Annotated in this window: 51 protein-coding genes and 1 tRNA gene (1 of these 52 cut by a window edge); 20 read left to right on the top strand and 32 right to left on the bottom strand. The window is 68.9% G+C overall.

Features of this window, described 5'->3' with window-relative positions:
- Positions 1-819 carry the 5' portion of a TadA family conjugal transfer-associated ATPase gene (locus ACZ49J_RS38640; RefSeq protein WP_467455655.1) on the bottom strand. It extends 369 nt beyond the left edge of the window, so the window shows 819 of its 1,188 coding nt (coding positions 1-819); it begins with the start codon at positions 817-819; its stop codon lies beyond the left edge, outside the window.
- Positions 816-1,910, bottom strand: a complete 1,095-nt coding sequence (ssd, locus tag ACZ49J_RS38635; RefSeq protein WP_467455656.1) for a septum site-determining protein Ssd — start codon at positions 1,908-1,910, stop codon at positions 816-818. The genes ACZ49J_RS38640 and ssd overlap by 4 nt, the downstream gene beginning before the upstream one ends.
- A gap of 594 nt (positions 1,911-2,504) precedes the next feature.
- On the opposite strand from ssd, the gene ACZ49J_RS38630 reads away from it, so the two are divergent.
- Complete coding sequence (locus ACZ49J_RS38630) at positions 2,505-3,329, top strand: HAD family hydrolase (RefSeq protein WP_467455658.1); 825 nt, start codon at positions 2,505-2,507, stop codon at positions 3,327-3,329.
- A gap of 410 nt (positions 3,330-3,739) precedes the next feature.
- Here ACZ49J_RS38630 and ACZ49J_RS38625 read toward each other — a convergent pair whose 3' ends face one another.
- Positions 3,740-4,564, bottom strand: coding sequence for a Fic family protein (locus tag ACZ49J_RS38625; RefSeq protein ID WP_467455659.1), 825 nt, complete (start codon positions 4,562-4,564; stop codon positions 3,740-3,742).
- Positions 4,565-4,622: 58 nt separating this feature from the next.
- Positions 4,623-5,921, bottom strand: a complete 1,299-nt coding sequence (locus ACZ49J_RS38620; RefSeq protein ID WP_467455661.1) for a polysaccharide deacetylase family protein — start codon at positions 5,919-5,921, stop codon at positions 4,623-4,625.
- Between the two features lie 340 nt (positions 5,922-6,261).
- Between ACZ49J_RS38620 and ACZ49J_RS38615 the strand changes: the two genes are divergently transcribed.
- The 6 genes from ACZ49J_RS38615 (at position 6,262) to ACZ49J_RS38590 (ending at position 14,679) form a co-directional block, all read left to right on the top strand.
- A complete protein-coding gene (locus ACZ49J_RS38615) occupies positions 6,262-8,622 on the top strand; it encodes a SulP family inorganic anion transporter (RefSeq protein ID WP_467455662.1) in 2,361 nt (786 codons plus the stop codon).
- A 300-nt stretch (positions 8,623-8,922) separates the two neighbouring features.
- Positions 8,923-10,878 carry an acetate--CoA ligase gene (acs, locus tag ACZ49J_RS38610; RefSeq protein WP_467455663.1) on the top strand — a complete coding sequence of 652 codons (1,956 nt, stop codon included), beginning with the start codon at positions 8,923-8,925 and terminating at the stop codon, positions 10,876-10,878.
- Between the two features lie 301 nt (positions 10,879-11,179).
- Positions 11,180-12,586, top strand: a complete 1,407-nt coding sequence (gene nhaA / locus ACZ49J_RS38605) for a Na+/H+ antiporter NhaA (protein ID WP_467455664.1) — start codon at positions 11,180-11,182, stop codon at positions 12,584-12,586.
- A 132-nt stretch (positions 12,587-12,718) separates the two neighbouring features.
- Complete coding sequence (locus ACZ49J_RS38600) at positions 12,719-13,198, top strand: phage holin family protein (protein ID WP_467455666.1); 480 nt, start codon at positions 12,719-12,721, stop codon at positions 13,196-13,198.
- Between the two features lie 80 nt (positions 13,199-13,278).
- Positions 13,279-14,277: an alpha/beta fold hydrolase gene (locus tag ACZ49J_RS38595; RefSeq protein ID WP_467455724.1), complete on the top strand. Its 999-nt coding sequence runs from the start codon at positions 13,279-13,281 to the stop codon at positions 14,275-14,277.
- A gap of 222 nt (positions 14,278-14,499) precedes the next feature.
- Positions 14,500-14,679, top strand: a complete 180-nt coding sequence (locus ACZ49J_RS38590) for a hypothetical protein (RefSeq protein WP_467455667.1) — start codon at positions 14,500-14,502, stop codon at positions 14,677-14,679.
- A gap of 104 nt (positions 14,680-14,783) precedes the next feature.
- Here ACZ49J_RS38590 and ACZ49J_RS38585 read toward each other — a convergent pair whose 3' ends face one another.
- The 3 genes from ACZ49J_RS38585 to nth form a co-directional block, all read right to left on the bottom strand.
- Positions 14,784-15,983, bottom strand: a complete 1,200-nt coding sequence (locus ACZ49J_RS38585) for a MarP family serine protease (protein ID WP_467455669.1) — start codon at positions 15,981-15,983, stop codon at positions 14,784-14,786.
- A gap of 129 nt (positions 15,984-16,112) precedes the next feature.
- Positions 16,113-16,808, bottom strand: coding sequence for an NUDIX hydrolase (locus ACZ49J_RS38580; protein WP_467455670.1), 696 nt, complete (start codon positions 16,806-16,808; stop codon positions 16,113-16,115).
- A 118-nt stretch (positions 16,809-16,926) separates the two neighbouring features.
- Entirely contained in the window at positions 16,927-17,970 is a 1,044-nt protein-coding gene (gene nth / locus ACZ49J_RS38575; RefSeq protein WP_467455672.1) for an endonuclease III, read from the bottom strand.
- A gap of 251 nt (positions 17,971-18,221) precedes the next feature.
- On the opposite strand from nth, the gene ACZ49J_RS38570 reads away from it, so the two are divergent.
- Both ACZ49J_RS38570 and ACZ49J_RS38565 read left to right on the top strand, forming a co-directional pair.
- Positions 18,222-18,896, top strand: coding sequence for a Crp/Fnr family transcriptional regulator (locus ACZ49J_RS38570; RefSeq protein ID WP_054215949.1), 675 nt, complete (start codon positions 18,222-18,224; stop codon positions 18,894-18,896).
- A 126-nt stretch (positions 18,897-19,022) separates the two neighbouring features.
- On the top strand, positions 19,023-19,895 hold the full coding sequence (locus tag ACZ49J_RS38565; protein WP_467455674.1) for a nucleotidyltransferase domain-containing protein: 873 nt from the start codon (positions 19,023-19,025) through the stop codon (positions 19,893-19,895).
- Between the two features lie 80 nt (positions 19,896-19,975).
- On the opposite strand, the gene ACZ49J_RS38560 is transcribed toward ACZ49J_RS38565, so the two are convergent.
- The 4 genes from ACZ49J_RS38560 to ACZ49J_RS38545 all read right to left on the bottom strand — a co-directional run bounded on the left by ACZ49J_RS38560 (position 19,976) and on the right by ACZ49J_RS38545 (position 22,546).
- The gene (locus tag ACZ49J_RS38560) at positions 19,976-20,806 is read right to left on the bottom strand and encodes an MBL fold metallo-hydrolase (RefSeq protein ID WP_467455675.1); all 831 of its coding nucleotides are present in this window, start codon (positions 20,804-20,806) and stop codon (positions 19,976-19,978) included.
- A 25-nt stretch (positions 20,807-20,831) separates the two neighbouring features.
- Positions 20,832-21,713 carry an NUDIX hydrolase gene (locus ACZ49J_RS38555; RefSeq protein ID WP_467455676.1) on the bottom strand — a complete coding sequence of 294 codons (882 nt, stop codon included), beginning with the start codon at positions 21,711-21,713 and terminating at the stop codon, positions 20,832-20,834.
- Positions 21,714-21,908: 195 nt separating this feature from the next.
- Entirely contained in the window at positions 21,909-22,376 is a 468-nt protein-coding gene (locus ACZ49J_RS38550; protein WP_467455678.1) for a RidA family protein, read from the bottom strand.
- The gene (locus ACZ49J_RS38545) at positions 22,373-22,546 is read right to left on the bottom strand and encodes a DUF4177 domain-containing protein (protein ID WP_467455680.1); all 174 of its coding nucleotides are present in this window, start codon (positions 22,544-22,546) and stop codon (positions 22,373-22,375) included. The genes ACZ49J_RS38550 and ACZ49J_RS38545 overlap by 4 nt, the downstream gene beginning before the upstream one ends.
- Positions 22,547-23,035: 489 nt before the next feature.
- On the opposite strand from ACZ49J_RS38545, the gene ACZ49J_RS38540 reads away from it, so the two are divergent.
- The 4 genes from ACZ49J_RS38540 to bagB all read left to right on the top strand — a co-directional run bounded on the left by ACZ49J_RS38540 (position 23,036) and on the right by bagB (position 27,266).
- Positions 23,036-23,620, top strand: coding sequence for a DinB family protein (locus tag ACZ49J_RS38540; protein ID WP_467455682.1), 585 nt, complete (start codon positions 23,036-23,038; stop codon positions 23,618-23,620).
- 310 nt (positions 23,621-23,930) lie between these two features.
- A complete protein-coding gene (locus tag ACZ49J_RS38535) occupies positions 23,931-24,191 on the top strand; it encodes a RidA family protein (protein WP_468351796.1) in 261 nt (86 codons plus the stop codon).
- Positions 24,192-24,720: 529 nt separating this feature from the next.
- Positions 24,721-25,698, top strand: a complete 978-nt coding sequence (gene bagA / locus ACZ49J_RS38530; RefSeq protein ID WP_467455685.1) for an ATPase BagA — start codon at positions 24,721-24,723, stop codon at positions 25,696-25,698.
- The gene (gene bagB, locus ACZ49J_RS38525) at positions 25,695-27,266 is read left to right on the top strand and encodes an ATPase BagB (protein WP_467455687.1); all 1,572 of its coding nucleotides are present in this window, start codon (positions 25,695-25,697) and stop codon (positions 27,264-27,266) included. The genes bagA and bagB overlap by 4 nt, the downstream gene beginning before the upstream one ends.
- Positions 27,267-27,597: 331 nt before the next feature.
- Here the strand turns inward: bagB and wblA are convergent, their stop codons facing one another.
- On the bottom strand, positions 27,598-27,936 hold the full coding sequence (gene wblA, locus ACZ49J_RS38520; protein WP_194238732.1) for a transcriptional regulator WblA: 339 nt from the start codon (positions 27,934-27,936) through the stop codon (positions 27,598-27,600).
- Between the two features lie 407 nt (positions 27,937-28,343).
- Here wblA and ACZ49J_RS38515 point away from each other — a divergent pair, with 407 nt between their 5' ends.
- Positions 28,344-30,611, top strand: a complete 2,268-nt coding sequence (locus ACZ49J_RS38515; RefSeq protein WP_467455688.1) for a transglycosylase domain-containing protein — start codon at positions 28,344-28,346, stop codon at positions 30,609-30,611.
- 155 nt (positions 30,612-30,766) lie between these two features.
- On the opposite strand, the gene ACZ49J_RS38510 is transcribed toward ACZ49J_RS38515, so the two are convergent.
- Positions 30,767-31,234 (bottom strand): GatB/YqeY domain-containing protein, encoded by a 468-nt coding sequence (locus ACZ49J_RS38510; protein WP_467455689.1) that lies wholly within the window; start codon positions 31,232-31,234, stop codon positions 30,767-30,769.
- 257 nt (positions 31,235-31,491) lie between these two features.
- On the opposite strand from ACZ49J_RS38510, the gene ACZ49J_RS38505 reads away from it, so the two are divergent.
- The 3 genes from ACZ49J_RS38505 to ACZ49J_RS38495 all read left to right on the top strand — a co-directional run bounded on the left by ACZ49J_RS38505 (position 31,492) and on the right by ACZ49J_RS38495 (position 33,593).
- Positions 31,492-32,418: a metallophosphoesterase gene (locus ACZ49J_RS38505; protein ID WP_467455690.1), complete on the top strand. Its 927-nt coding sequence runs from the start codon at positions 31,492-31,494 to the stop codon at positions 32,416-32,418.
- Between the two features lie 208 nt (positions 32,419-32,626).
- On the top strand, positions 32,627-33,427 hold the full coding sequence (locus tag ACZ49J_RS38500) for a Pr6Pr family membrane protein (RefSeq protein WP_467455692.1): 801 nt from the start codon (positions 32,627-32,629) through the stop codon (positions 33,425-33,427).
- A 92-nt stretch (positions 33,428-33,519) separates the two neighbouring features.
- Positions 33,520-33,593, top strand: a tRNA-Pro gene (locus ACZ49J_RS38495).
- Positions 33,594-33,710: 117 nt separating this feature from the next.
- On the opposite strand, the gene ACZ49J_RS38490 is transcribed toward ACZ49J_RS38495, so the two are convergent.
- The 13 genes from ACZ49J_RS38490 to ACZ49J_RS38430 all read right to left on the bottom strand — a co-directional run bounded on the left by ACZ49J_RS38490 (position 33,711) and on the right by ACZ49J_RS38430 (position 45,887).
- Complete coding sequence (locus ACZ49J_RS38490; RefSeq protein ID WP_467455725.1) at positions 33,711-35,222, bottom strand: LacI family DNA-binding transcriptional regulator; 1,512 nt, start codon at positions 35,220-35,222, stop codon at positions 33,711-33,713.
- A gap of 532 nt (positions 35,223-35,754) precedes the next feature.
- Positions 35,755-37,020 carry a DUF3631 domain-containing protein gene (locus ACZ49J_RS38485; RefSeq protein WP_467455693.1) on the bottom strand — a complete coding sequence of 422 codons (1,266 nt, stop codon included), beginning with the start codon at positions 37,018-37,020 and terminating at the stop codon, positions 35,755-35,757.
- A 355-nt stretch (positions 37,021-37,375) separates the two neighbouring features.
- On the bottom strand, positions 37,376-38,281 hold the full coding sequence (locus tag ACZ49J_RS38480) for a bifunctional DNA primase/polymerase (RefSeq protein ID WP_467455694.1): 906 nt from the start codon (positions 38,279-38,281) through the stop codon (positions 37,376-37,378).
- A gap of 88 nt (positions 38,282-38,369) precedes the next feature.
- Positions 38,370-38,825 carry a single-stranded DNA-binding protein gene (gene ssb, locus ACZ49J_RS38475; RefSeq protein ID WP_467455696.1) on the bottom strand — a complete coding sequence of 152 codons (456 nt, stop codon included), beginning with the start codon at positions 38,823-38,825 and terminating at the stop codon, positions 38,370-38,372.
- Between the two features lie 2 nt (positions 38,826-38,827).
- Positions 38,828-38,998 carry a hypothetical protein gene (locus ACZ49J_RS38470; protein WP_467455698.1) on the bottom strand — a complete coding sequence of 57 codons (171 nt, stop codon included), beginning with the start codon at positions 38,996-38,998 and terminating at the stop codon, positions 38,828-38,830.
- 17 nt (positions 38,999-39,015) lie between these two features.
- Positions 39,016-39,327, bottom strand: a complete 312-nt coding sequence (locus ACZ49J_RS38465; protein WP_467455699.1) for a hypothetical protein — start codon at positions 39,325-39,327, stop codon at positions 39,016-39,018.
- Between the two features lie 225 nt (positions 39,328-39,552).
- Entirely contained in the window at positions 39,553-41,724 is a 2,172-nt protein-coding gene (locus tag ACZ49J_RS38460) for an ATP-binding protein (RefSeq protein WP_467455700.1), read from the bottom strand.
- 2 nt (positions 41,725-41,726) lie between these two features.
- Complete coding sequence (locus ACZ49J_RS38455; protein ID WP_467455701.1) at positions 41,727-43,295, bottom strand: hypothetical protein; 1,569 nt, start codon at positions 43,293-43,295, stop codon at positions 41,727-41,729.
- A gap of 94 nt (positions 43,296-43,389) precedes the next feature.
- Positions 43,390-43,638, bottom strand: coding sequence for a hypothetical protein (locus ACZ49J_RS38450; protein WP_467455702.1), 249 nt, complete (start codon positions 43,636-43,638; stop codon positions 43,390-43,392).
- A gap of 231 nt (positions 43,639-43,869) precedes the next feature.
- Complete coding sequence (locus tag ACZ49J_RS38445) at positions 43,870-44,880, bottom strand: hypothetical protein (RefSeq protein WP_467455703.1); 1,011 nt, start codon at positions 44,878-44,880, stop codon at positions 43,870-43,872.
- Between the two features lie 4 nt (positions 44,881-44,884).
- Positions 44,885-45,265, bottom strand: coding sequence for an RRQRL motif-containing zinc-binding protein (locus tag ACZ49J_RS38440; RefSeq protein ID WP_467455704.1), 381 nt, complete (start codon positions 45,263-45,265; stop codon positions 44,885-44,887).
- Positions 45,265-45,597 carry a hypothetical protein gene (locus tag ACZ49J_RS38435; protein ID WP_467455705.1) on the bottom strand — a complete coding sequence of 111 codons (333 nt, stop codon included), beginning with the start codon at positions 45,595-45,597 and terminating at the stop codon, positions 45,265-45,267. Before ACZ49J_RS38435 ends, ACZ49J_RS38440 begins: the two co-directional genes overlap by 1 nt.
- Positions 45,594-45,887 (bottom strand): hypothetical protein, encoded by a 294-nt coding sequence (locus ACZ49J_RS38430; RefSeq protein WP_467455706.1) that lies wholly within the window; start codon positions 45,885-45,887, stop codon positions 45,594-45,596. Before ACZ49J_RS38430 ends, ACZ49J_RS38435 begins: the two co-directional genes overlap by 4 nt.
- Before the next feature lie 769 nt (positions 45,888-46,656).
- On the opposite strand from ACZ49J_RS38430, the gene ACZ49J_RS38425 reads away from it, so the two are divergent.
- On the top strand, positions 46,657-48,036 hold the full coding sequence (locus ACZ49J_RS38425; RefSeq protein WP_467455708.1) for a hypothetical protein: 1,380 nt from the start codon (positions 46,657-46,659) through the stop codon (positions 48,034-48,036).
- Here the strand turns inward: ACZ49J_RS38425 and ACZ49J_RS38420 are convergent.
- The 5 genes from ACZ49J_RS38420 to ACZ49J_RS38400 all read right to left on the bottom strand — a co-directional run bounded on the left by ACZ49J_RS38420 (position 48,033) and on the right by ACZ49J_RS38400 (position 53,919).
- Positions 48,033-48,935: a phosphotransferase enzyme family protein gene (locus ACZ49J_RS38420; RefSeq protein ID WP_467455709.1), complete on the bottom strand. Its 903-nt coding sequence runs from the start codon at positions 48,933-48,935 to the stop codon at positions 48,033-48,035. The two genes, ACZ49J_RS38425 and ACZ49J_RS38420, sit on opposite strands and share 4 nt — an antisense overlap.
- A complete protein-coding gene (locus tag ACZ49J_RS38415) occupies positions 48,932-49,384 on the bottom strand; it encodes a GntR family transcriptional regulator (protein ID WP_467455710.1) in 453 nt (150 codons plus the stop codon). Before ACZ49J_RS38415 ends, ACZ49J_RS38420 begins: the two co-directional genes overlap by 4 nt.
- Before the next feature lie 183 nt (positions 49,385-49,567).
- Positions 49,568-51,457 (bottom strand): S8 family peptidase, encoded by a 1,890-nt coding sequence (locus ACZ49J_RS38410; RefSeq protein ID WP_467455712.1) that lies wholly within the window; start codon positions 51,455-51,457, stop codon positions 49,568-49,570.
- Between the two features lie 351 nt (positions 51,458-51,808).
- Positions 51,809-52,618 (bottom strand): AAA family ATPase, encoded by an 810-nt coding sequence (locus ACZ49J_RS38405; protein WP_468351778.1) that lies wholly within the window; start codon positions 52,616-52,618, stop codon positions 51,809-51,811.
- A gap of 815 nt (positions 52,619-53,433) precedes the next feature.
- A complete protein-coding gene (locus ACZ49J_RS38400; protein WP_467455714.1) occupies positions 53,434-53,919 on the bottom strand; it encodes a hypothetical protein in 486 nt (161 codons plus the stop codon).
- A 198-nt stretch (positions 53,920-54,117) separates the two neighbouring features.
- Between ACZ49J_RS38400 and ACZ49J_RS38395 the strand changes: the two genes are divergently transcribed.
- The gene (locus ACZ49J_RS38395; RefSeq protein ID WP_467455716.1) at positions 54,118-54,444 is read left to right on the top strand and encodes a DUF6233 domain-containing protein; all 327 of its coding nucleotides are present in this window, start codon (positions 54,118-54,120) and stop codon (positions 54,442-54,444) included.
- A 170-nt stretch (positions 54,445-54,614) separates the two neighbouring features.
- Positions 54,615-55,205, top strand: a complete 591-nt coding sequence (locus tag ACZ49J_RS38390; RefSeq protein WP_467455718.1) for a hypothetical protein — start codon at positions 54,615-54,617, stop codon at positions 55,203-55,205.
- A 185-nt stretch (positions 55,206-55,390) separates the two neighbouring features.
- Here the strand turns inward: ACZ49J_RS38390 and ACZ49J_RS38385 are convergent, their stop codons facing one another.
- A complete protein-coding gene (locus ACZ49J_RS38385; protein ID WP_467455719.1) occupies positions 55,391-57,061 on the bottom strand; it encodes an SRA domain-containing endonuclease in 1,671 nt (556 codons plus the stop codon).
- Positions 57,062-57,175: the final 114 nt, after the last annotated feature.

Below are 57,175 nucleotides of genomic sequence, written 5' to 3'. Positions count from 1 at the left end.
TCCGACGACCAGCCGGTCGGGCCGCATCCGCAGCGCCTGCCGCACCAGGTCATGGAGCTCGACGAGCCCCACGCCCTCCTGGTTGGCGGGCCTGCCCTCCAGCCGCACCACGTGTGGGTGCTCGGGGCGCAGCTCCGCCGAGTCCTCGGCCAGCACGATCCGCTCACCGGGGTCGACCAGGCCAAGCAGCGCGCTCAGCAGCGTCGTCTTGCCCGTCCCGGTCCCGCCGCTGATCACGTACGACAGGCGGGAGGCGATCATGGCCCGCAGCAGCCGGTCTCCGCCCGGCGGTACCGTCCCGGCTCTCACGAGTTCGCCCAGAGTGAACGCCCGCGGTCGTACCACCCGGAGGGACAGGCAGGTCGAGCCCACGGCCACCGGGGGGATCACCGCGTGCAGTCGCGTGCCGTCCGGCAGGCGTGCGTCGACCCACGGGCGCGCGTCGTCGAGCCTGCGGCCGGCCACCGCGGCCAGTCGCTGCGCGAGGCGTCGCACGGCCGCCGCGTCCGGGAAGGAGACCTGCGTCAGCTCCAGGCCGCCGCCCCGGTCCACCCACACCCGGTCGGGTGCCGACACCAGGACGTCGGTGACCGAGGGGTCGGCCAGCAGCGGCTCCAGCGGCCCGCTGCCGATCAGCTCGGAGCGCAACCGCTCGGCAGCGCCCAGGACTTCGGCGTCCCCGAGCACCCGGCCCTGCTCCCGCAGAGCCTGTGCCACGCGCGCGGGTGTCGGTTCGGAGCCGCTCTCGGCGAGCCACTGCCGCACACCGTCCAGCAGCTCGCAGTCGCTTCCCGGCACCGGGTCCCAGCCGCCGCTCATGCCGCCTCGCCCCCGGCCAGCGCCCGCTCCCAGAACGTCGCGCAGAAACGCGCGAGTGGTCCGCGCGCGGCTCCTCCGGGGGGTGCCCCGCCGTCCAGAAGGCCCGACTCGGCGGGTACTTCGCCCGCCAGGGGCAGCCCGAGGAGCCGGGCCACCTCGCGGTCGTCGAGGCCCGGCGCGTACGGGCCCCGCACGGCCACCCGCAGATCGCGCAGGACCATCCCGAAGGCGGACGCGACCCGCGCGGCCGCGGCGACCGCGCGCAGTTCGGCGGGGACCACCAGCAGGCCGAGATCGATCTGGGCGAGGGCCTCGGCGACGCCGTCGTCGATCCGGCGCGGCAGGTCGACGACCACCGCGCCACCACGCCGCCGGCCTGCCGCCAGGACCGCTCGTACGGCCTGGGCCGGAATGGCTACGGCGTCGCCGCGGTCCCAGCTGAGAACCCTGAGGGAGTGCAGTTCGGGCAGCGACTCCTCCAGGGCTCCGCCGCCGACCCGGCCGCGTGAGGCGGCGAACGCCGGCCAGCGCAGCCCCTCGGCGGCCTCACCGCCCAGGAGGACGTCGAGACCGCCGCCCAGCGGATCCGCGTCCACCAGGAGGGTGCGCCGGCCCTGCCGTGCGGAGGTGACCGCCAGCGCGCAGGCCAGCGTGGACGCTCCGGCGCCGCCCCGGCCGCCGATCACCCCCACGGTCAGGGCGGGTCTGCCCACGCCTTCGGCGACGTCGGCGATGCGGTCGACGAGCCACTGCTCGCCGTCCGGCAGCACCAGCACGTGGTCGGCGCCGATCTCGACGGCCCGCCGCCAGACCCCGGAGTCGTCCTGGTCCCGGCCGACCAGCACCACCCCTCTTCGGCGCGAGGCGCCACGCACGCGCCGTGCCGCGTCGTCGCCGACGAGGACCAGCGGCGCCGCCTCCCAGCCGCCCCTGTCCTGTGGCACCCCGTGGTGGACCTCGGGTCTGGCTCCTGCGGCCGCGCACAGACGCAGCAGGTCGTCCAGCAGTTCCGCGTCCTCGGTGACGATCAACGGCCTGCCCTGCCGCCCCTCGGCGGCGGGCGGCAGTTCGTTCGCGATGGCTCCCGCCACGATCTCCAGCCCCCTTCGCTGCTCCTCGCACGGGGCTCGCGCGGCCTCTGCCGCCCCGCGATTCCCGCCCGTGGTGAAGTCCCGTGTGAAGAACCGGCAACCGGCCTCCATATGCAAGGCCGATAGGAACCGGCCAAACGCGCACCAACAAACCGATCAGGCCATGAACTCGCCGGAGCGGTGCGCGCTGGAATCACGGTGCAGCGATCCCGGAAATCGTGTGGATCTTGGTCGATAACTGTGGACAAGACGAGAGTTGTGAATATCGCCGTCACTCAAACAGGGGACGCCTGCGCGACTTCCACAGCGCAGCGCGGTGACTACTCACAGTGAGGGATCATGGGCCGGCCCCGGGAAGGCGCCGCGCGGCCACGAGAGGGCCGACCGATCAGAGGAGAGAGGAGGGAAAACGCACCCGGACATGCGACGACCCCCGCCGGGGGGGAGAGCGGGGGTCGTCCCCACGGCCGACTCGGGGGGGAGGAGTCGGACCGGGTTAGCACGGTCGCGAACGATCCGTGACTTCCATGGTGTACCCGAGAGCCTTCTCAGGCAAACCCACACGCCCCACACTAGCCCGAATGGCGGGCGCATATGCTCGGGCTCGTGGAAAACCACTCCTTGCCCCGCACAGCAGCCTTCTTTGACCTGGACAAGACGGTCATTGCGAAGTCGAGCACGCTCACGTTCAGCAAGTCGTTCTACCAAGGCGGTCTGATCAACCGCAGGGCCGTCTTGCGTACCGCATATGCCCAGTTCGTCTTCCTTGCGGGCGGCGCCGACCATGACCAGATGGAGCGCATGCGTGAGTATCTGTCCGCACTGTGCCGTGGCTGGAACGTCCAACAAGTGAAGGAGATCGTCGCCGAGACCCTTCACGACCTGATCGATCCGATCATCTACGACGAGGCCGCCTCTCTGATCGAGGAGCACCACACCGCCGGGCGCGACGTCGTCATCGTCTCCACGTCCGGCGCGGAGGTCGTCGAGCCGATCGGGGAGCTCCTGGGTGCGGACCGCGTCGTGGCGACCCGCATGGTCGTGGGCGACGACGGCTGCTTCACGGGCGAAGTGGAGTACTACGCCTACGGCCCCACCAAGGCCGAGGCGATCAGGGAACTGGCCGAGTCCGAGGGGTACGACCTGGCGCGCTGCTACGCCTACAGCGACTCCGCCACGGATCTGCCGATGCTGCAGGCCGTCGGGCATCCGCATGCCGTGAATCCGGACCGCCCGCTGCGGCGTGAGGCCCTCGCGCGCGGGTGGCCGATCCTGGACTTCCACCACCCGGTGCGACTGAAGCAGCGACTGTCGGTGCCGCCGCGTCCCGCGCTCGTGGCGGCCGCCGCCATAGGCGCCGCGGCGGCCACCGCCGGGCTCGTCTGGTACGCGAGCCGGCGCCGTCCGACCGCCATGTGATCTCCGGTGTGCTCTTCAGCGACCATCCGGGCGCCCGTTTAACACCCGTTAACGCCTCTTTGAGCCCAAAAAGTAAAGAACCGCGGCCGGGGCTTCCGCTTGCCCTGGTGCTGGAGTACAAAGGATGCAACGGCCCGCGAGACCAAAGGACATCCGAAAGGATCACCTTTAACAACGCATTTTGGCCCCACGGACCGAGCATGGACATCGGGCACCCACGCGACGTCGACCCGTCGATTACGGGCCAGCCGCACCAGGTGACGGGCAACAGTTCCCGACCTGATGGGCAATACATCGAGGACGCTTGGTAACCCGGTGAACATGCCAGCGGCGGTACGAACACTCGTACCGCCGCAACCCTGTTCAGGCCCTCTTCACGAGGGCCTCTTCCCTGTCGGCACCCTGCGGAGCTACGCCGCCCCGCGCTGCAGAGCCTCGCACACCGCCGTCGACTCCCGGGCGCCGAGTTCCACCGCCCTGCCGCAGTGGGCGATCCAGGCGGCCATGCCCTCCGGGGTGCCGGACACGTACCCCTCCAGGGCCGCGACGTAGGCGGCGCGTCCGAGTTCCGCGTGGCCGACCTCCGCGGGACAGACGGACTTGGGGTCGAGTCCGCTGCCGACCAGGACGATGCGCTCGGCCGTGCGCGCGACGAGGCCGTTGTGGGAGCCGAACGGGCGCAGGGCGAGCAGTTCGCCATGGACGACGGACGCGGTCACCAGGGCGGGCGCCGAACTCCCCGCGATGATCAGCTCCGAGAGCCCTTCGAGTCGGCCGGAGACCTCGGCGGCGCCCGGCAGATCCAGTTCGACCAGCGGTTCGTCGACCGGTTCACCGTCCTGACGCGGACGCCCCACGCGCGCGTCGTCGTCGGCCGCCGCCACCAGGTGCAGCCGGGCCAGCACCCGTAGCGGCGACTGCCGCCAGATGGACAGCAACTGACCCGCCTCGGCGGTCAGCCTCAGCGCGGCACCCATCAGCCGGGCCTCGTCGTCACCGCTGAAATCGGTGCGGCGCCGCACCTCTTCGAGAGCCCAGTCGGCACCGGACAGCGCGGCGGAACCACGCGCGCCGCGCAGTGCCGCCTCGGCGGTGATCTCGTTGCTGCGGCGGCGCATGATCCGGTGGCCGTAGACCCGGTCCACGGCCTTGCGCACGGACTCCACGGACTCGGCCACACCGGGGAGCTCCCCCAGGGCGGCGAGCGGATCAGCGGTCGCGCCTGTCGTACTCATGAGTACGACACTACGCGTCCCCCTCCACGCGCCTGTGAGCACCCGGCATCGCGAAGCCCTACCGGCCGGCCGCCGGAGCGCCGGGTACGCCCTTCGGGGCGGGTGCGGGTCCGTCCGCGAGGAAGGCGGCCCAGCCCTGTGCCGGCGCCTCACCGACTTTCAGAGTGCGCAACCTGTCCAGGGTGTCGGGATTTTGGGCGTCCAGCCAGTCGGCTAGCTCCCGGAAGGAGACGCAGCGCACCTCGGCCTTCGTGCAGACCGTCTTGATGGTCTCCTCGACGGCACGCATGTAGGCACCGCCGTTCCAGGACTCGAAGTGGTTGCCGATGATCAGAGGCGCGCGGTTGCCGTGGAAGGCGCGCTCGAAGCCCTTCAGCAGGCCGTCACGGAACTGGTCGCCCCAGTAGGCGTGCTTGGCCGGGTCACCGGCGCGCGCCCCGGACTGGTTCGCGTAGAAGTTGTAGTCCATGGTCAGCGTCTCGAACGCGCGGCCCGGGACGGGGATGAGCTGCATCGACAGCTCCCACAGGCCGTTCTCCTTCCGGGGCCAGACCTGCTCGGCCACCCCGCTGGTGTCGTAGCGGAAGCCCAGCTCACGAGCTGCCTGCATGAAGTTCTCCTGCCCCTCTAGGCAGGGTGTGCGGCCGCCCACGAGCTCCCTGTCGTAGTCGAAGGGCAGCGGCTCCTCCTCCACCAGGCCCGTGTTGGTCTTCCAGGACTTCACGAAGTCCTTCGCCTGGGCGATCTCGCTCTTCCACTCGGCCACCGACCACTCGCCCACTCCGCCCCCGGGGCCGCAGAAGTGGCCGTTGAAGTGGGTCCCGATCTCATTGCCCTCCAGCCACGCGCCGCGCAGCTGGGCCACGGTGTCCCTGACACCGCGGATGTCGTTGAAGCCGATGTCGGAGCGTCCTGGCGCGTGCCGCGGCGGCCGGTACAGCTCGCGCCTGGCTCCCGGCAGCATGTACACGCCGCTCAGGAAGTACGTCATCGTCGCGTTGCTGGCCCTGGCCACCTCTCGGAAGTGGGAGAACAGCCTCTGGCTGTCCTCGCCCGCGCCGTCCCACGAGAAGACCACGAACTGCGGCGGCTTCCGGCCCGGCCCCAGCCGTTCCGGTCCGGGCCGGCCGGGACGGGTGGGCTGAGGACCGGTGTACGCGGTGGAACCGTCACCGATCAGGCGTGCGGCGCGCTTGGGCGCCGGGGCCGGAACGGCCTCCTTCGCGCTGTACGCGCCGTCCCTGGAACCCGTGCCCCCCGCGCGGGCGCCGGTGTCGCCGGTCGAGCAACCGGCGAGTGCCGTGGAGCAGGCCGCCGCGAACGCGACACCCGCGGCGATCCTGACGGTGGCGACCATCACCGGCCCACCTTCTTCCTTCGGTCGGGCAACGCTTCGAGGGAGTTCCGTCGCGTCAGCGAAAGGACGCGCCGGCTCCGCCAGGGAGACAAGGTCACACGATCACAGGAAGGAATTTATATGACAAGCCGATGAAAATCATCATTCACTCGACAGAGCGATCTACTCACCCATTTGCCGCTTTTAGCGCCACTCCTCCTTTACTCTGCATTACGATTCGTTTACCGATTGTTGAGATATCCCGCCGCTGCACGCCGTGACAAACGGCCGCGACCCGACCCCGCCAGAGAGCGGGGACCACCTGTTCCGCGACCGCGCCACCCCGGAGGAGACGGGAACCATGTCAGCCTGCGTCCCCACACGCGCCGAAGACCCGACTCGGGCCAAGCCCGCCCACCCACCCCACAGCCCCCCGTCAGGCCCGCGACGCCCGTTCCGTATCGCGGGTGCCGATGTCTCCGCGTCACTCGCGGTCTTCCTGATCGCGCTGCCCCTGTCCCTCGGCATCGCCCTCGCCACCGGCGCGCCCCTGCAGGCGGGCCTGGTCGCCGCCGCCGTCGGCGGACTCGTCGCCGGGCGCCTCGGCGGCTCACCGCTCCAGGTCAGCGGTCCCGCCGCCGGGCTCAGCGTCGTCACCGCCGAGCTCATCCAGCGCTACGGATGGCGGACGACCTGCGCCATCACTGTCCTCGCCGGACTCGCCCAGCTCGGCCTGGGCTGTCTGCGAGTGGCCCGCACGGCGCTCGCCGTCAGCCCCGCGATCGTGCACGGCATGCTCGCCGGCATCGGCATGACCATCGCCGTCGCCCAGCTGCACATCGTGCTCGGCGGCACACCGCAGAGCGCGGTCCTCGACAACCTCCGGGCTCTGCCCGCCCAGTTGGCGAACCTGCGTCCGGACGCCGTGACGGTGAGCGCGCTGACCCTCGCCCTGCTGTTCGCGTGGCCGCGGCTCCCCGGGCGCGCCGGCCGGGCGCTGCGCGCGATTCCCGCCGCGCTCGTCGCGGTCGCCGTGGCCACGGCGACCGCCTCCCTGGCCGGGCTGAGCCTGCCCAAGGTCGACCTGCCGTCCTGGCGCAGCCACGCCCTGGCCGGCATGCCCGAAGGGCCGGTGCTCGGGCTGGTCGCGGCCGTCCTCACCATCACGCTGGTGTGCAGCGTCCAGTCCCTGCTCGGTGCCGTCGCCGTGGACAAGCTGGCCGCGGGGCGGGCAGGCGTGGCCCGCTCGGACCTGGACCGGGAGCTGCTCGGCCAGGGCGCGGCCAACATCGTCTCGGGATCGCTCGGCGGTCTGCCCGTCGCCGGAGTCGCCGTGCGGAGCTCGGCGAACGTGCACTCCGGCGCCGTGAGCCGGAACTCCACGATGCTGCACGGCGTTTGGGTGGTGGTGGCCGCGCTGCTGATGGTCCCCGTGCTCGAGCTGATCCCCCTCGCGTCGCTCGCCGCCCTGGTGATGGCCGTCGGTATCCAGATGGTGTCCCTGCTCCACATCCGCACGGTCACCCGCCACCGAGAGGTGCTGGTGTACGCCGTCACCACGCTCGGTGTCGTCCTCCTGGGCGTCCTGGAGGGCGTGGCCCTGGGGATCGCCGTGGCCGTCGGTGTCTCGCTGCGCCGCCTCGCCCGCACCCGCATCACGCACGACGAGAGAAGAGGAGTCCAATACGTACGGGTCCGGGGCCAGTTGACGTTCCTCGCGGTTCCCCGCCTCAGCCGGGCCCTGCACCTGGTGCCCCCGGGGACGGAAGCCGTCGTGGAGGTGGACGGTTCGTTCATGGACCACGCTGCGTTCGAGACGCTGCAGGACTGGCAGAAGACGCACACCGCGCAGGGCGGCGCCGTCGAGATCACCGGGCGCGCGGGCACGCGTATCGCGGAACCGACCGGCGTCTCCGGATGCCGGTGCCGCCCCTGGACGCCCTGGCGCAACCACCACTGCGAGGACCCGGATTCCACGGCGCCGGGCGACCGGCAGAGGGACGACAATGACGGTTCCGGGCGACCGAGCGGCCACCGGTTGGCGCGCGGCATCAGCGCGTTCCAGCGGAACACCGCTCCCCTGGTGCGCGGTGAGCTGGCCCGGCTCGCGCGTGAAGGACAGCGGCCCGCGCAGCTGTTCCTGACCTGCGCGGACTCACGACTCGTCACATCGATGATCACCTCCAGCGGCCCAGGAGACCTCTTCGTCGTCCGCAATGTGGGGAACCTGGTGCCCCCGCCCGGCGAGGAGAGCGGCGACGACTCGGTGGCCGCGGCGATCGAGTACGCGGTGGACGTACTGAAGGTGCGGTCCATCACGGTCTGCGGGCACTCCGGCTGCGGAGCGATGCAGGCTCTGCTGAACGCGGAGCCAGGAGGCGCCCGGACGCCGCTCAAGCGGTGGCTCCGGCACGGGCGGCCCAGCCTGGAGCGCGCCTCGGACATGGGACGGCCCGGCGCACGGCTGGCGGGACGGGCACCGGCCGACGCGGTGGAGCAGCTCTGCCTGACCAATGTCGTCCAGCAGCTGGAGCACCTCCGGGCGCACGAGTCCGTGGCGCGAGCCCTCAAGGAGGGGGCGCTGGAGCTGCACGGGATGTACTTCCACGTGGGCGAGGCGCAGGCGTATCTGCTGACCGGCACGGACGGGGCGGAGGTGTTCGAGCACGTCGACGCGTTCGAGAAAGTGAGTGTGGTGGAGGACCTGCACCGTTCCGCATAGCTGCGGGAGGACTTCCCGGGGAGAGAAAGTGCGCGGTCCTGGCGCGACCGACCGCGCACCGCGATGCGGTCGCCTCGGCCGGGCACCCCCGGATCCGCTGTTCCCCGGCCCGTGCGCAGGCGGGGCCACCCTGGCGGGTGAACCCCGCACACGCTTCGTCCGTGAGCATGGGTGGGCCCCGCTGGGGAGCCACCCACCCACAGGTCTAAACCAATCGGCCGACGGCCCTTGTCATCGGGGGTCCGGGTCTGATGAGCTGTGGCCCGGGACACAACGGACACCCTGGGAAAGGGAGATGTCGTGAGCAACGAATCCTTGGCCAACCTGCTGAAGGAAGAGCGCAGGTTCGCGCCTCCCGCCGACCTGGCCGCGAACGCCAACGTCACCGCGGAGGCGTACGAACAGGCCAAGGCTGACAGGCTCGGCTTCTGGGCCGAGCAGGCCCGTCGGCTGACGTGGGCCAAGGAGCCGGCCGAGACACTGGACTGGTCGAATCCGCCGTTCGCCAAGTGGTTCAAGGACGGCAAGCTCAATGTGGCGTACAACTGCGTGGACCGGCACGTCGAGGCAGGACACGGCGACCGGGTCGCCATCCACTTCGAGGGTGAGCCCGGCGACGGCCGCGCCATCACCTACGCCGAGCTCAAGGACGAGGTCTCCAAGGCGGCGAACGCGCTGCTGGAGCTGGGCGTCCAGGCAGGTGACCGGGTCGCCGTCTACATGCCGATGATTCCTGAGACCGCGGTCGCGATGCTCGCGTGCGCCCGTATCGGCGCCGCGCACTCCGTGGTCTTCGGCGGATTCTCCGCGGACGCGCTCGCGACCCGTATCCAGGACGCCGACGCCAAGGTCGTCATCACCTCCGACGGCGGTTACCGCCGCGGCAAGCCCTCCGCGCTCAAGCCCGCCGTCGACGACGCCGTCGACCGCGTGGACAACGTGAAGCACGTCCTCGTCGTCCGCCGCACCGGCCAGGAGGTCGCCTGGACCGAGGGCCGCGACGTGTGGTGGCACGAGATCGTGGAGCGTCAGTCCGCCGAGCACACGCCCGAGGCGTTCGACGCCGAACACCCGCTGTTCATCCTCTACACCTCGGGCACGACGGGTAAGCCGAAGGGCATCCTGCACACCTCCGGCGGTTACCTCACCCAGACGTCGTACACCCACCACGCCGTCTTCGACCTCAAGCCCGAGACCGACGTGTACTGGTGCACGGCCGACGTCGGATGGGTGACCGGCCACTCGTACATCGTGTACGGACCGCTGGCGAACGGCGCGACGCAGGTCATGTACGAGGGTACGCCGGACACCCCGCACCAGGGCCGCTTCTGGGAGATCGTCCAGAAGTACGGCGTCACGATCCTCTACACGGCGCCGACGGCGATCCGTACGTTCATGAAGTGGGGCGACGACATCCCCGCGAAGTTCGACCTGTCCTCCCTGCGCGTGCTGGGCTCGGTCGGCGAGCCGATCAACCCCGAGGCGTGGATCTGGTACCGCAAGCACATCGGCGCGGACACGACGCCGATCGTGGACACCTGGTGGCAGACCGAGACCGGCGCGATGATGATCTCGCCGCTGCCCGGCGTGACCGAGACCAAGCCGGGCTCCGCGCAGACGCCGCTGCCGGGTATCTCCGCGACCGTCGTGGACGACGAGGCGAACGAGGTGCCGAACGGCGGCGGTGGCTACCTGGTCCTCACCGAGCCGTGGCCGTCGATGCTGCGCACCATCTGGGGAGACGACCAGCGTTTCCTCGACACCTACTGGTCACGGTTCGAGGGCAAGTACTTCGCCGGTGACGGCGCCAAGAAGGACGACGACGGCGACATCTGGCTCCTCGGGCGCGTCGACGACGTGATGCTCGTGTCCGGCCACAACATCTCGACCACCGAGGTGGAGTCGGCCCTCGTGTCCCACCCGTCGGTCGCGGAGGCGGCCGTGGTCGGCGCGGCCGACGAGACCACCGGGCAGGCCATCGTGGCGTTCGTGATCCTGCGCGGCACGGCCGCGGAGACCGAGGACCTGGTGGCCGAGCTGCGCACCCACGTGGGAGGAGCTCTCGGCCCCATTGCCAAGCCGAAGCGGATCCTCCCCGTGGCGGAGCTGCCCAAGACCCGCTCCGGGAAGATCATGCGGCGCCTGCTGCGTGACGTGGCGGAGAACCGGCAGCTCGGTGATGTGACGACGCTGACGGACTCGACGGTGATGGACCTGATCCAGGCCAAGCTGCCCGCCGCGCCATCGGAGGACTGACGGCAGCGGGCTGAGTTCGTACGGCCCGGACCCGGACGGCCCGGATCCGGACGGCCCGTATCCGGACGGCCCGGATTCATACGGTCCCGAGGGGGCACCCGGCATCACACCGGGTGCCCCCTCGGCGTCCCGCCCATAAGTCGTCACGTCGGTTCACCCGGAATGCGAGCTTCACGGAAATGATCCCGCCACACCTTAGGTAGGCTAAGAAACCCGTCAACAACGGAAAAGATCCTCTAGGTGCGCCGGGAAGTCTGGTCGGCATGCGCTGCGCCGTGCCCACCGACCGGAGGTTCCCGCCATGACCGCCCCCCGCCCCGCCACCAGCACGCGCAAGTTCCTCGGGCGTCTGTCCCTGCCCGAGCGGAACTTCGTCGCGGAGGCGCTACGAACGGAGACGGTCGGCGGCGTGCTGCTCCTCGCGGCGGCGGTCACAGCGCTGATCTGGGCCAACGTGCCCGCACTCCACGACAGTTACGAAGCCGTGCGCGACTTCCATCTGGGGCCTGGCACGCTGGGTCTCCACCTCTCCGTCGAGCACTGGGCCGCCGACGGACTGCTCGCGGTCTTCTTCTTCGTCGCAGGCATCGAACTCAAGCGCGAGATGGTGGCCGGTGACCTGCGGGACCCGAAGGCGGCGCTGCTGCCCGTCGTCGCCGCGCTCTGCGGGATGGCCGTACCCGCCCTCGTCTACACGCTCACGAACGTCACCGGCGGCGGCTCACTAGTCGGCTGGGCCGTACCGACCGCCACCGACATCGCCTTCGCGCTCGCCGTCCTCGCTGTCATCGGGACCTCGCTGCCCTCCGCCCTGCGGGCCTTCCTGCTCACACTCGCCGTCGTCGACGACCTGTTCGCGATCCTGATCATCGCCGTCTTCTTCACCTCCGACATCGACTTCCTCGCGCTCGCCGGGGCCTTCGCCGGCCTGGCCGTCTTCTGGCTGCTCCTCAGGAAGGGCATCCGCGGCTGGTACGTGTACGTCCCGCTGGCGCTCGTGATCTGGGGGTTGATGTACAACAGCGGTATCCACGCCACCATCGCCGGTGTCGCGATGGGGCTGATGCTGCGCTGCACGAGGCGCGAGGACGAGGCCCACTCCCCCGGCGAGCACATCGAGCACCTCGTGCGGCCCCTGTCGGCGGGTCTCGCCGTGCCGTTGTTCGCCCTGTTCAGCGCGGGTGTCGCGGTCTCCGGCGGTGCGCTCGGCGAGGTGTTCACCCAGCCCGTGACCCTCGGTGTCGTCCTCGGGCTCGTCGTCGGCAAGGCGATCGGCATCTTCGGGGGCACGTGGCTGACGGCCCGTTTCACCAGGGCCTCGCTCAGTGAGGACCTCTCCTGGCCGGACGTCTTCGCGGTGGCTTCGCTGGCCGGCATCGGCTTCACCGTCTCCCTCCTCATCGGCGAACTCGCCTTCGAGGGCGATCCGGAGCTCACCGACCAGGTCAAAGCCGCCGTGCTCATCGGCTCCCTGATCGCGGCCACGCTCGCGACGGTGTTGCTGAAGATACGGAACGCCAAGTACCGGGCGCTGTGGGAGACCGAGGAACGCGACGAGGACCTCGACGGCATCCCCGACATCTATGAGCAGGACAACCCCGCGTACCACCTGCGCATGGCCGAGCTCTACGAACGCAAGGCCGCCGAGCACCGGAGGCTTGCCGAAGTGGCGGGCAGGGCAAGCGATGGGGACGACGGTCCGGCATGATCTGACAGGACCGTACAAAACCGCAGGCCTCCCCTGGACCGTACGAACCGCGCGCGACGAACCGCCCAGTCGCGCAACGGCCTTATAGTCCCGGGGGTGCCGAGGACGCTGAAGAGGAAGAGGGAGACTCCGATGAGCGCACCCGACGGCAGCCCGGTCGGCGCCGAACGCAGCATCGGCCAGTTGTTCGCCACGGCGACCACCGAGATGTCCGCGCTGGTGCACGACGAGATCGCGCTGGCCAAGGCCCAGCTCAAGCACGACGTCAAGCGCGGCGCGGTGGGCGGCGGGGCGTTCGCGGCGGCCGGCGCGGTGCTGATTTTCTCCCTGCCGATGCTGAGCTTCGCCCTCGCGTACGGCATCCGGACCTGGAGTGACTGGAACCTCGCCGTCTGCTTCCTGCTGTCGTTCGTGGCCAACGTGCTGGTCGCCGGGATCCTCGCGCTGATCGGCGTCGCCTTCTCCAAGAAGGCCAAGAAGGGGAAGGGCCCGCAGAAGGTCGCCTCCTCCGTGAAGGAGACGGCGGGCGTCCTGCAGAACGCCAAGCCGCACCCCCGTCGGCCCAGCCCGTCCGACGGCCCGGTCGATGCTGTGGCACGCTCGTCCTCATGACGGACCCCGCCCCCTCTTCGGACACTGCGGCATCCCCGGCCTCTTCGGCGTCCTCCGACTCGCCGACCTCGCCGACTTCGATGGCCTCACCGTCCTCACAGTCCTCACCGGCCGGTGCACCCCTCGGGGCCCATGCGGCCTCCGGACCCCATGCGGCGCCGCCGGCCTCGGTCGTACGGCCGGACGTGCCCGGTGCGAAGGTGGCGCACCGGGACCTCGCGGCCAACGGGGCGCGCTTCCACATCGCCGAGCTGGGTGACGGACCGCTGGTCCTGCTGCTGCACGGTTTCCCGCAGTTCTGGTGGACGTGGCGGCACCAGCTGGTCGCGCTCGCCGACGCCGGCTACCGGGCCGTGGCGATGGACCTGCGGGGCGTCGGCGGCAGTGACCGTACGCCCCGGGGCTACGACCCCGCCAACCTCGCGCTCGACATCACCGGGGTCGTACGCTCCCTGGGCGAGCCCGACGCCGCGCTGGTCGGCCATGACCTCGGCGGATACCTGGCGTGGACGGCGGCCGTGATGCGCCCCAAGCTCGTACGGCGGCTCGCGGTCGCCTCGATGCCGCACCCCAGACGCTGGCGCTCGGCCATGCTGCGGGACGCCAAGCAGACGGCCGCCGGCTCCTACATCTGGGGCTTCCAGCGGCCGTGGATCCCCGAGCGGCAGCTCACCGCCGACGACGGCGCCCTGGTGGGCCGGCTGGTACGGGACTGGTCGGGGCCGCGGCTGCCGGACGACGAGGCCGTGGAGACGTACCAGCGCGCGATGTGCGTCCCCTCGACGGCACACTGCTCGATCGAGCCGTACCGGTGGATGGTCCGCTCGATGGCCCGTCCGGACGGCATCCAGTTCAACCGTCGTATGAAGCGCCCGGTCCGCGTGCCCACCCTGCACCTGCACGGCTCGCTCGACCCGGTGATGCGCACCCGCAGCGCGGCCGGTTCCGGAGAGTACGTGGAGGCCCCGTACCGCTGGCGTCTGTTCGACGGTCTGGGACACTTCCCGCACGAGGAGGACCCGGTCGCGTTCTCGACCGAACTGATCAACTGGCTGAAGGATCCCGAACCCGATCGGTGACCGACCCGATGCGCGGCACCCGCACCGGCCCGTCGACACTCCGGTCACTCCGGTCACTCAGGTCAATCAGATCAATAAAGTCACTCCGGAACTCCGGAACTCCGGCGCTCCGTCACTCCGGCACGAACACCTGTCCTACGAACAGCCACATGCCTGGCGCATAGGCCAATTGAGGGCCTCGGGCGCGGTTATCGACCTTGGGGCGGGGGCACACGTCGGGGTATGGGCTGGACGCACGACTACAGTGACGCAGCACGCAACCGCCGCTCCGCCGCGGGCCTGAACTCCCACCAGAGGGGTGCCCCGCAACTTGCGGGCACTGATCCCCGGCTGGGCATTCCGCGCATTCTGCGCCGCCGGGCCCGGTGGGTCTCGGCCCGGCTGCGCCACCCGCGCCCCTGATCCGTTCCGACGCCGTTCGCGCCGGTCCGACCGGCCGCCGGTTCAGTGACTGTTCGCCTGCGGTGACTGTTCGCCAGCTCGGTGACTGTTCGCCTGCTCAGTGACTACAGGGCGCAGCTGTCGCTGTCCACCTGCTGGTTGGCCGTGCGGCCCTGGGCGATGTCCTGCTGGATCTCGTCCACGGTCAGCGCGTACCCGGTGTCGGGGTCGTCGAGGGACTTCGCGAACACCACGCCGTAGACGTCGCCGTCGGGCGTGAGCAGCGGTCCGCCGGAGTTGCCCTGGCGGACGGTCGCGTAGAGCGAGTACACGTCGCGGTTGACGGTGCCGCGGTGGTAGATGTCGGGGCCGTTGGCGTCGATGCGGCCCCGCACGCGCGCGGGGCGCACGTCGTACGCGCCGTTCTCCGGGAAGCCCGCCACGATCGCGCTGTCGCTGCTGGTGGCGTCCTTCGCCGAGAACTTCAGCACGGGCGCGTTCAGGTTGGGCACGTCCAGTACGGCGATGTCGCGCTCCCAGTCGTAGAGGACGACCGTCGCGTCGTACCTGCGGCCCTCGCCCCCTATCTGGACGGTGGGCTCGTCGACTCCGCCGACCACGTGCGCGTTGGTCATCACGCGGCGCTGGCCGAAGACGAAGCCGGTGCCCTCGAGGACCTTGCCGCAGCTCTCGGCGGTGCCCATGACCTTGACGATGGACTTCTTGGCCTGCTGGGCGACCGCGCTGTTCGCCAGCTTCGGGTCGGGCGGCTCGACGTTGGTGATCTTCTCGTTGGAGAACGGGCTGAAGACCTGCGGGAAGCCGTTCTGTGCGAGGACCGAGGAGAAGTCCGCGAACCACGTGTTGGCCTGGTCGGGAAGGGCGCTCGACACGCCGTGGAGCACCTTGGAGTTGCGCACCTCCTTGCCGAGCGTCGGCAGCGTCGTCTGCGCGAGCGCAGAACCGATCAGCCAGGCGACCAGGAGCATCGCCACCACGTTGACGAGGGCGCCGCCGGTGGCGTCGAGAGCGCGGGCCGGGGACCAGGTGATGTACCGGCGGAGCTTGCTGCCCCAGTGCGTCGTGAGCGCCTGGCCGACGGACGCGCAGACGATGACGACGATCACCGCGACGACGGCGGCGGTCGTGCCCACCTCCGCGTCGTTGGTCAGCGCGTCCCAGATGACCGGGAGCAGGTAGACCGCGACGAGGCCGCCCCCGAGGAAGCCGATCACCGAGAGGATGCCGACGACGAAGCCCTGGCGATAGCCCACGATCGCGAACCACACGGCGGCGATCAGCAACAGGATGTCCAGCACGTTCACTGCTTCACGCCTCGCCTCGTCACCTTGCTGACCTCGTGGTCGCCGATCCCCGGCCGGAGGACGGGCCCACCGCACAGCGGCACACGGGCGCGGCGTCCCCCGGAAAAACACAGCACGGGTGCCACCCTGTCATGCGCGCCAGTCGAGCGGGACCTGCTTGTCCCGGTCCCAGGGCCGCTCCCAGCCCGCGAAGTGCAGCAGCCGGTCGATGATTCCGGCCGTGAATCCCCACACCAGGGCCGATTCGACCAGGAATGCCGGGCCTGCGTGGCCCCTGGGGTGCACGGCGGTCGCGCGGTTGGCGGGGTCCGTGAGATCCGCCACGGGAACGGTGAAGACACGGGCGGTCTCGTTCGGATCGACGACTCCCACCGGGCTCGGCACCCGCCACCAGCCCAGAACGGGAGTGACCACGAAGCCGCTCACCGGGATGTACAGCGCGGGCAGCACGCCGAACAGCTGGACGCCGCTCGGGTCCAGCCCCGTCTCCTCCTCGGCCTCACGGAGAGCGGCCCGCAGCGGCCCTTCGGCCTTCGGGTCGCCGTCCTCGGGGTCGAGGGCGCCGCCGGGGAAGGAGGGCTGGCCCGCGTGCGACCGCAGCGAGCTCGCCCGCTCCATGAGCAGCAGCTCGGGCCCGCGCTCCCCCTCACCGAACAGGATGAGCACCGCGGACTGCCGGCCCGCGCCGTCCACCGGCGGCAGGAACCTGCTGAGCTGTGGCGGCTGAACTGTCTCGACGGCGTGGACCACGGGGTCCAGCCAGCCGGGCAGGCCGTCCTTGCTCAGCACCAGCCGCCCGTTGTGCGTGTTGCTCGCGTGCGTCATCGCCACCCCCGTCGTTCTGCCGATCCCAACGCGCACGCCACCGCGGATCGTTCCGCGGGTCCCTCGTGTGGGTGTCCTGCCGTGCGGGTGCCGTACGGGTGTCCCGCCGTACGGGCTGTCATCCGGCCCCCAGCGCGGGTGCAGGGATACCGCCCGCGTCCAGGTACGCCTGCGGGGGCTTGAGGCGCTGGCCGGGGAAGCCGCCCTTCTCGTACTTCAGGAGCTTCTTCGCCTTCTCCGGGTCGGTCTCGCCCTCGCCGTAGGCCGGACAGAGCGGTGCGATGGGGCAGGCGCCGCACGCGGGCTTGCGGGCATGGCAGATACGGCGGCCGTGGAAGATCACGTGGTGCGAGAGCATCGTCCACTCGCTCTTCGGGAAGAGCGCGCCGACGGCTGCCTCGATCTTGTCCGGGTCGGTCTCCTCGGTCCACCGCCAGCGCCGGACCAGCCGCTGGAAGTGCGTGTCCACGGTGATCCCGGGCCGCCCGAAGGCGTTGCCGAGGACCACGAAGGCGGTCTTCCGGCCGACGCCGGGCAGCTTGACCAGGTCCTCCAGCCGCCCGGGCACCTCGCCGCCGTGATCCTCCACGAGCGCCTTGGACAGCCCCATGACCGACCTGGTCTTGGCGCGGAAGAAACCGCACGGCCGCAGGATCTCCTCGACCTCCTCGGGGTTGGCCGCGGCCAGGTCCTCAGGGGTCGGGTACTTCGCGAAGAGCGCCGGCGTCGTCTGGTTCACGCGCAGGTCGGTGGTCTGGGCCGACAGGACCGTGGCCACGATCAGCTGGAAGGGGTTCTCGAAGTCCAGCTCCGGGTGGGCGTACGGGTACACCTCGGCGAGTTCGCGATTGATCCGGCGGGCGCGGCGCACGAGCGCGGTGCGCGACTCGTCCTTCGGGGGCTTCCTGGCGCCGCTGCTCCCAACGGCTTTCCCGGCGGGAGCGGCTTTCCCGGCGGGAGCGGCTATCCCGGCGGGAGCAGTCTTCCCCGCCGGAGCGGTCTTCTTCGCGGCGGCCTTCGCGGTGGCCTTCCGAACGGCCTTCCCAGGGGCCTCCTCAGCAGCGGCGGGCCTCGCGGCCGACCCCGCCTTTGTCGCCTTTGCCGTTTTCTTCGCTCCCGCCGGACCCTGTTCGCCCACAGCGGAATCGCGACGTACAACCACCCGCCCAGCCCCCTTGGCCTGTGCTCTCACCGGCGATTTGGACACCCGGCCAGCCTAAAGCCCGCCACCGACATCCGCCCCGGGCCCAGAAGATCGGCCGCCAATTGGACCCCTGCCGGGCACGGGGGCACACGTGTGCGGCATCCTTGTGACAGATCACACTGTTTGGACCGTCCGGCAAAATGGGGAGCACGGTCCCCTGGTACGACGGGGAGCAACATCCCCTGAGCAGGTCGACAAGGAGAGAACTCGTGGACGACGTTCTGCGGCGCAATCCGCTCTTCGCGGCGCTCGACGACGAGCAGGCCGCGGAGCTCCGCGCCTCCATGAGTGAGGTGACCCTCGCGCGCGGTGACGCCCTGTTCCATGAGGGCGACCCGGGTGACCGCCTGTACGTGGTCACCGAGGGCAAGGTCAAGCTCCACCGCACGTCCCCCGACGGCCGCGAGAACATGCTGGCAGTCGTCGGGCCCGGTGAGCTCATCGGCGAGCTGTCGCTGTTCGACCCGGGCCCGCGTACGGCGACGGCCACCGCACTCACCGAGGTCAAGCTGCTCGGCCTCGGCCACGGCGACCTCCAGCCCTGGCTGAACGCCCGGCCCGAGGTGGCCGGCGCCCTGCTGCGCGCGGTCGCCCGCCGGCTGCGCAAGACCAACGACCAGATGTCCGACCTGGTGTTCTCGGACGTCCCGGGCCGCGTGGCCCGTGCGCTCCTGGACCTCTCGCGCCGCTTCGGCGTGCAGTCCGAGGAGGGCATCCACGTCGTGCACGACCTCACGCAGGAGGAGCTGGCCCAGCTGGTCGGCGCCTCCCGCGAGACGGTGAACAAGGCCCTCGCCGACTTCGCCGGCCGTGGCTGGCTGCGTCTGGAGGCCCGCGCGGTGATCCTCCTGGACGTCGAGCGCCTCGCCAAGCGCTCCCGCTGACTTCCGGTACGCGGACGGGGTCCCGCCTCTTCGAGGGGTGGGGCCCCGTTCCGGTTTCCGCGGCGGGCAGGGACCGCGCGGAGAAAACCACCTGCTCACCAGCCCCACCAGGGGCACAGTGGGCACATGGCCGAAACAGAGCACCCCAGAGGGCTCGACAGTCAGGGCTACAGAGGTCTCGACAGTCAGGGCTACATCGAACGGGAGGGATCCCTCGGGCGGATCCCCCACGCGTTCCGCCCCGTGGTCGCCGCCGCACGTGACCGGATCCTCGACATCTTCGGCGCCCGCCTGCACAGCGCGTACCTCTACGGCTCGGTCCCCCGCGGCACCGCGCGCGTGGGCCGCAGCGACCTCGACCTGCTCGTCGTCCTCAACGAGGAGCCCGCGGACGCGGACCGTGCGGACGCCCGCGCCCTCGACGAGGCACTCGACAAGGAGTTCCCGCAGATCAACGGCTCCGGCACCCTGCTCCTGAGTCGTACGCGGGTGCTGAGCGACCTTGAGCGGCACGACGCCGGCTGGTTCGTCGCCTGCCTGTGCACGCCTCTCCTGGGCGAGGACCTCGCCGAGTTCCTCCCGCGCTACCGCCCGGACTCCCTCCTCGCGCGCGAGACCAACGGCGATCTCGTGCTGCACCTTCAGCGCTGGCGCAGGCGGATCGAAGAGCTGGAAGAGGTGGCCGGGGGCGCGTCCGCCGACGCGGCCACCGACGACGCCCTCCGCTCCCTGGTCCGCGGCGCCTCCCGCCACCTCGTCCGCACCGGATTCACGCTGGTCATGCCCCGCTGGAACGGCTGGACCAGCGACCTGCGCGAGATGGCCGACGTGTTCGGGCGGTACTACCCGGAGCGTGCCGCGCAGATGCGGTCGGCGGCGACCGTGGCGTACGAGCCGAGCGCCGACCTGGCCGCCCTGCACTCGTACGTGGACGACATCGGGCCATGGCTCGCCGAGGAGTACGCGCGCGTGCACGGCGTCAGGGCACCGCGCCCCTGACGCGGGCGTCAAGGCACCGCGCCCCTGACGCGGGCTCCCCGGAAGCCCGCATCGCTGAAGACCCCGGCAGCGGCCCGGCGTCAGATCAGTCCGTGCTCCGAGAGGTAGTCCAGCTGCGCCCGCACCGACAGCTCGGCCGCCGGCCACAGTGTCCGGTCCACGTCCGCGTACACGTGGGCCACGATCTCGCCCGCCGTGCGGTAGCCGTCCTCGACCGCCGTCTCGACCTGGGCGAGCCGGTGGGCCCGATGGGCGAGGTAGAACTCGACGGCGCCCTGGGCGTCGTCGAGGACGGGGCCGTGGCCCGGGAGGACGGTGTGCACGCCGTCGTCGACGGTGAGTGAGCGGAGCCGCCGCAGGGAGTCGAGATAGTCCCCGAGACGGCCGTCAGGGTGGGCCACGACCGTCGTTCCGCGCCCCAGGATGGTGTCACCCGTCAGGATCGACTGATCGGCCGGGAGATGGAAGCACAGCGAGTCGGCGGTGTGCCCGGGCGTGGGGACGACCCGCAGCTCCAGCCCGCCGGCGGTCACCACGTCGCCCGAGCCCAGTCCCTCGTCCCCGAGCCGCAGTGCCGGGTCCAGCGCGCGCACCTTGGTCCCCGTCAGCTCGGAGAACCGTGCCGCGCCCGCCGCGTGGTCGGGGTGCCCGTGGGTGAGCAGCGTCAGCGTGATCCGTTTCCCGGCCTTCTCCGCCGTGTCGACGACGTTCCGCAGGTGTCCGTCGTCCAGGGGCCCCGGGTCGACGACGACCGCCTTCTCGGAGTCGGGCTCGGACAGGATCCAGGTGTTCGTGCCGTCCAGGGTCATCGCGGACGCGTTGGGAGCGAGCACATTGACCGCGCGTGGTGTGGCGAGGCCCGACAGGACCCCGCCCCGGGGCTGGCCGGGAAGTGCGGCGGCGTCCGTCATACGAGGGCCTCTTCCAGGACGGTGCTCATGCGGAGGTTCCCCCTGTCGGGATGTGCTTGGTGAACTCGTCGTGACCGGGCCAGGACAGGACGATCTCGCCGTCCTCCAGGCGTGCCTCGGCCAGGACCGGAGTCATGTCACGGCCGGGCGCGGCGGCCAGTGCCTCCGCGGCCGTGGCGTACGGGGCGAGCTGGCGCAGGGTGGCGATGGTGGGCGGCATCATCAGCAGCTCGCCCTTGTCGTAGCCCTCGGCCGCGTCCTGGGGGCGGATCCACACGGCGCGGTCGGCCTCCGTGGAGGCGTTGCGCGTGCGCTGGCCCTCCGGGAGGGCGGCCACGAAGAACCAGGTGTCGTAGCGGCGGGGCTCGAACTCCGGAGTGATCCACCGGGTCCACACACCGAGGAGGTCGGAGCGGAGCACCAGTCCCCTGCGCTCCAGGAACTCCGCGAAGGACAGGTCACGGGCGGCCACGGCGGCGCGGTCCGCCTCCCAGTCCTCTCCCGTCGTGTCGCCGACCACGGAGTCGGCGGTCGGGCCCGCGAGGAGGACACCCGCCTCCTCGTACGTCTCCCGGACGGCCGCGCAGACGACGGCCTGGGCGCCGGTCTCGTCGACCCCCAGCCTGTCCGCCCACCACGCGCGCGTGGGGCCCGCCCAGCGGATGTGGTGTTCGTCGTCGCGGGGGTCGACGCCACCGCCCGGGTACGCGTACGCGCCTCCGGCGAAGGCCATGGAAGCGCGTCTGCGCAACATGTGCACCACGGGGGTACCGGCAGTGTCCTTGAGCAGGATGACCGTGGCCGCCCGCTTCGGGACGACCGGGGTGAGCGTGCCCTCCGCCAGCGCCCGGATGCGTTCCGGCCACTCCGGTGGGTACCACTGACCGTTCGCCTGACCGTTCCCCATGGCCGGAGGCTATCCCGTAGCGCGCTGATGTTCGAGAGGCAACAATCGCCTGCCCCGGGGACCCGGATTACGAACCGATGCTCCTGGTCACGCGTCTCCCGCCACGAACGCTCGCGTCACGCACGCCCGCGTCGCGGACGATCCCTCCACGAACGCTCACGCCGGGCACGGCGCGGCTCGCGCTGGAGGCGTCGGTCACTCCTCCGTCAGCTCCACCTGGATCTCGACCTCCACCGGCGCGTCCAGCGGGAGCACGGCCACGCCGACGGCGCTGCGGGCGTGGACGCCCTTGTCGCCGAGGACCTCGCCGAGCAGTTCACTGGCGCCGTTGAGGACGGCGGGCTGGCCCGTGAAGTCGGCGGCCGAGGCGACGAAGCCCACCACCTTCACCACACGCGCCACGCGGTCGAGGTCACCGGCTACGGACTTGACCGCGGCGAGCGCGTTGAGCGCGCAGGTGCGGGCCAGGTCCTTGGCCTCCTCCGGGGTGACCTCGGCGCCGACCTTGCCGGTGACCGGCAGCTTGCCGTCCACCATGGGCAGCTGGCCGGCCGTGTACACGTACACGCCCGACCGCACGGCGGGCTGGTACGCGGCGAGCGGCGGGACGACCTCCGGCAGGGTGAGTCCGAGCTCGGCGAGCTTCGCCTCGACGGCGCTCACGCCTGCTTCTCCCGCTTCAGGTAGGCCACCAGCTGCTCGGGGTTGTTCGGCCCGGGCACGACCTGGACGAGCTCCCAGCCGTCCTCGCCCCAGGTGTCCAGAATCTGCTTCGTGGCGTGGACGAGCAGCGGCACAGTTGCGTATTCCCATGAACGGCGAGAGTCAGCCATGACAACACCCCAGGTGGTAAGCGGTATGAATCTTCACGCAGCAGGCTACACAGGGCAGTCATACGGGCGGGTCAACGGCAGTCGGGCCAGCCCTGCCAGGGGCGGGACGCACTGTGGTGCGGTCACTATGACGACGTCGGCGTCTCTGCCCGCAGCGGAACCGAGCGACCTGATTTCGAGCACTTGCTCCGTCACTGCCACATATGCCGACGATGCCGGATCTCCTCGAAGCAGGCCGACGAACCAGCCGCCATTCTCAGCGCGGCGGGAGTGTCGCTGTGGGCGAGTTCTCCCTCTCTCCCCCCCCGAAATGCCGGCGCAACTCCCTCAGTAATTCGCGACCAGCAAGATACGCGCTCAAGAACTGGTTCAGCGGTTGTCTCAGCAGGTCAGGCGTGCGCCCATGGCCAGGCCTCGGCTCTGCCGGCCGTTGCGGGACCAGGCACGGGATCTTGAGACCACGAGCAGCCCATGACAGGGTCATGCCGCATGATCGATGAATTCGCGAAAGGCAACCTGCACGGGAGACTGCGGCGGGACCGCAAGGCGCTGCTCTGGAAACTCGACGGCTTGTCCGAATACGACGCGCGCCGACCTTTGACAGCCACCGGGACCAACCTCCTCGGCCTGGTCAAACACGTGGCCACCGTCGAGGCCAGGTACTTCGGCGAGGTCTTCGACCGCCCTTCCCCGGAACCGCTGCCCCGGTGGCAGGACTCCGACGGCAGCGACCTGTGGGCGACCGAGGGTGAGACCCGCGATCAGATCATCGGGTTCTACCGGCGCGCGTGGGAACACTCGGACGCGACGATCAGCGAGCTTCCCCTCGACGCCCCCGGTCACGTGCCGTGGTGGCCGGAGCCTTATGCCGACACGAACTTGTTCGGCGTCATGGTCCATGTCCTCGGCGAGTCCATCCGGCATGCCGGGCACGCCGACATCCTGCGCGAGGGCCTCGACGGCCGGACCGGATTGCGCGCCGAACACGAGCAGCAGATCGACGAGGAAGCCCGTGCAGCCTACTGCGCGAAGATCGAGCAGGCCGCCAGGACGGCCGCACCCATCAAGGCTTAGTCACTGCTGAACTCTGAGAACCTGCCGCCGCGTTGCCACCGACGTTACGTTCGGCACGTCGCCCGCCACCGCGCATCGCCGCTTCACGGTATGAACCGAGGCCCACGGGACCTCGGCGATCCTTGACGCGCCAGGGTGAGGACTGCTGCGGCGATGACGGTCATGCGCGAAGAGCTCACTGCGGCGAATTCTGTGCGCGCAGAGGACACTTCCACTTCGCTGCCGGACAAGCGCCGTTTGCATGAACCTGTAACTTCCGCGGGCACGGAGTCTGTCTGCGACTGACGGTCTCGCGCACCGTTTCAGGGAAGTGAGTCATGATTTCTCAGGCCAAGGCATTCGGTTTTGGCATGCCGTGGGAGTCGTTCTACAGACCACGGTGCTGGTGAGGAACCTGCGGGAGAACTTCGACACGACAGCACGCCTCCACGCCGAGTACTTCGGGGAGCACCGGCCCGCCAGCACGGTCATGGGCGTTTCGGAATTGGCACTGCCGGGCCAACTCGTGGAGATCGGCGCGCTCGTGCGTCTCGACGTGAAGCCATGGGCGAGATCCACAGCACTTCACTGACAGGACCGGTGACGACCTGGATGTTCACACCGTGCAGGCGGTGCCCGGCGAGTGGGTCTGGCATGTACATGAGGACCACGGCGGGTGCGGGGGGTGCATGAGTGTCTCGGCGCCCACGGAAGGTGCGCCGAGGTAAGCGGCTGTGGGATGCCTACCGGCTCAAGCGGGTGAGCGACGCGGTTCCCGTACGGGACGGCTCACAGGCGCTGTGTGCCTCGTAAACGGGCCCCGGGCACTTCCCACCCCCGAGGGCGGCCGGGGCTCTCCCGTGCCCGCAGAGAGCCGCTGAGGACAGCCCGGCAAGGCTCACGCTCAGCTGGCCGGTACCGCCCCGTCCGTGCGTACGACCCTGGTAGCCGCTGGCCAGAGCGCTGCTGCGCGTGCCTCCCGGGTGGCGGTCAGATCATGTATTCCCACGTGATCACGTGGCCGACCAGCCACTGCCCCGCGCGGCTCATCCGGCCGACCGCAGCCGCGTTATCCACAGCCTCCCGCGTGGCCCGGACGCGGACTGGTTAGGCTCGAAGACGTGAGCAGGCTCCAGGTCGTCAGCGGCAAGGGCGGTACCGGCAAGACCACGGTCGCCGCAGCACTCGCGCTCGCCCTCGCGACCGAGGGCAAGCGCACTCTCCTCGTGGAGGTGGAGGGCAGACAGGGCATCGCGCAGCTCTTCGAGACGGAAGCGCTGCCGTACGAGGAACGGAAGATCGCCGTTGCTCCGGGCGGCGGCGAGGTGTACGCGCTCGCCATCGACCCGGAACTGGCCCTTCTGGACTACCTCCAGATGTTCTACAAACTGGGCGGCGCCGGCCGCGCCCTGAAGAAGCTCGGCGCGATCGACTTCGCCACGACCATCGCGCCGGGCCTCAGGGACGTGCTCCTGACCGGTAAGGCGTGCGAGGCGGTGCGCCGCAAGGACAAGAACGGCCGGTTCGCGTACGACTACGTGGTGATGGACGCGCCGCCCACGGGCCGCATCACCCGCTTCCTGAACGTGAACGACGAGGTGGCGGGCCTGGCGAAGATCGGCCCGATACACAATCAGGCCCAGGCGGTGATGCGGGTCCTGAAGTCCCGCGAGACCTCGGTGCACCTGGTGTCACTCCTGGAGGAGATGCCCGTCCAGGAGACCGTGGACGGCATCGCCGAGCTGCGCTCGGCCCGGCTGCCGGTGGGCCGGATCATCGTGAACATGGTGCGTCCCGCCGTACTCGACGGCGACGACCTGGAGTTCCTGCAGGCCGCGTCCCGTTCCTCCCTCGCCAGGTCGCTCTCAGCAGCCGGGCTCGGCGGAGCGCGGCGCGGCGGGAACGCCGAGCGGCTCGTGGAGCCGCTGCTGGAGCAGGCCGCCGAGTACGCCGAGCGGCACGCCCTGGAGCACGAGCAGCGGGCCGTGCTGCGGGAGCTGGCCCTGCCTCTGCACGAACTCCCGCTGCTCGCCGAGGGCATGGACTTGGCGGGCCTGTACGAACTGGCCACGGAACTGCGTCAGCAAGGGATCTCATGAGTCCGGACCCGGCCTCCACGCACAGCTCGGCCTCCACGCACGACTCGGCCCACCGCCACGACCCGCACGACCCGCATAGGGCGATCGACTCCACGCGCGCCCTGGCGGTCGATCCGCTGATCGACGACCCGAAGACCCGCATCGTGGTGTGCTGCGGCTCCGGAGGAGTCGGCAAGACGACCACCGCGGCGGCCCTGGGCCTGCGCGCCGCCGAACGCGGCCGCAAGGTCGTGGTGCTCACCATCGACCCGGCCCGCAGGCTGGCGCAGTCCATGGGCATCGACTCGCTGGACAACGTGCCGCGCCGGGTGAAGGGCATCGACGACACCTCCGGTGGCGAACTGCACGCCATGATGCTCGACATGAAGCGCACCTTCGACGAGATCGTCGAGGCGCACGCGGACCCCGAGCGGGCGGCCGCCATCCTGAGCAACCCCTTCTACCAGTCGCTCTCGGCGGGCTTCGCGGGCACGCAGGAGTACATGGCGATGGAGAAGCTGGGGCAGCTGCGCGCGCGGGACGAGTGGGATTTGATCGTCGTCGACACGCCGCCGTCGCGCTCCGCGCTGGACTTCCTGGACGCCCCGAAGCGGCTCGGGTCCTTCCTGGACGGGAAGCTCATCCGGGTGCTGCTGGCGCCGGCGAAGGTGGGCGGGCGCGCGGGGATGAAGTTCCTGAACGTCGGGATGTCCATGATGACGGGCGCCCTGGGCAAGATCCTGGGGGGTCAGCTCCTGAAGGACGTTCAGACGTTCGTAGCGGCCATGGACTCGATGTTCGGCGGGTTCCGTACGCGCGCGGACGCCACGTACAAGCTGCTGCAGGCGCCCGGCACGGCGTTTCTCGTGGTGGCGGCTCCGGAGCGGGACGCGCTGCGGGAGGCCGCGTACTTCGTGGAGCGTCTGGCCGCGGAGAACATGCCGCTGGCCGGTCTGGTGCTCAACCGGGTCCACGGGAGCGGCGCCGCCCAACTGTCCGCCGAGCGGGCGCTCGCCGCCGCGGAGAACCTCGACCTCGCGGTCGACCCCGCCGAGCATCCCGACTCCACGGACCCCGCCGCTCCCACGGATGCGGGCGCTCCCGCGGACCCCGGCGCTCCCGCCGCGGCTGAGCCGGCCACGACCGGTCTGACCACGGTCGACCCGGTTGACCCGGTCGCCGCGGAAAATCTTGCCGATCCCCGCATTGTCGATCAGATGGACGGGAAAGTAGGACTTCGTAACTCTCCCGACACGTACGACCGTTCAGAATCTCCCGCATCCGAGGGTCACGAGTCCGAGGTTCCCGCACCCGAAGCAGGCTCCCCCGCCGCAGACCGGGCCACCGCGGACCGGACGGACCGGACCGTCGACCAACTCGCCGCAGGACTGCTGAGGTTGCACGCCGAGCGTATGCAACTGCTCTTCCGTGAGCAGCGCACACGCGACCGCTTCACCGCGCTCCACCCCGAGGTGGCCGTGGCGGAAGTGGCCGCGCTGCCTGGCGACGTCCATGACCTCGCGGGGCTGCGGGACATCGGGGACCGGCTCGCGGCCATACGGCCGGAGCTTCCCACAACCGGCGCCTGAGCGTCCGGTACACAACCGGTTCGGAGACCTACGCAGACCTGGCACGCATCAGCCTGGTCCGTAGAGACCTGACGCAGTCTGGTCCGTGGAGACCGACGCAGTCTGGTCCGTGGAGACCTGACCGCGAAGACCTGGGGCACCCGGAAGTCGGCACACCTGCCCGACGCGCCGACACCGCAAGGCGCCCTCAGTACATCCCGCGGTGAACTGTACGAACTCCACGCCGTCCGTGATGACGGACATTCCGGCGGACCATGCGTGGACGACGAGACAACGAAGACCCGGGAGCCGCCCTCAACAGAGCCGCCCTCAGCCCGTCCAGCCGGCCCGCTCAGCTCACCGCCGCGTAGTTCTCGTACACCTCTTCCTCGTCGAGGGGCAGCAGGCCCGCGCCGCGCTCGTACTCCGTGCGCGCGGTCTCCAGCAGCCTGCGCCACGACGTGACGGTCGGACGCCTGCGCAGCAGCGCGCGGCGCTCGCGCTCCGTCATGCCTCCCCACACGCCGAACTCGACGCGGTTGTCGAGCGCGTCGGCCAGGCACTCCGTGCGTACCGGGCATCCGGTGCACACCGCCTTGGCCCTGTTCTGCGCTGCTCCCTGAACGAACAGTTCATCCGGATCGGTAGTGCGGCAGGCAGCCTGCGCACTCCAGTCGGTTACCCAGCCCATACCGGCGCCGTCCTCTCCCGAATCGAGGCTCCCCCACGGCGGCAGCGGCATATTCACCGCCGCCAGTTGAGGACGTTACGGAAGGTGGGCACGGCGCAACACCCCCTTCGGGCCCAATCTTGAATGGCCCGAACGGACTATGGGTAAGCGGCAGATCACCCGCGGGAGTGACCTGAGGACATACGTGACTTTCCCGCCAAACGGGACAGTTGAGCCGCGCCACAACGGACGCCAGGTGACACACGAGGCGGATTCGGACACGCCCCCGGAAAAAAGTGGGGAGAACGTCGGAACGATTCGGGTTCGCCAGACGTACTTGATACGTGGGCCTGCTGCTGTGACAGCCGAGAGCAGCTTAGGCCAAGGCATATACGTGTGTCCGGCGAATGAGAACGTAGGCTGCCTTCATGCCAAACAAGCGCTCGGGCGGTGGCCTCTCCTCAACGCAGCAGGCCGCCAAGTTCCTCGGAGTCAGCGTGCTCGCAGGGGCCGTCATGGCGGGCATCGCGCTGCCCGCGGTCGGCGCCCTCGGGCTGGCCGCGAAGGGATCGGTCGAAGGTTTCGACGAGCTCCCCTCCAGTCTGAAGCGCCCGCCGCTGAGCCAGCGCACGACGATCCTCGACAGCAAGGGCGGTCAGATCGCGACGGTCTACTCGCGTGACCGCACGGTGGTCGAGCTCAAGGACATCGCGCCCATCATGCAGAAGGCGATCGTCGCGATCGAGGACTCGCGCTTCTACGAGCACGGCGCCGTCGACCTGAAGGGCGTCCTCCGCGCCCTCAACAAGAACGCGCGGAGCGGCGGCGTCGAGCAGGGCGCGTCCACGCTGACGCAGCAGCTCGTGAAGAATGTGGCGGTGGAGGAGGCCGGCGACGACCCGACGAAGGTCGCCCAGGCCACCCAGCAGACCCTCGGCCGCAAGATCGCCGAGCTGAGGCGCGCGATCCAGCTGGAGGAAGAGCTCGGCAAGAAGCAGATCCTGGAGAACTACCTCAACATCACGTTCTTCGGGCAGCAGGCGTACGGCGTCGAGGCCGCCGCCCAGCGCTACTTCTCCAAGTCCGCGAAGAACCTGGACCTCGACGAGGCCGCGCTCCTGGCCGGCCTCGTCCAGTCGCCGACGCGTTACGACCCGATCAACGACGAGGCCGAGGCGAAGAAGCGGCGCAACGTGGTGCTGCAGCGCATGGCCGAGGTCGGCGACATCACCCGGGCGCAGGCGGACAAGGCCCAGAAGGCCCCCCTCGGACTCGACGTCAGCAAGCCGAAGAACGGCTGCATCACGGCGGTCAAGGGCGCCGGCTTCTTCTGCGACTACGTGCGCGAGGTGTTCCTGAGCGACCCGGTCTTCGGCAAGACGAAGGAGGCCAGGGCCAAGATCTGGAACCAGGGCGGCCTGACGGTCCGGACGACGATGGACCCGCAGGCCCAGATGTCGGTCCAGAGCTCGATCAAGGAGCACGTCAAGCAGAGCGACCCCGTGGCGACCGCCGCAACGATCGTCCAGCCCGGCACCGGCAAGATCCTGGCGATGGGCCAGTCGCGCCCGTACGGCACCGAGGCCAAGAAGAACGAGACGGCGATCAACCTCTCCGTCGACGAGGACATGAACGGCGGCGCCGGTTACCAGCCCGGTTCGACGTTCAAGCCGATCGTCGCCGCGGCCGCCATCGAGGACGGCATGTCCCCGACGAAGCGGTACTCGTCGCCGTACGAAATGGCCTACCCGAGCCCGATCGCGACCTGCGGCGGCAAGAACTGGGTGAACACCGACGGAGCCAAGCTCACCAACGAGAACAGGTCGGAGGTCGGCCCGTACGGCATGAAGGAGGCGACCGCGAAGTCGGTCAACACCTACTACGTGCAGCTGATCGCCGACATCGGCATCTGCCCGGTCACGAAGATGGCCAAGGAGATGGGCGTCAATCGCGCGGACGGCGGCAAGATGGGCCAGAACCCGTCGATCGCCCTCGGCACCCAGGAGATGTCACCGCTGACGATGGCGAACGCGTACGCGACCTTCGCCTCGCGCGGCATGTACTGCACGCCGATCGCCATCGAGTCGATCAAGCAGCGCGTCGGCGGAAAGACGAAGTCCCTCACCGTCCCGAAGTCGACCTGCCACCGCGCGATGTCGGAGACCACCGCCGACACGATCAACACCCTGCTCAAGGGCGTGGTCGAGGACGGTACGGGTACGCAGGCGGGCCTCGGCAGCCGCCCCAGCGCAGGCAAGACCGGTACGACGGACTACCGCTACGCGGCCTGGTTCGTGGGCTACACACCGAACATGGCGGGCGCCGTCTGGGTCGGCGACCCGGCGCACAAGCGGCGCATGGTCGACATCACCATCGGCGGCGTCTACCGCTCCAAGGTGTACGGCGGTGAGGTCCCCGGCCCGATCTGGCGCGACATGATGGCCGGGGCCCTGCAGGGCTGGGAGGCGCCCGACTTCAACCTGGTCAACATCCCCGACGACCGCAAGCGCGACCGTGACCGCGACCGGGATGACGACAACAACGGAGACGGCAACGGGAACGGCAACAGCGGCGGCCTGATCAACGGCGGCACCGGCGGTGACTTCCCCACTCCGTCCTTCTCCATCCCGGAGAACTTCTTCCAGGGCCAGGGGAACGGCGGCAGCAACGGGAACGGGAACGGCGGGTTCGGCTGATCGGGATGATCGGGATCAGCAGGTCGTAGGCCGTGGGCCTGACACGGCGGTGGGGGTGCCCCTTGTTGCAAGGGGCACCCCCACCGCCGTACGGGGACCGGGCCCTCGCGGGCGTGCTCAGCAGCCCGCGAGTGCTCGACCGAGCCGCGACGTGCTCAGCCGCCCGCGAGGAGCTGCTTGACCACTGCGGCGACGCGGCCGCCCTCGGCCTGACCCGCCACCTTCGGGTTGACGATCTTCATGACCTGGCCCATCGCCCGCGGGCCCTCGGCTCCGGCCGCCTTCGCCTCCTCGACGGCCTGGGCGACGATCTGCTGGAGCTCCTCGTCCGACAGCTGCTTGGGCAGGTACGTGGCGAGGACCTCGCCCTCCGCCTTCTCCCGCTCGGCCTGCTCGACCCGGCCACCGTGTGCGAAGGCGTCCGCGGCCTCACGCCGCTTCTTCGCCTCCTTGGTGATCACCTTCAGGACCTCGTCGTCGGAGAGCTCGCGCTTCTCCTTGCCCGCGACCTCCTCCTTGGTGATCGCGGCGAGCGTCAGCCGGAGCGTCGAGGAGCGGAGCTCGTCGCGCTCCTTGATCGCGGCGTTGAGGTCTTCCTGCAGCTTCGACTTGAGCGTGGTCATGGGGTTGATTGTCGCAGGTGCGCAGGGGAAGCCGCCCGATGATTACGGGGGCGGTCGAGGTAGCGGCGAGGACGGAACGGAGTGGTGGGGCTTTCGCCCCCCCAGCCGTCGCCCGCGCGGACCGCCGTCTCTCCCTCTTTCCCCCCCGGGTCTCCACCTCGACCGCTCCTGCCACAGGGAACTTGGAGCCGCCCTCGACCGGCCGCGGTTGTCCACAGGCTGCGCGAGGTGTCGTGCGGGTCTGACACGATGGGCGTATGCGAGCGCGATACGGAGTACCTCTGGGGATCGCGGCGGCGGGCGCCGCCGGTCTGGTCTATGCGGCGGGGTTCGAGGCCCGCTCCTTCCGGCTGCGCCGGGTCACGGTGCCGGTGCTGCCGCCCGGCATGCGGCCGCTGCGCATACTCCAGATCTCCGACATCCACATGGTGAGCGGACAGCGCAAGAAGCAGCGCTGGCTGCGTTCGCTGGCCGGGCTGCGCCCCGACTTCGTCATCAACACCGGCGACAACCTGTCCGACCCGGAGGGCGTCCCCGAGGTACTCGACGCGCTGGGCCCGCTGATGGAGTTCCCGGGGGCGTACGTCTTCGGTTCGAACGACTACTACGGCCCGACGCTCCGCAACCCCGCCCGCTACCTGCTGGAGAAGGTCCAGGGCCGCCACGGCCTGAACGGCAACGCGCCGGCGGTGGGCGTCGTCCACAACCCCTGGGAGGAGCTGCGTGACGGCTTCGACACGGCGGGCTGGCTGAACCTCACGAACACCCGCGGGACGCTGAAGATCGACGGCATGCCGCTGGAGCTGACCGGCCTTGACGACCCGCACATCAAGCGGGACCGGTACGCGCGCGTGGCGGGCGGTCCCTCAGAATCGGCCGACTTCTCGATGGGCGTGGTGCACGCCCCCTACCTGCGCTCGCTGGACGCCTTCACCGCGGACGGTTACCCCCTGATCCTCGCCGGCCACACCCACGGCGGCCAGCTCTGCATCCCCTTCTACGGCGCGCTCGTGACCAACTGCGACCTGGACACGGACCGGGTGAAGGGCCTTTCCACACACACGGTGGACGAGCGGACGGCGTTCCTGCACGTGTCGGCGGGCTGCGGCACGAGCCGCTACACGCCCGTCCGGTTCGCCTGCCCCCCTGAGGCATCGCTGCTGACGCTGGTGGAACGGGAATGAGGCACGGGCGCGGAGCCCCGGCAGCGGCGGCCCCCTGACGGGGGGCACTGGCACTGGGGCACGGGGGCGCGGGGGCGCAGGAACACAGGGGCACCTCACAGGGGCTGCCGCCCCTTGGAGTCCTCCAGCCTCCCGGGCGTCCCCGGGCGTCCCCCAAATGGAGTGCCCCATTTAGCCGCTTTCGTGCCACGCGACCTAGCGTGAACACATGACCGCACCGATGCCCCGGGACATTCCCGATCTGCCCGCGATACCGGGCATACCCGCGCCGCTGCAGTCCCCCGTTCCCGCCAGTGCGGTCCTGACACCGACCCGCCGGCCGGCGGCAGCCGCCTTCCGCCTGATGGTGGCGCTGACGGCGGCAGCGGGCGTGGGTATCGAGCTGCTCCAGGGCAGCCCGCTCCACGTCCTGAGCTACTTCATGATCCAGACAGGTGTGCTGGTGGCAGTGGTCTTCACCTTCTCCGCGTCGCGGGCGCGGAAGGCCCGCCGCCCCCTGGCCCCTCTGCTGACGGGCGGCACGCTGCTGTACGTCTCGATCGCGGCCCTCGTCCACCACGTGATCCTCACCAGGGGCTCGACCGCGTTCGTCCTGATGGGATCGACGCCCGGCACGGAAACCGGGACAGCGACCGGCAAGCTCGCCGCACTCGCGGACTGGCCGATACCGGCCAACCCGCTCCTGCACACGGTGCTCCCCCTCGCCGTGGCCGCGGACTGGCTGCTCCTCACCCGCCCGGCCCCCCTGCGCCCCGCCCATGCGGCGACATGGCTGCTCTACCCGCTGGTCTACCTGACCTTCACCCTCACGCACGGCGCGCTGCCCGACGGCTCGTCGGCGTCATACCTCTACCCGTTCCTGGACGTGACCCGGCACGGCTACAAGAGCGTCCTCGCCAACGCACTCCTCATCGGCCTCGCCACCTACGCCCTGGGCCTCCTCATGGTCGCCCTCGACCACCTCCGCCCGAACCCGGTCCGCCACCGCCACGGCCGCCTGGACTGGTGAGACCACCGCGACGGCCACCCCGAAAACCGGATTTCGTCTCCAGCCACCAGTGGGCTAAAGTAAACGACGTCGCCGCGACACGCAGCGACGATCGGGGTGTAGCGCAGCTTGGCAGCGCGCTTCGTTCGGGACGAAGAGGTCGTGGGTTCAAATCCCGCCACCCCGACAGCTGAAACACCAGGTCAGGGCCGGTATTCCTTCATGGGAGACCGGCCCTGACTCATCTCTCGGGGCCTCTGGGGAGTGAACGGGGAGTGGATCAAGGAAATCCACTCCCCCGGCTTCACCCTTGGCGCGCTCTCAGCAAGGCATCGAGCGCGCGCACCGGCGACCGCGGGTGCATGGCGGACCGTGCCGCCAACGACTCCTCCCACTGCTCGGTCAGCTCATCCATGAGCCGATTCCTCATCCGCGCGGTGATGTGCGAGTAGCGCGCCTGCACCGAACCGTCCTCGTGCCCGAGGCGCTCATCCATGAGCTTGGGCGGGATTCCGAGCTCCTCCATGACTGTCTTGTGAGTGTGCCGGAGCCCATGCGGAGTGAGGCCTCGTGCGATCGGAAGCCAGCACGCGTCCGCCCTGCCAGAGGCGTTCCGGCCCCGCGCCGGCACTCCCGGCCAGGGGTCCGCCATCACCGGCACAGGGCGCGCCTCCTGGGGGGCCTTCTTCGGATACCAGCCTGTCGCTGCCGGCTGGAACAACCAGGTCGCAAATCCGGTCCGCCGCCAGTGCGCCGCCGTCTCTGTTGACTGGCCCGCACGGACGTAGCCGAGTTCCGCGATGGCTGTCTCCACCCTGCTCCGCGTCCGCTCCGCGACCGTGCCCGGCCGGTTCAGCACGTTCGAGACCGTTGCCGCAGAGACATCGGCGCGGCGGGCGACGTCGACCAGCTTTGCGCCGACGTGCCGGGCAGCGCCGTTGGCGGGACCGTGGCCACGGAACACGTAGGCGTGCTCGTGGCACGGGCAGGGTGCGGACTCGGTCCGGGCGATATGGCTTGCAACCAAGCCGGACAGCCACTTGGGCGTGTCGATGGTCCGGTAGGAGTCGTCCTTGGGCGGGCAGCGCTCGAACTCCCCAGAGTCGAGTTCGTAGAGCTGCCACTCCACCCGCACCGAGGCGGGACGGACGAACTTGCGCTCTAGCCCGACGATTTCGCCCCATCGCATGCCGGTATAGCCCTTCAGCACCACGGCTACGAATTCGTCGTCACGGCCAGACAGAAGCGAAGCGCGCTCGGCTGTCAGCAGGATTCCGAGAGCGTCGGTCACCACCTTCTCGGGGCCGCGATTCCGGGAGCGGCCGGCACGCTTGCCTCGGCCGCGCCGCTTGGCGGCCGGGTTGGAGTCGCGAAGTCCTTCATCCACGGCGTCGGCGAGGATGAGGTGCAGCGTGCCGTGCCAGGTCTTCACGCTGGACGCGGCGTAGAGCTTCCGCTCCTTCTTCTCCCAGGCGCCGACATCCGTGGGCTGGATGTCGGCGATGGCTTTGTCCTCGAAGGCAGGGAGGAGGTGCTCCTCTATGTGCCGCTTGTAGTTCTGCATGGTGGATGCGGCCAACTCCTGTGCCGCGTACCAGCGGTTCACGTACTCGCCGAAGGTTTCCTTACCGGCGTTCGGGTCGCGATAGCCGACCTCTCTGACCTTGGCCTCCGCGTCGTTCGCTGCCTTCGCGGCCTCGCGCTTGGTGGCAAATCGGATCGTGGCGCCGTTGGCGTCCACCACGGTGCGGAGCACGCCGGGTGCAATCCAGTACCGGCCTCGGTAGTAATCGGCGCGCTTCTCGCCGTAGCCCATGGTTACCTCTCGCGACAAACGAGGGGTGGAGACCATGGCTGGCCTCCACCCCTCGTGATCGGCTCTTCTATCAAGCGGCGTTCCGTGCGCGACGCGGACGGCGCGCACGGAGGCTCGCTACTGGTCGTACCGGCTGCGCCAAGGTGCGGCGCCGGGGTACGGCTTCGCCCTCGATGGCGCTTGCCGAGTTGGGCCGCTCTTCAAGGATGTGGAAGATCTCTCGAACGTGATCGCTGGTAAAGCGGTACCCGCCACCGCTCCTCAGGAAGGGGATGCGCCGTCGGCGGACCTGTTCCTTCACCCACCACTCCGAGCACCCCAGTGACGTCGCTACCTCCGCCGCCGAATAGCTCAGGGGAAGTCCACTCTCCTTCGGCACCTTCGTGACTCCTCTCTGCCTTCTGGGGAATCCGCAACATCCGCCACGCCGCAACATCGCTGTTCAGCGGCCTGCATTTGTGACGGATGCCGTTTCTGTTGCGGATAGGTGCCGCCGCGCGTGTACGCGGCGGCACCTCTGAGGTGCGGCCGGTCAGCCAGCGATGTGGAGTTGACGTGTGTCGGCTTCCGTGAGCATGTGGCGGGTCTCGGAAGGGCCTTCCGCCACAGATTCAACCCCGTTGACCTGGAATGTTGCGGATGTTGCGGATGTTGCGGATTCTCCGGGGTGAGGGGGGCAGTAGCGGGCCCAGGCGTCGCTGAGGTCCTCCGCGTAGTAGCCCTTCGGGGTCGTGCTGCCGACACGGATTCCGCGGGGCTTGATCGGGGTGTTGTCGGGGCGCACGTACTGGCTCAGGAGCTTGGACAGGGCGCGTGCGGTGAGCGGCTTGCTGCTCTGTCCGTCCTCGCTCAGATCGGACCACGGAGCGTCATCGAGCTGGAGGAGAACCTCCAGGATGGCGGCGGTCGGCATCCGGTCCACACCGCAGAACACACGGTCACGCAGGTCCGTGAGCAACTTGACGCCCAGGGATGCCTGGTCGCCCTCGGAAGCGGCCTTGATGAGCGCGACGCACGCGGCGCGGGCTCGCGCGGGCCAGTCGCCACCGGCCGCGTCGGCGACCGCCAGCAGCGGCTCCCACACGTCGGCGGGCCGGTCCGTGACGCCCTCGGGCATCTCCGGCCACGCCTCGGCGATCTCGTCGTGGATGGTGGCGGTCCACTCGGCGAGCCGGTCGCGCAGGGCGTGGCCCTGCTTCTCGTGGACGCGGCGCCGGTAGGGCTCGCACGTCTCGTTGGGGGCCTTCTTGCGCATGCGGATGATGACCGACCTGGTCAGGATCGTGTCAGGCAGGGAGCCGAGTCCGGCCATGGCGACCGCGCAGAACGAATCGAAGAAGCCTGCCTTCTGCTCGGAGCCTTCTCCGACGCAGCGCAGGGACTTGGCGCCGCGCCGGTAGCCGGAGTTGAGGAACCCGCGGACCTCTTCGTTCCCGCCGGCCTTGGGGCCGAACACGGTGTCGATCTCATCGAACAGCACCGTCGGCGTTCCCGCATCGGCCGCCACCAGTCGGAACAGTGCGTTGGCGGATGCGTTGACGGTGGTCGCCGCGCGCGGGGTGAGCGTCTCGATGATCTCCAGCGCCCGCGACTTCCCCGATCCCGGTTCGGGACTCAGAAACGCGATGCGAGCCGTGCCGTCGAGCGCGTCCATCAGGTGGGCGTGCGCATCCCAGAGTGTGACGGCGACGTAGGCGTGTTCGGTGGGGAAGACGTTGAACCGGCGGTGGAACGCTTCTACCTCGTCGAGCAGGGCCGCGCCGTCGATGGACGGCTCAGGCGTGCTGGTGCTGGTCATGCGGCGTTCCTCCTTTCCTGGGTGGTGCGGAGCGGGCAGGTGTCGCGGTGGGCTTCGTGGTCGGTAATCAGGGCCAGCACCTTGCGGTGGCCGACGGCGCTGCGGTCCCGACCGCACAGGCACTTCGAGGTGGCGGTGGGGGTTGCGCCGCGGGGCGCACGGATGTGGAGCCAGGCCATGGGGAAGCGGCCGTCACCGCGGGGCGGGGCGGTTGCCTGCCGTGCGAGGGAAAGGGCTGAAAGGACGGCCTGGCGGCCGTCGTCCTTCGTGCCACGGCCCGATCCGGGGCCACCCTCAGCCGGGCGGACACGGCGCGGTGTAGCGGACGTGGGCTTTTCAGGGGCGGGGCGGGGGCTCACGCGGCCTCCCTGGGACGGGCGGTGCGGATCGACCAGTCCAGAGCACTGCGGATCGTCGTGCGGCACTCGGCCGCCGGCAGTCCGGCCGCCTCGCCCGCCCCCTGAAAAGCCTCCTCAACCAGGTCTCGGGGGATCTCGCCCCATGCGACGAACCGGCCCAGGGCGCGGGCGCCCGCCAACAGCCGGTTGTTGCGCCCGCCCTCGGCCGTCTTGGCCACGGCGTCCGTCTCCCGTGTCAGGGCGGCTTCGGCGCGGCGGGTGGCCTGTCCGGGGATGAGCAGCGGGGCGGGCGCCCGGTCGGGTGCGGGTGGGGTGGTGAGGTGGTGCAACAGCCAGTCGGGCAGGGGCGCGACCGGTGCCGGGTGGGTCACCTCGTATTTGGCGCCGCTGATGATGCTGCCGGGGGCGACGACGTGTCCGCCCCACGCGCGGGTGTCGACCAGCGCCGCGAGTGAGCCCGCGCTGTTGGTCAGGTGGTGGCCCGGCGGGGCGGTGAAGTACAGGTGTTGGCCGCCGGTGGGCGTCCGCACCGTGTAGGTGGTGGGCCATGACTGTCCGGCGCGCTCGCAGAGCGCAGCGAAGTTTGTCGCGCCGCCAGGCGCGTCCGAACTGCCCTTTCCCTTGGGCACGTCCAGGTCGACGACGACCAGGCCGGACGGCCCGGTGGCAATGCCGACGTTGAACGGGTGCGCGCCCCATGCGGCGTGGATGCGGTCGGGGTCGGTGGTGGCGCGCTGTTCCGGCTTCAGGTGCCCCTCGGCGCACTCGCCGGCGCGGGGGCAGGCGTCTTCCCCGTGCAGTGCGGGCATCTTGCCGCCGGGCCGCAGCGGGATCACGGGCCAGCCGCGTGCGGCGGCTTGAAGCGCCGCGGTGTGCAGCGCGGATCGGCCGTCATGCGTCATGCTGGAGACCTCCAACAGGTCTGTTGTGGACTGGTTGGCCGGGGCGACCGCAGATCTTTGGCGAGACGGGCGGTCGCCCCGGGCGTTGCTAGAACGGCGGCTTCTCGCTGAACTGCGAGTCCGCCGGGGTGCCGGTCGCGGCCCACGCGTCGTCTCCGGCCGGGGCGGCACTGCTGGTGCGCTTGCCGTTGATCGTGACGGTGGTGAAGCGCAGGGACGCGCCGATCTCGTCGACCTCGACGGCGAGCATCGAGCGGTTCTCGCCTTCCGGGGTCTGCCAGTCGTGCTGACGGATGCGCCCGGACAGCACCACCCGAGAGCCCTTGGTCAGGGAGTCGGCGACGTGTTCGGCGAGGGTGCGCCAGGCGGCGCAGCGGAAGAACGTGGAGGTGCCGTCCTTCCACTGGTTCGACTCGCGGTCGAAGGTGCGCGGGGTGGAGGCGACGGTGAACTTCGCGAGTGCCTGGCCGGAGGCGGTGAACTTCAGTTCCGGGTCGGCGGTCAGGTTGCCGATGATGGTGATCGGGGTCTCTCCGAACGACATGGTCACTCGCTTTCGGGTGTGGCGGGCCGGTGGTCGGCGGTGAAGTACAGGCGGATGCGCTTGCCGTCGCGGGTGGGGTACTGGCGGGCCGGGCCGGTGCGGAAGACGGCGGCCAGTGCCCGGCTGACGCGGTCGGCGTCGTCCGGGGCGCAGATGACGCGGATCTCGAACACGAATCTCTCTTCCGGGTTCAGCGCTTGGCGCGGGCGAGCTTGAACGTGATGCCGCCGCCGATGCCGATGGGCCCGGCGGCGCCCGCGATGACGGTTGCGGCGTGGGCGGCGGCGTCGAACAGCGCGCACAGGGCGGCGACCAGTCCCCAGCAGCCCGCGACGGTGGCTCCGGCGATGGCGAAGGGGATCAGTAAGCGGCGCCACGGGATGCCGGTACGGGCGGTGTCGTTGACGACGATGACGACCGGCTGTCCGGTGGCTTGTGCGCGGCGGTAGTCGTCGGCGGGGATGTGGTGGGCGAGGTGTCCGGGCGGTTCGCGGTGGTGCATGTGGTGCTCCCTTCCGGCCGTTCCGGTGGACATGGAAGGCGCCCGCTCCGGGGTGTCCGGGCGGGCGCCTGTGGTGACGGTGTGTGGTTGTAGTGGCTACTGGCTAGTGGCTACTGGCAAGCCGAAATAGCCTGTTGGCGGCCCCTGGTGGCCAGTAGAGGGCTGTTCTACTGGCTAGTGGCAAGTTGTCACTAACCAGTAGTCGGTAGCCGTGTGTGAGCGGTTCTAGGCGTGATCGGGGTGGACGTAGACCGAGTGCGGTCCGTTGTCCCGGTAGACCAACTCGCCGCGCGCGGCGGCGGCTTTGAGCGTCTCGCGCACCGCCTGCCGGCTCCGCCCGACGTGATCGGCAACGGCCGACGGCTTCATGCCCGCCGCGCCCGCCTCACGGATTGCCGCGATCGCGTCCGCGAGCCATTCCGGCCCACCCTCGGCCCCCGGCTCCGGCTCGGGTGCCGATGACCTGTCCTCCCGGAGGGCGGACAGGTTCAGCCCCGGACGCTCCGGCCGCTCCCGCTCGGGGCGGGTCTCCGTGGTGGAGCGGGTGGGTTCGGAGGTGGTGCCGAACTGTTCGTCGATCTCGCGCATGAACGCGTCCGCGAGCCGGTCCGCGTCCGACCGGTCCGCCTGCTCCGTGTGCGGCTCGCGCAGGGCGGTCAGGTTCAGCCCGCGTCGCGGCTCGCCCTCGGTGCCGTCGTCGGCCGTGGGGAGGACGGGGGCGCGGTTGGTGTCGTGCATCCAGGCGATGCGGTCGTGCGACCAGCGGCGCGCGTAGTCCTCCCCGGCGGCCTGAGCGGAGACGGCGTCGAGGGTGGGGTGCCGTTCGCTGGTGGCGGCGACGATTTCGCGGATCTGGCTGGGCAGGATGCGCCAGCACTTGAACAGCCCCGCCGGAGACTCCGGTGTGCCCATGAACCCGGCGCCTTTGTAGGGGGCCTGGTCCACCTTCAGCCCGCGGCTGCCGGGGAACAGCTTGGTCAGGTCCATGCCTTCCTTCTCACCCCCCGTGAGCGCCACGCGCACCTTGGCCTCGCGGCGAATCATGAGGTTGCCCAGCACGGAGCCGGTGGAGCCGAGCGCGGTCAGCACGGTGCGGATACCCATCGCGCGGAGCATCCGGATTACTTCCAGGATCTTGGAGGCGAGTTTCTTCAGGGTCTTGTCGGTGCTGGTGAGGATCTCCGCGCCCTCGTCGATGACCAGCATGATCTGTGGGATCTTCGGCCCGATTGGAAGCAGGTCGGTGTCCTCGCGGGCCATCAGCGCCTGATAGGAGATCTTGCGCTGTTTGCCGATCCGCAGCACCGCATCGAGCATCCGGTGCGCCTCGTCGACCGTGCCCGCCAACCAGTCGACACCGGGCCGCAACTGGCGCTCCCCCTCGGCCGGCTGATGCTGGAGTGCGGGCAGCACCCAGGACAGACCGGCGGAACCGGCGTTCAGGTCGATCACGAACGTGAGCACGTCGACCGCGCGGGCGAACCCGGCGAGAATCACGTGAACCATGTTCGTCTTGCCCGATCCGGTGGGCCCGACGACCAGCGCGCACTGTTCCCGCAGGTACGTCTGAATCTGCTCCGCGTTGGAGCGGTAGCCCCACGGGATGCCGGTGTGCAGCGAGAGCGGGGCGTAGTCGGCCGGGTAGGTGGTCTCGGTCTCCAGCACGTTGACCGTGGCGACATCGATCAGAGTGCGGCCCTGGTGGATGCCGGGGTTCGCGGTGGCGGTGCACCCGTGGGGAAGGTGCGCATCCGCCGACAGGGCTGCGGAGTGAGCCGCGATCCGGTCGTACGTGGTGGCACCGGGCAGTTCGGCATCGATGGTGAAGCCGGTCCCGGCCTCCCACTTCTCCACCGCCAGCACACGCACAGTGACCCCGCACACGCGCTGGATCCGGTCGATCCACTCCGCGGCGATCTCCCGCCGCTCCGCCGACAGCACCTCCGCGATCTGCCGCTGTTCGGCCGCGATGGCTTCCTCTTCGCGGGCCTCCTCGTAGAGGTTCGTCGACCGGGTGGCCGCACCGATGCCAACGCCGATGGTGGCGAGCGAGCCGAGCGCGGCCCACGTCAGCGGGCCGTTCGTCATCGCCCACGTCGTCCACCCGGCACCGACGAGCCACGAAGCGGCGCGGGCGGCGATGGTGCGGCCGGCGTTGCGCAGCCGGATGCCGGCGGCGGTGTGGCCGATGGCTCCGGCGGCGCCGACGGCGAGCGCCCAGCCGGGGGGCATGCCGGCGGCGGCGCCGGTGGTGGCGACGGCGAACGCTCCGGTCGTGGCGGACAGGGCGCCGGTCACGGGTCCGTGACCGGCCGCCCAGTCCCACACCGGACCACTCACGGCCTCCGCCTGCTGCTTCTTGCTGTTCTTGGTCATGGTGGCCTCGGTGGTTGCCATGGTCAGACGTTCCAGCCCTTCTCTGCCTCGCTGCCGTTGCGGGGGTCCTCGTGGCGGGCGATGTCCTGCTCGTGGACCTGCCGGAACAGCGGCACGAGGGTCTCGGCCGCGTCGACACCGTTGAGCAGTGTGCGGTGGATGTCGTCGAACCCGTCGGCGACGTCCTTCTCGAAGGCGAACTCTTCATCTGAGCGTTCGGCCAGGATGCGGAAGGTGTTGGCCACGCTCTGAAGTGCCAGGGGAAGGTTCTCGATCATCGTGAGGACCTCCATGTTCCCGTCCGGCTCGTAGGAGCGGGCGGCGTTCTCCATCTCGGCCGCGGCCTCTTCGAACTTGAAACCAGACACGTGAATAGCCTCCTGACCTGCCGTGGGGGTGGTGGGAATGAGGCGGGCGGGACGCTCCACCCGGTCCTTGATCTCGTTCAGGTCCTGCGCCGCAGCGTCGGCCGCGGCTTCCTCGCGCCCCCGCTCCAAGCGGATCTGCTCGTCACGGGCCGCACGCTGCTCGCGGGCGGACTGCATGAGGCGTCGGTACAGGCGGCGCCCGGGGTGCATCAGCCACCGCCAGCCGAGCTTGCGCCCGAGCGGGGTGGTCAGGCAGCCCAGCACCCCCACGGCACCGCCGGCGAGCGCGGCAAGCAGGCGGCGCCCTTGGAAGCGGGCCGCGGACTTCAACAGGCCCCGGCGGGCCTTACGGCGGGCGGGCGCCTTACGGACTGCGGCGCGCTTGGCGTCGACCTGCCGGTCGGCCGCCCTGTCGCGGGCAGTCCGGGCCTTGTTGACCAGGCCCCGGACGCCCGAGCCGGTCTTGCCCGCCGTCCAGCCCAGCGCGCGGCGGGCACGGCCCTGACCGGGTGTCTTGGCCGCACGACTGGCGGCGCGGGCGTCCCGGCGGGCATCCGCTACACCACGCCGGTTGGCGGTGGCCTGCTGTCGGGCGGCGGAACGGGTCGGTGTCTGCGCCCGGTTACCCGCACGCAGCGCCCGCACCTGCCCTACCCGTCCGGCGCCCGAGCGCGGTCCGGTGGAACGTCCACCCGTTGACCGGCCGGCGGGGCCGGTGGGGCGGGAACGGTGCTTGCCCGCACCCCGCATTCCCGACGAACCGCCGAATGCTCCGCTCGAACGACCGGCACCGGTACGGGACTTGCCGCCCTTGCCGCGCCCTCGCCCGCCGGTCGCGGTGCTGCCGGACGTGCCAGACCGGGCGGGCCCGCGGCCCGTACGGAGCGCACCGCGCTGGCCACGCGAGGCTGTGCCGGTGGCGCGCCGCTCGCGCGCGGAACGCCGACGGCTGGAGACGGCGGCGGACACTCCGACCACGGCGGCGCCACCGGCGGCCACTGCCAGGGCGACTGGGCCACCGCCGACCAGGGCGACGGCACCGACCGCGCCGACGGCGCTGTTCGTGCCGGACAGGGCCAGCGGGAGCACGGGGATACCGCCCGGCGTGTGCGCCACCGTCCGTGCCTCGGCAGGGGCGGTGGTCTGCTCGCGGGGCGGGGACGGCTCGGGGGGAGGTGTGGGGGCAGCCGGAGCGGCTACCGGTTCGGTGCTGACTTCGGTCATGCTGAGGACCACTCCTCTACGAGGGGGAGCAGAGACCCGGACGCGTGCTTTGGACGGCTTGGCGTCCGGGTCTCTGCGTCGGAAACAGTGCTGGCTACAGCCCGTTGGGCTCCAGCGAGAAGAACAAGACCGTGGCCCCCCGCAGGGACGGGTGGCTCGCGGTGAGTTCGGCGTAGATCTCCTGGTAGGCGTCCTGGCGGGTGCCGCCGGGCCGCGGGATGTAGGTGCCGGACCGCGTGGCGGATGCCAGCCCCGGTTTCTCCACGGACATCACCCAGAAGTGCGTGCCCTGCCGGACGGCGCGCGTCTCGGTCTCAGTCGTCACTGCGGTGGTGTCGTTCACCTCAGAAGTTCCCTTCCGTATCCATGGGTTGTCGGGCGGTGTGCTGTCGGCGGCGAGTGCCGCCGGTGGTGACGGGTCAGCTCGCCGGGTCTGCTCGCCGGGTCTGCGAGGGCGCCGCTCGCCGAGGCTCACCGGGTCTGCTTCACTGGTCTCGACTGCTTCCGGCAGTCGCAACGAGGGCCAGCCCAATTGCCGTGGGCTGGCCCTCATTGGTGTGTGCCGGACGGCGACTTACTGCTGTGCGTCCTCCGCCTCGATCAGCGCGGCGTACGCCTTGCGCACCCGCTCTTCCTTCGCCGAGAAGCCCGCCGCGCGGTACGCGGCCAGCGCCTTGCGGTAGGACAGCGGGGGGTTCTCGGAGTGGCGCAGCCACCGCAGCACGACCGTGAGCTGTTCCTCGCTCAGCGGCTCCCCCGGCTCGGGGGTGTCGACGCCGGCCACCGCGGCCACCGCGGCCAGAGCCGGCCAGTCGAGCGGAGTGTGTCCCTGGCCCTGCGGCGCGGGGAGTTCCGGCGTGGGGGACACGGGGCCGACCTGCGGGGACACAGGGGACACACCCGGGGACACACCCTCCTGTGTCCAATGGCCCAGTACCCGGGCCAGGTCCTCGTCCGAGAACAGCGCGGGAACCTCCTGCGGGCGGTCGTCGACCGGGTTCTTGGCGGTGAGCTTCGTCAGCTTCTTGGATGCCTCGTGGCGCACCTTGTGCGCCTTGCCGCGGGCCCTCTGTTCCTCGCCCTCCAACGCGGCGGCCGTGGTGTGCCGGTCGGCTTTGGCGCGGGTGACCGCGCGGCCGATCGCCACCTGGTCCCGCGTTGCGCTGCGCACCGCGTCGATCTGCGCCTGCGCTGCGGGGGAGATCCGGGTGGCCTCCCGCTCCACCGCCATGATCAGCGTCGCTTTCGCGGCGGCTGGAACCACCGCGCCGATGACTGCGACGACCGCTGTGGCGTACAGCAGGCCGTGGGTGAACAGCACGCCGACAGAGGTGACCAGGAACAGCCACCCCAGAACGGCAGGCAGGGCGCCCTTGGAGCCCTGGCGGCGGTGGGCGGTCTCCATGGCCAGCGCGTACAGCCACACCGCGTCGTAGATGCCCGCCACGGTGTAGGCGAGCGGCTCCGGCGCCTGGTGGGCGAGGATCTCCCCCACCGCGTACACGGTCCAGCCAAGCGACAGGCCGGTCAGACCGGCCGGCAGACTCCAGTGCACCGCCTTCCGGGCGGTCTTCTTCCAGTCCATGTGATCACTCCTTGTTCTGCTCGTCGGGGTAAGCGCACAGCACGCACATGCCGAGCGAGGTGGGGATGCAGTAGCTGTAGACGATCTGGCACTTCGGGCACGTGCGGCGGGCCAGCATGGCCAGCGCGAGAGCGCCCCACTTGCGCGACGTCATGGGCCGTACCTGCTTGGCCAGGTCCTCGCGGTAGAAGTAGGCCACCCGGTAACCCCTGTGGCGGTTGTAGCGGACCACCTGCGCGGTGACCGGCTGACCGCCGGGCCGTAAGCCCTTGGCGCGGAGCTGTCGGCGAGTGAACAGGCCGTCCGGGGCCATGTGCCAGGGGTAGGTGGGGATGCCGAAGCGGGCACCGGTCGGGTCGTAGCACTTGGCGTAGGCGGCGGGCATCAGGCTGCCGCTCCGCTCAGTGCCGGGTCGGGCATGTCGGCGTAGGCCACCAGCTCCACCAGGGCGCCCGCGTACTCGACGGACGCATTCAGCACGCGCGTACGGCCGCCCACGCCCTGCGTGCCGTGGTCCACGGCGTCCGCGGCGATGCCCAGGGCTTCGCGCCACGCCTCGAAGTCGGCTAGGCCGTAGTGGAAAGCCAGCCTCAGCCGGTCCGGATAGATGGTGGAGACGTCCACCATCGGCGCCGGCAGATGCCCGAAGTCCGCGGCCAGCAGGCGCAGCGCCCGCAGCGACACGGCCAGGTCATCCAGCGTCAGCCCCTCGCTCATGCCGCAACCCCCCGGCGTACCGGACGGCGGCTGGCGGGGCGGACCAGCGGGACCACGTTGAACAGGTCCGGGTGGTCGTCGACGACCCGCGCGGCTATGCGGATCAGGTCGTCGGCGAGGCTGCCGAACTCGGGGTCGGCGAGGATGTCACGCGCCGCGTCCAGACGCGCCGCGCGCTCCTCGTCGCTCTCGCCCTCCACCCCGAGCCACAGCTCAACCGGGGTGCCGAGCGCCAGTTCCGCGAACTCCGATGCGGTGACGGCCTGATGACCGGCAACCATGCACTTCATGGGGGCTCTCCTCACAGTGGAACGGCCCGCACGCGCCCGGAGGTGTCTCTACGGGGCGTGCGCGGCCGCGGAAAGGAACCGCACCAGATGCGGTGCAGTGGGACCAGCGATAGTCCTCATCAAGCGGGCAGGCCACCGACGCGACGCCGGCGCCCTGCCCGCATGACGAGTGACGGGGAAGCCCGTCACTGTCGTCTCGCGGCTCCGTACGCGCCTTGCTCCCTTCCCTTGGACGGCGCGCGGTCACCGCGCCACTCAGTCGTTACTCGCTGAGTGGATGCTCCCTGGAATGGCTACCTGACATGGGCCGGGTGCAGCCCAATCAACGGGGTCCCCGCCGATCCGGTCCCTGGGTCCACGCCCGAGGGTCAGACCAACGGCTTAGCCGATGACACCGATCGATCCGTGAAGACGACGGACTTTTACGTCTCCCCTGCCGCTCGGGCCGCGTGTAAGCGGGTCCGGCGGGGCCCCTGCCGCGTGCGGCAGGCGTGCATCGGTTCCACACACCGTCAATGCGTGGTGTGTATTACCTACCACTCACGTTGGCAGAAGGAATCTGCGCCGTCAACCCGTGGTTTTCGACTCGGAACCGCCGGCCCCTCCGTGCGGTGGTGGTTCAACTGTCGCCAGACGGCGAGCACTTCGGGAGCGTGTACTTGGGGGTGCACTCGTGCACCCCCACGTGCAAACCCTCTGCACCCTGGCCCTGACCTGCGTAGAGTGACGATGAGGCAAGCTGGAACTACGGCCGCTCTCTGGGGGTTCCATGGCAGACCCGAACGCCAGGCTGCCCGCGCTCATGCAGGAAGCCGACTTCTCCCACAAGTCGCTTGCTCGCGCGGTGGTCGCCGCTGCCGCTCGGTCAGGTGCGGACATCACCTGCGATCACACGTACGTCACCAGGTGGCTCAAGGGCTCCATCCCGCGCGGCAGCATGCCGCAGTTCATCGCCGACGCGATCGGGCGCAAGCTGGGACGTCAGCTCACGATCGATGACATCGGGATGGGCGACGCGGCAGTGGCCGCCGTACGGCCTGAGCTGGGGCTTGACTTCGCCGACAAGCCGGAGAGCACGGCCAAGACTGTGACCGACCTTTGGCGTGCCGACCTGGCCGACGCTGAGACGCTGGTTCGCGCACAGCCCGATTCTGCGGCTTGGAACACCGCTTCCCTACGCTGGATCGTGGCCCCTTCGGACAGAGAGCTGACGCGGTCGGGCAACCGGGCGGTCGGCGCCGTGGACGTGAACATGGTGCGGTCGACAGCGGACGCGTTCAGCATGCTCGACGGCAAGTTCGGCGGTGGCCACGCCCGGCGGGCACTGATTCAGTACTTGCACACGGATGTCCGGCCGATGCTGGACGGGACATACTCCGATGCCGTGGGGAAGCAACTCCACTCCGCTGTTGCCGAAGCGCTGATGCTCGCCGGATTCATGTCGTACGACAGCGGGTTGCACGGCATCGCACAGCGGTACTTGATCCAGGGCCTACGCATGGCACAGGCGGCCGGTGACAGGCTTCTCGGCAGCAGCATTCTCTCCGTGATGAGCCATCAGGCGACGTTCCTGGGGCGGTACCAGGATGCGGCGACCCTCGCCCGTGCTTCATACATGGGCTCGACTGGCAGCCTGGGGCCAAGGATGGCGGCGCACCGCCTCGCGATGGAGGCACGGGCCCTCGCCCGTCTCGGGGATGAGCGAGGCTGTGACCTCGCCCTTGCGGAGGCAGAACGCAAGCTCAGCCAGAGCACCTCCGATAGCGACCCGCCGTACATCGCCTACTTCGACGACGTGGAGCTGGCAGCGGAGATAGGCCACTGCTTCCGCGACTTGGGGCGCTCCCTCGCAGCTACGGAGCGCGGCGCGGGCTCCATCTTCGGCGACGGCCTCAACATCCGGAGTGACTTCTTTGCGACGATGGTGCAGGCAGAGTCATACATCATCCACGGTGAGATTGGCCGTGGCTTTGAGTTCGCCCTGAGTGCGCTGCAACTCGGCGAGGGGTTGAAGTCGGCACGCTGTGTTCAGTACGTGCGTGAGTTCCAAGGGCGCGTCACGGACGGTATGAGGCGGGCCACGGAGTTTCGCGAATTCGAGGCACAGGCCCGCGGCTTCCGCCTCTGGAAACAGGTAGGACGTTTCTAGAACGGCGCCCAGTCTCGGCGAGAGCCACCCGAGCGTAGGCTTTCCACCCGCTTCTCAACTTCTTCGGCCGCGCGCGGATTGGTGCCAGCGTTCTGCGAGAGCCACGTAACCATTAGCAGTTCGCGGATGCTCCGGAGAACGGTGTACCCGGACCATTCCCGAACGTCGAACCCGTAGCCAGCGACGAAATCGGCGTACTCGTCTTCAGTGTGCCAACCAAAGCTGTCGTAGTACATGGCTGTCTGCATGAGGTCCCACTCTCGGGGGCCCGTGACGAACCCGTCCAAGTCGATGACCTTTGGACGCCCGGCCGCGTCACGCAGGACGTTGCCGACGTTGAAGTCACCGTGCAGGTGACCCGCCGGAAGCGCGAACCGAAGATAGCCGTACTCGGCCGCCAAATCGTCGGCCATAGACCGGAGAAACGCACGAGTGCCGTCTGGGATTGCGGCACGCTTCAAGCGCTGCGCAACCTTGTCAAAAGGCTGAAGGGGCGGGAGCGAAAAAGGCGGCGGCTCCAATTTGTGAAGCCGCCGCAGCAGTACACCCATTTCGCCTGTACTCGCGTACGTGTCTCCGTCGGAGAGACCTTCCCAGAACGTCACCGGGTGTCCCTGAACGACGACCGGTTGTTCGGCCGTCGTGACGAGTCGTGCCGCCGGGTACCCCTCGGCCGCGAGCCATTCCGCTACGGCCACTTCCCTCCGCACGGAGGTGAGCCGATCCGGACTCCTGCCGACCCGGGAGACGATATGGCTGCTGTTCAGGCGGAATACCGCGTGATCCCCGAACCGCAGCATCTCGATTCCGTCGGGGTCCACGTCCGCGACCTCGCACGCCTTGCGCAGGATGTCGCCCGCCGCATCGGCGTCGAATTCGGTTCGTTCGGTCGTCGTCATGCCGTCTGAGTCCCCCGTCCGACGGGCAACGCACGGACTTCCCGCCCCCGTGCGGCCCCCTTGCCGATGAGTCCTTGCCCCTCCATCTGCGCGATGGCGGAACGGACGGCCGTCCGGGACGCTCCGAACCGCGCGCACAGCTCCTTCTCGGTGGGGAAGCGGTCACCCACCCTGACCCCGTCGGCCCGCAACAGGTCGGTGACCTTCTCGACCAGCGGCCGGCGGTCGCCGCTCCCCGCCACGAACCATCCGGCGCCCTGTACCGACTCGATGACGCCCTCAGCCTTGAGCGCGGCAAGTGCTCGCTCGATGGTGCTGCGGCTCACGCTGTACTCACTCACGAGGGCCGACTGAGACGGCAGCGCCTCAGCGATCTCGCCCTTCCTGATCTTCTCGCGGAGAGATTCCGAGACCTCCAGGTACGTACCTCGCGGACTGCCCTGCGGCACGTGGCCTCCCCTTCCTCGACCTCGCCGGCGACCCGGTGGCGCCTCACAGTCTCCAGCTTCCCACGTCCTACCCAACCGAACGATGGGCTTGTCCTTCCCACCCCGAGCTGCATGAAGGACAACCGCGGGAGCCACTCAGAGTGAGTGGCTCCCGCGGTTGGGGGTCGCATTCAGCGGGGCAGGCTACGGCTGCACAGTGATTGGAATCTCTACCTGCGGCTGCAAGATTTCCAATTGGCCGCTATAGGCCCGGACGACCTTGTTGTAGATGTCTGCGTCCCGGGATGAGATGATAGTGATCACAAGCGCGTACTCCACCTTCTCAGTGGGGACGCCGACGAGTTGCTCACTCCTTGAATGATATTTCACATCAAACACTGGTCGGAGCAACGACGAAGCTCTCTTTTTGACAGTCCTATGTTTAGTGGTCTCCCACTTATGCGCCCCCTTCCGCAAATCATTCTCGGGCAAAAAGTCGCTCGACCTGAAGAACGAATCGGTCTTCGGGTGCATGCTGTCTTCGTTGCTGAACTTTTCCGCGTGCGGACGAAATACGGGCTCGATGGCACTAGCCGTGTACGTACTCGGGCTGCGCGAGTCGGTTGGGGAGTTGATGCAATACGTGGCGCTAATTTCGACGTTGCCCGTCCTTACGTCCTCGGGTAGGGGAATGGGCATTCGCATCGTCTGGCCTGGCTCGATTTCCCCCTGGTACAACACGCGAACCGAGTTTTCGGGGCAGATCACGAAGGCGTCGATCTCATCAGGGACCCTTCCCCAGCCAGCCTCTTCGACAGGCATAATGCCACGTTCGGCACAGTGTACGAGTAGAGCCCGAAGACCAAGAGGCTTAATGTGTCCGCCGAAGTGTGCTCGGATCCCCGCGGCCATCCTGAGTGTGGCTGGGGCTGCGAAGCTAGTACCCATCGCCGACAATGGAACATCCGTCCCATTGCCCGGCAAGAAGATGAAGGGCTCGTACTGGGTGCCTCCGAAACTTAGAACGTCCGGTTTCACCAAGCCTGGTGAGCGGCCTGGGCCGATTGCACTATATACGGCTCGATCCCAGTTCTTTAGTTTGCTATTGGCGGATCCGACAGCGAGGGCGTTTACACAGTCGGATGGCACCTGGACGCGGGCGTTGCCCGAGGCCCAATCGTGGTTTCCGTTATTTCCGGCTGCTACGGTCATGAAGGTCTGCCCATGGGAGAGGTACTCGTCCAGTACCGCCGTCCACGGGTGTACTTCATCGTCCTCGATAGGGAGCTCCGGGCCGAGGCTAAGGTTTACGAAGTCGTAGTTCTTCTCCTCCAGCACATCGCGGATGCGATTTAGTGCTGTGTAGAGGGCATAGGAGTCCTCCTCTGCGTCGTCGAGAATCCGATAGTGGTCCACGTTGTTGAAGGGCCGCGGTGCGGCCTCTCCCGGAGTCAGGCAGCCGAAGAGGGCGGCTGACGTCACCATGTGGCCGTGACCGACATACTCTTCCACGGCTGCGCCTACCCCAGGTACATCGAGAGAACGAGCCCATCGGCTCATAGGCCCGCTTGAGAGTAGACCGCCGTCGAAGATGGCCATGCGGATGGAACTGTCGACTACGGGCTCATCCGGCACCTCAATCGGAGGCAGTTCGCCTACCGGGAGACTTCGCTCGATGGGATGCAGCGTACGGAGCTTCGGCATCGGCCGAATAACTCGGAGGAAGGAGAACTTGCTCAGCTCCTCCAGTTCCTCCGCGTGAGCGGTAACAGGCATAAAAATCAGCCCAGAGACCGGGATGCTCCTGCCGAGGTCGGCCGATACGCCGCACGCGCGAGCCCAGCGCTGGAAGGACCGAACGATAGCGTCGCGGTCCACACTTGGAATGTGTAGACCAACCTCGAAAAGCGATGAGGCGTGAGGGAGCGGCATCGTCCCGCGCTGCTTATCCGAAGCGTCCGGGGCGCGGAATGCTTCGAGTTTCTGCAGGGGGGATCCTTCTGGGAATGCGCCAGGTGACTCAAGTCGCTCAGCCAGGAGCGAAAAAGAATCCCGCTGCCCGGAGATAAATAGCTCTGCCGTATCCAACTCCACGGGTTCGCCTTGCCGTGTCCACTTTTCTGGGGTGATCTTGGCACCCCGGGCTCCAATATACGAAAGCCCGTTATCCCGAAGGAAGTCACCGGGATGGTAAGACTTAGCGACGAACTGGGGGTGCAGAGTGACGAGGCCTACTGTCTTCCCTGACGGGCAGGCTTCATCTGGCAAGGATTCAAATGTCCGTACTGCTGTCTGGACTTGTGGGAGGAGCCGCTGTCGAGCCTCCTCCGCGGTGTATGGCAGTTCGGGCGCTGTTCCGCCCGAAGATGGTGTCACTCTCTCGACGAGACGCTCGCCGTGTCCGAGTAAGAAGTTGCGCTCCCCAGCCACATTGCCCCCCTAGCCCTACTGCTCTTGGTCCGCACGCTGCTTGCGTCGAATCGTGTCGCGGCTGACGCCCGTCAACTCGCTAGCCCTCCTCTGTGAGAGGCTCCCATCTTGCACTAGATCAAGTGCTACTTGAAGACGCTCGACATGGTTCATTTGCGCCAGACGTTCCTGTCCCATACCCAACAGGACATCGAACGTATGTTCGCCACCTAGGGCCGCCTTCCTGCGAGCCGTCATAACGAAACGCTCCGCATCGGCGAACGAGGAACCCTGCAGAATCCTCGCGAGGAAAGCGGTGTTCCTAGGTGCCTCATTTCCACAATAATGGAGAAGCGCTTCCTCTAGCTCGACCGGACCGGGCAAGGGGAAGTTAACTACTAGGTCGAATCGCCGCCATACTGCCGGATCCAAGAGGTCAGCATGATTTGTGGCAGCCAGCAGGAGTGAGCCGGAAGGCCAGTCATCAATTTCCTGGAGAAGGACCGTAACAAGCCTCTTCAGTTCCCCAACTTCGGCCATGTCGTCGCGCCGCTTGGCAACTGTGTCGAGTTCGTCTAGGAGCAAGACCGAAGGACTCGATTTCGCGTAATCAAGCACCTTCCGAATGTTTCCTCCGGTTCGCCCGAGGTAGCTGCTCATTACGGAGGAAAGGTCTAGAACGAGCAGCGGGAGCTTCAGTTCGTCCGCAAGCCAGCGGGCAGCGAGGGTCTTGCCAACGCCGGGAGGGCCAGTGAACAGACCGGTGCGACTCGGCGTTAGGCCCTGTCGTGCGAGCCGGCCGGCGCTCCGATGTTCGTCACGGAGTTGCTCCACGGCCGCTCTCACCAGTGGAGCCAAGACTGGGCGAACCGCCGGCCCGAGTTGCTCCGCTCGGATCAGCGGCAGGCGGCTGTCGCTGTCGAGAGGGAGGGAGGCGGCGTTTCCGAAGCCACGCAAGGGCGTCTGTGCAGTTGGAGCAGAACGCAGCAGCTCCCGAAGAGAGCTAGCAAGCGCTTCGTTCGATCGTTGGTAACGGCGGGCCATGCGCTGAACCAGGGTCTGCACGTCCTGTGCCCGCCCTGCCATCGCAACCCTTGCTAGGTGGACTAGATCTCGTTCATACGTTTCAAGTTCGCCCATGGGGCTCACCAATGTCCTCTCTACCATGAGGAACAGCCTATAGCCTGGTGGCCTAAAATTCATTGATCTGGTGTCAACTAGTCCACCTGGCATCCTGATACCAGTCTCTCGGATGGCACTGACAGTGACAGCACGTCTGCCCGGGCTTGACCCACTTGTGCGGGATACGGCTGTAGTCGAGATACGGCATCGCCAGCTGTGACGCTCATTGGGTGGTGTAGTAGTGAGGCTCTCAGGCCGCGAAAGGCCCTCCGACTGGGGGGGGGGGCGCCTCGTTGTCCTGGTCTTTGTCCAGCGCACCGACGGCCGCCACCGTTCACCGCCGTACGCGCACCCCATCTGACCTGCCGTGTGAACCCCCGCGGACGCCCCCGTATGGCCACGCGGACAGTTGGAAAGCGTGGGGGAGTTGGCAACCGAACGACAACGCTGCAGATGTGCGTGCCAAGCCCCAGGGCCCAGGCGTGGTCCAAACGACAGGCCCTAGGTGCCGTTGTCCACCGTGGCCGGAAGTGCCGGCCTTATGTCTGCTCCTCTTGCAACGACTCTCGGCACTTCTCTCTCAGCTCGTTGAGATGAACCTCTACTGGCCACCCGTAGAGCAAGGGGCCGCGTTCCCCGATACTGCTCCGAGCCTCGTTGATGGCATCGATCGCCGCGGCATGCAGTGCTTCCGCTGTACTGGTGATGTCTGGTGGTGCTTCGAGGCGCAGGGCGTTCAGCGCCTGGTCCAGCTCGGCCATGAGTGTTGCATTGGCTTGAGCTCGTCTTCGCATAGGCATGCCGACCGTGTTCAGGTGGCCGATCAACGTTTCTGCGGCTGTGAGGTAGGCGGTGTAGGTCTCGCGGCGGATCTGCCGCAGCCATTGTTGGTGGGCGCTTTGGCGTTGCCGGTCTGCTTGGTAGCGGGCACCACGGTAGGTAATGCGGGCGCCTGTCCAGGCTCCCGCAGCTCCAATGAGCGCCCCGCCGAGGGCTCCGATCAGCCCAGCAATTCCTGCATCCACGAGGATGCACTGTAGATCAGTGCCGGACGGGCTTCCGGCGATTCGGTCAATGCAGAGACGTGACCGCCCAGGCCGCCGCCAGCTACCGGTGCGACCGGTGGGGGCGTCAATCTTCGGTGGCAAAGATCAACTTTCGATGGCACAGGACACAGACCCCTCAAGGAGGACAGGGGCACTCCCACCCCTAGAATCGAACGCATGTCCGATCTGTTGTCGTCCGAGCGCCTCGCCAAACTGCGCGCCCTCGAAGAGTGGCTCGCTTGGCAGCTGCGAGATACCCGGCGCAGGATCGAGCAGGTCGCGGAGCAGGTGCGGGCCACGGACGGATACGTCAGCGAGCAAGACCGGCGTGCAGGCAAGCCTGTTGGGGTCACCATCCATGCCGCCGACTGCGCCAAGATCCACCAGCCGGTCACCACCTTCGACGCCACCAAGGCCCAACACGCACTACTGAAGGACGCGTCCTTCCACCACCCCTGCCAGCATTGCCGGCCCGACAAGCTCCCAGGGATTACGAAGGACTAGGCGGACCGTGGGCTTCCTGCCCGTCGACTTCTTCGGGATGAAGTTGTCGCGCGGTTGAGGCACGGTGCTCGCTTGGGGATCCACTTCGACCAAAATCACCCATGCCGAGGGACCCGCGCGCTGGCATGCTGACAGGTCCGAGTATCGGACGGCAGCCCCAGGGGGACAGCGTGATCGTGAACCGGCGCATCGGCAGCGAACAGCCTGAAGAGTACGACGAGTTGGAGCAGCACCTCGCTCAGAAGCTCAATGCCCCGCTTGACTGGCCCGAGGACGGTGGTCTCACTGTCAGCCACGTCGCCAGAATCGCCGCTGCTGCATCCTGCGACACCACGTATAACCAGGCTGCCAATGGTCATTTGATCGATCTGTTCGCGGCGCTTCCGTTGCCGGGAACTCCAGAAGGGAAGGGGTTTTGGGAGCGCATCCGCGACGCTGGGGGCAGCGGAGCCTGGAACATCCACCCTGCCAATATGGGCGGACCCTTCTTCGACCGGATCCATGACGGCAACGAGCGCGGTATTGCCTCCCGCGTTCTGAGCTTCCTGGAGGAGCTGACGCCGTCTCAGCGTACCGACGTGGCGGAGATCATTGGCTCAGCCCTCGACAGCGGCACCATCGGTGTCAGTGGCCGATACGGGGGCGAGCTGTGGCTACGGGACGCAGAAATGAGTGCATGGCGCGTTGCGCTGGCCGGTCGACGGGAGTTCGAAACGTCAGAGGACCGCGAGCGATTCTTCGAAGCATGGCGCCGGGCCTGACCACCTGCGGCCTAGCCTCAGTGCGGACTCTGTGGGCCATGTGCGGGCAAACACACCTAAAAACCCGAGCGGTTGACGTATCGGTGCAGGTCAGGGGAGGAAGGGCCGTGACAGTGCGACGCTCTTGAAAGCCGTTCCGGTGAGTGCCGGCGCCCACTCCCCGAGTGGACGCCGGCGCGCGTGAGTCAATCGAGCATCGCCTCATGGAGGCGTCGTGCTGTAGCAGCGAGCAGGCGCCGGAGCTTCTCCTTGTTTTCGCCGTAGGTCTTGAGAGCGTGGCAGTTCGGACACAAGGCGATCATGTTCGAAGGGACATCGGGTCCCTCCTTGGCGAGGTCTTTGACGTGGTCGACCTGCAAGATTGGCAGGCCGGCTGTGGTCAGCTCGGTGGGGTGGCCTGCGCATTGAGGGCTTTCGCACCTGCCGCGGCAGCGCTTGATGACGGCAGCTCGCGCGCTGGGGTCGCGGACGTACTTGTCGGCCAGTGTCGGCTTCTTCATCTGGCCGCGCCGCTCGGCGTTTGCCTCAGCCTTCTGCGCCAGACGCCGATACGCATCCTCGTCGCTCTCCCTGGTGGTGGGGGCTTCAAGGTCGAGGTCGCTGGGGCGGTAGTCGCCAGTGTCGTCGTGGAGCTCCCCTGTATCTGCGTCCAACGCTTCAAGTACTTCGGCAGGCCAGGTCTCCCGCTCTGGGGAGGGGACAGGAGCCATCACCCAGAGGAACTCGCGGCGGGGCAGCTTGTCTTTGCCAACGCCCCACCGCAGTCGGCGTTGCACGATCACGGCCCAGGTTTCGAAGCTGAACTGTCCCTGGAACGGCTTGTGCCAGTAGCGCAGCGGCTGGCCGGCCATCTGGTGTTCGGCCATGAGCTCGTTGCCGTCGATGAGCTTCTGGTCGCCAGACAGGCCGTCGCCCACGTAGGCGATCCAGTTGGTGTCCGGGATGCGCCCATCGGCGTAGGGGCCCTTGTCGTCGGAGAAGACGCTGAGGATGCCATCGGCAAGGCAGCCGATCCCTGCCATCTTCTGACCGCCATAGGCCCGCCAAATGGCGTCTCGATCCTTGAAGGTCTCCCCAAGCAGAGGACGCAGAGCATCTGGCCACCTGCCGGCGAGCAACTCACGGAGGCCGAAGTCTTCGAGCAAGCCTGCTGGAAGGGGATGGAAGTAGCGCAGGATCAGTCCGGCAGCCGCGGATGCCGCGGCATCCGGGTGCGAGCGGAGGAGGTTGTAGTCATCCTCGCGCAGACCGCCAAGGGGATTGACCTCGTTCAGGGACTCCAGTGTAGGGCGCCGTCCTCGACTGGTCAGGTTGAGTTCCTGCCCCTGCTCGATGGTCCACAGCTCATCGCGAACGAGTGCCCAGAACGGGTAACGGGCCCCGTCCACACCGTCTTCCACCTGTCCATGCTTCACCAGCAGCGGTGCGACAGCATCACGAGTGGTCGACCATGTCTGCATGCGAGGTGCTCCGGCCAGGGCCTGGCCGATTGCCCAGAGCAGAAGAACGGGACGGTGCAGAGCGGGGCCCGTCGCACGTCGGGCCAGCCGGACGTCTCCCACTCGCCGGTGAAAGGTCTTGGGGGGCTCCACCACGGTGAAGCCCTCCCTCTTCAGCCATGCCACTGCGTGCTTGAGGCCCCCGCTGAGCTCTGACGGCTTGAGCGCTGTCCCGAAGTCGTACCGGTACGCAACGCCAGCTATCGCCTTCGAGTCGTACAGGTTTCCCTCATGCTCCAGGAGGTAGGTAGCCGCGGCGCGGTAGCCGTACGTGTCGCGGAACGCCTCGGGGCCGATCCGGTCGTGCTCTGCAATCGCCTGCAGGATGCCTGCCCGAGTGATCTCAGAAGGTGCCATGCGCGACACCGTAGATCACGCCACTGACATTGATATTGCTAGGCAGGTTCTGGTGGTCGTGGCTCTGCCACTGACTGACGTCCTGCTGGGCTGTCTTCCAGATGTTCTGCCCGG

Source organism: Streptomyces sp. NPDC030840 (genome assembly GCF_055572015.1).
The sequence above is the reverse complement of the archived record's forward strand: the minus strand, read 5'-3'. Positions and strand labels throughout refer to the sequence as shown.

Coding starts and splice junctions, on each gene's coding strand:
- ACZ49J_RS38630 (WP_467455658.1), top strand. CDS start 2,505: ATGCTCGGGCTCGTGGAAAACCACTCCTTGCCCCGCACAGCAGCCTTC.
- ACZ49J_RS38625 (WP_467455659.1), bottom strand. CDS start 4,564: ATGAGTACGACAGGCGCGACCGCTGATCCGCTCGCCGCCCTGGGGGAG.
- ACZ49J_RS38620 (WP_467455661.1), bottom strand. CDS start 5,921: ATGGTCGCCACCGTCAGGATCGCCGCGGGTGTCGCGTTCGCGGCGGCC.
- ACZ49J_RS38615 (WP_467455662.1), top strand. CDS start 6,262: ATGTCAGCCTGCGTCCCCACACGCGCCGAAGACCCGACTCGGGCCAAG.
- nhaA (WP_467455664.1), top strand. CDS start 11,180: ATGACCGCCCCCCGCCCCGCCACCAGCACGCGCAAGTTCCTCGGGCGT.
- ACZ49J_RS38600 (WP_467455666.1), top strand. CDS start 12,719: ATGAGCGCACCCGACGGCAGCCCGGTCGGCGCCGAACGCAGCATCGGC.
- ACZ49J_RS38595 (WP_467455724.1), top strand. CDS start 13,279: ATGGCCTCACCGTCCTCACAGTCCTCACCGGCCGGTGCACCCCTCGGG.
- ACZ49J_RS38590 (WP_467455667.1), top strand. CDS start 14,500: ATGGGCTGGACGCACGACTACAGTGACGCAGCACGCAACCGCCGCTCC.
- ACZ49J_RS38580 (WP_467455670.1), bottom strand. CDS start 16,808: ATGACGCACGCGAGCAACACGCACAACGGGCGGCTGGTGCTGAGCAAG.
- ACZ49J_RS38565 (WP_467455674.1), top strand. CDS start 19,023: ATGGCCGAAACAGAGCACCCCAGAGGGCTCGACAGTCAGGGCTACAGA.
- ACZ49J_RS38560 (WP_467455675.1), bottom strand. CDS start 20,806: ATGACGGACGCCGCCGCACTTCCCGGCCAGCCCCGGGGCGGGGTCCTG.
- ACZ49J_RS38555 (WP_467455676.1), bottom strand. CDS start 21,713: ATGGGGAACGGTCAGGCGAACGGTCAGTGGTACCCACCGGAGTGGCCG.
- ACZ49J_RS38545 (WP_467455680.1), bottom strand. CDS start 22,546: ATGGCTGACTCTCGCCGTTCATGGGAATACGCAACTGTGCCGCTGCTC.
- ACZ49J_RS38540 (WP_467455682.1), top strand. CDS start 23,036: ATGATCGATGAATTCGCGAAAGGCAACCTGCACGGGAGACTGCGGCGG.
- bagB (WP_467455687.1), top strand. CDS start 25,695: ATGAGTCCGGACCCGGCCTCCACGCACAGCTCGGCCTCCACGCACGAC.
- wblA (WP_194238732.1), bottom strand. CDS start 27,936: ATGGGCTGGGTAACCGACTGGAGTGCGCAGGCTGCCTGCCGCACTACC.
- ACZ49J_RS38515 (WP_467455688.1), top strand. CDS start 28,344: ATGCCAAACAAGCGCTCGGGCGGTGGCCTCTCCTCAACGCAGCAGGCC.
- ACZ49J_RS38510 (WP_467455689.1), bottom strand. CDS start 31,234: ATGACCACGCTCAAGTCGAAGCTGCAGGAAGACCTCAACGCCGCGATC.
- ACZ49J_RS38505 (WP_467455690.1), top strand. CDS start 31,492: ATGCGAGCGCGATACGGAGTACCTCTGGGGATCGCGGCGGCGGGCGCC.
- ACZ49J_RS38500 (WP_467455692.1), top strand. CDS start 32,627: ATGACCGCACCGATGCCCCGGGACATTCCCGATCTGCCCGCGATACCG.
- ACZ49J_RS38490 (WP_467455725.1), bottom strand. CDS start 35,222: ATGGGCTACGGCGAGAAGCGCGCCGATTACTACCGAGGCCGGTACTGG.
- ACZ49J_RS38485 (WP_467455693.1), bottom strand. CDS start 37,020: ATGACCAGCACCAGCACGCCTGAGCCGTCCATCGACGGCGCGGCCCTG.
- ACZ49J_RS38480 (WP_467455694.1), bottom strand. CDS start 38,281: ATGACGCATGACGGCCGATCCGCGCTGCACACCGCGGCGCTTCAAGCC.
- ssb (WP_467455696.1), bottom strand. CDS start 38,825: ATGTCGTTCGGAGAGACCCCGATCACCATCATCGGCAACCTGACCGCC.
- ACZ49J_RS38465 (WP_467455699.1), bottom strand. CDS start 39,327: ATGCACCACCGCGAACCGCCCGGACACCTCGCCCACCACATCCCCGCC.
- ACZ49J_RS38460 (WP_467455700.1), bottom strand. CDS start 41,724: ATGGCAACCACCGAGGCCACCATGACCAAGAACAGCAAGAAGCAGCAG.
- ACZ49J_RS38455 (WP_467455701.1), bottom strand. CDS start 43,295: ATGACCGAAGTCAGCACCGAACCGGTAGCCGCTCCGGCTGCCCCCACA.
- ACZ49J_RS38445 (WP_467455703.1), bottom strand. CDS start 44,880: ATGGACTGGAAGAAGACCGCCCGGAAGGCGGTGCACTGGAGTCTGCCG.
- ACZ49J_RS38440 (WP_467455704.1), bottom strand. CDS start 45,265: ATGCCCGCCGCCTACGCCAAGTGCTACGACCCGACCGGTGCCCGCTTC.
- ACZ49J_RS38435 (WP_467455705.1), bottom strand. CDS start 45,597: ATGAGCGAGGGGCTGACGCTGGATGACCTGGCCGTGTCGCTGCGGGCG.
- ACZ49J_RS38430 (WP_467455706.1), bottom strand. CDS start 45,887: ATGAAGTGCATGGTTGCCGGTCATCAGGCCGTCACCGCATCGGAGTTC.
- ACZ49J_RS38425 (WP_467455708.1), top strand. CDS start 46,657: ATGGCAGACCCGAACGCCAGGCTGCCCGCGCTCATGCAGGAAGCCGAC.
- ACZ49J_RS38420 (WP_467455709.1), bottom strand. CDS start 48,935: ATGACGACGACCGAACGAACCGAATTCGACGCCGATGCGGCGGGCGAC.
- ACZ49J_RS38395 (WP_467455716.1), top strand. CDS start 54,118: ATGTCCGATCTGTTGTCGTCCGAGCGCCTCGCCAAACTGCGCGCCCTC.
- ACZ49J_RS38385 (WP_467455719.1), bottom strand. CDS start 57,061: ATGGCACCTTCTGAGATCACTCGGGCAGGCATCCTGCAGGCGATTGCA.